This is a genomic window from Synechococcus sp. F70.1, from assembly GCF_047502745.1.
Lineage (GTDB): Bacteria > Cyanobacteriota > Cyanobacteriia > Thermostichales > Thermostichaceae > Thermostichus.
The window spans coordinates 11,414-62,641 of record NZ_JANSJL010000034.1 but is presented as its reverse complement, the minus strand read 5'-3'; the positions used below and the strand labels follow the sequence as shown (position 1 = coordinate 62,641).

The window sequence follows — 51,228 nt, the reverse complement described above, 5'->3', positions numbered from 1 at the left end:
ACGCCTGTGGAGATCCCTCTGGCGGGGTAGTAGGTGTTGAGCCTGCCACTAGCTATGGGTCGTGGAAGTAGGAAGAAAGCCTCAACCTGGAGCAAAAGTCCGCTTTTGTCCAGCGTTGTATAAGTCTTTCAGAGCGGCGTTTGGGCCAGCTTGATGATGAGATGGTGGTTTTTGTCCACCGTGATCCAGCCCTGCTGGCGGAAACGGTTCAAAAGACGAGTGATGGTGACGCGGGTAGTGCCGATGGTATCGGCCAAGTCTTGGTGCGTAAGGCGCACCTGCAGGCGCACTCCCGTCGCGATGGGGGATCCCAACTCCACTGCCAACAGGGAGAGCAACTGACGCAGCCGATCCTCCACTCGCCGCCGCCCGGCCAGAGCCAGCAGCGCTTCGGTTTGGCGCAGTCGCCGCACCAACTGCTTGAGCAGCCCCTGGCTTAGGGTTTCTGAGGCTTCCACCTCAGCTGCCGACAGCCGCAGCACGTCAACTGCCGTCAACGCCTTAGCTTGGTAGGGATCCAACTTTGTCAGCGGGGATCCCAGCGGCATGGAGGGAACGGCAAAGCCCAAAATGGCCTCACTCCCGTTGGCATGGACAGTACTCAACTGCACTACGCCCCGGCAGACAATCACCCACTCTTCGGGCGGCAGAGGAATGATTTGGCGAGGGCTGTAGGAAGATAGGCTGCGGCCTCGGTAGAGGTCTTCTAGGAGCTGACGCTCCCGTTTGACATACTGGCTGGGCGGCGTTTCAGGCGTCATGAGCTAGCTCTGCTGGAGCAAACTTGGGTTCAGCGGGCGGCCTTTCCCCTGTTGAGAGAGAACAAGAGTCGGCCTTGGAACCAAGGATCCGTGTTCTCGACTACACCATATCGCTTGCCTTTCCCGCTGAAGTAAAGAGGAGGTTATGCTTGGGTTAAGTCTTGCCCTCGGCTCAGAAGCGGACAAAGCTAGGTGCAACCGCCATCCGGTAGGATAAAAACAGCTAAGCTCAAGCTTCAGGAGACCTGCCGTGACGCTGGTGGTTCGCGTGATTACTCCTGACCGCGTTGTTTGGGATGCCCCTGCCGAGGAAGTGATCCTCCCTGCCACCTCAGGCCAGCTGGGTATCCTGACCAATCACGCTCCCCTGTTGACAGCCATCGGCAACGGCGTGATGCGGGTCAAGGCCGGTGGCAAGTGGTCGGCCATTGCCGTGATGGGTGGCTTTGCAGAAGTGGAAAACAACGAGGTAACGGTTCTAGTCAACCGGGCCGAGCGAGGGGAACAAGTCGACAAGGCTGCAGCTCAAGCTCTTTTGGAGAAGGCCAACCAAGTTTTGAACACTAGCAGTGACAAGCAGGAGCGCCTGCAGGCTCAGTTGGATCAGCAACGGGCCAGGGCTTTGCTCCAAGCTGCCGAAATGGGTTCCAAAAGCTAGGGGATACCTCTTGGTTAAGGTGAGGCTAGCTACCCGTAGGTTAGCAGAGTAGGATCCTCAAGACCCTTCCGCCCACGTGCATCCCCAGAAGCCTCCTCTGTTTTCTGATCCTCCCGAGGATTCTCACCAGCTTCTCCCGATCTCAGCCATTGGCGAGGCGGGGCTACTGCAGGTGGTGCAACGCTACTGTCCTGCGCAGGTGGTGGGGGATGATGCCGCAGTGCTGGCTGTTCCCGAGGGACAGTTGGTGGTAACCACCGATGTCTTGGTGGAGGGAGTTCACTTTAGCAACTTGACCACCCCGCCCCATGCCGTGGGCTGGCGCGCGGCAACTGCCAATTTGTCGGACTTGGCGGCGATGGGATCCCGTCCCCACTCGTTGCTCGTAGGCCTGGGCCTGCCGCCCTCCACACCAGTGGCCTGGGTGGAGGAGCTCTACCAGGGAATCCAGGCTTGCTGCGCCCCCTGGGGATGCCAAGTGGTGGGAGGGGATCTGTGCCGCTCGCCCCAGCGGTTTGTGGCCATTACGGCGCTGGGATCGGTGCAGCCAGGGCGGGCCATTGAGCGCAAGCGGGCGCAGCCGGGCGATTGGCTCATCGTAACTGGGCCCCATGGGGATGCGCGGGCTGGCCTGGAGCTCTTGCTTCACCCTGAGCAGGGATCTATAGTCCCGGCAGCCCAGCAGCAGTTAATTAGGGCCCACCAATACCCACAACCGCGGCTGGATCTGTTGCCGCTGTTGGCAGCGATCCCTGACCCTATGCGCCTTGCCGGCATGGACACTAGCGACGGCCTAGCCGATGCCCTGGTGCAGGTGTGTCAGGCTAGCGGGGTGGCAGCGAGGATCGAGGCGGAGCGGATCCCGATTTCAGAGGCTTTGCAGCAGGTCTTTCCGGCCCAGGCCCTAGAGTGGGCCCTCTACGGCGGGGAAGACTTTCAGCTGCTCCTCAGCGCTGAGCCCTCTGTAGCCCAGTACCTCTTGGAAAAGCTGCCAGGGGCAGCCTGGATTGGCGAAGTCACTGGCTGGGATCCGCAGGGGACGGTGCGGCTAGACAACGGCCAGATCCTCAGCCGCCAGCAGGCCTTCCAGCATTTTTGAGCGGCTCAAAAGCGCAAGTGTCGGCTGACACGCACCAAGGGACCCAGCCCTAGGCGCTTGGGACTGAGGGCCTGCATCTCAAACAGGGCCAAAATATGGTGCACCGGCAGCTCTAGCTGGTGGGAATTTGCCCCCATCGCTATCACCAAACCACAGCAGCCCCCCGTATCGCGGCAACGCCGCTCCCAGCGCCTGCGAGCCCTTGAGTGCACGGGGTCGTCTTTGGGAAATTCGCCAAACAAGTGCAGGTCGCGGTTACCCGTCTGGACAATTTCTAGCTCGTAGCGATGGCCATCGAAGGGATCCACTCCCGTATTGAAACAAACCCCTTGGGGGCCCCCCTCGCCGCGCAGGTTTTCAATCAGTTGCTTGGCCTTAGAGCGAGAGGTGCGCACAATCACCACCGGCAGCCCCTCCCCCTTCTGCACCAGTTTGCTCTGAGGGAGAGGATGCACTTGCCCTGCACGGCGCAACACCTCCACTGTGGCCCAAGGCAGCAGTCCCAGGCCAAGCTGCGCTCCCTCAGGCAACAGATCCTCTCGGAGCAGAGCTTGGGTGGGTTTCTCTTCCTCTAATGCCAGCAGCTCTGCCGCCAACTCAGGCAGGGTGCGCACCTGCACCGACAGGGCTTCCCCTTGGGGATTGGGAACGCAATACTGCCCCTGACAAGGTTGAAAGCCCTTTTCCAGCTTGCGGCGGTACTGCTTCAAGAAGCAATGCAAGGCCTCCAAGGCCACGGCCAAGGTTGCTGCCTCCTCTTCCTGTAAAACACCGCGCAAGCCCTCCAGCGGGTGGATGGTGCCGAAGTTCGGCTCGATGTCCTCGGGATCCAACTCTGCCAAGTCCAAGTTTGGCCAGTCTTCCAGTTCGGGATGGCGGGGTTGAAAAGTCAGGTAGAGACAGTCCTGCCTCAGGAAGACTTCCTCCATCTCATCAGGGTCCGCTTGCCTGGCCTGCTGGCGAAACTGTTTGAGGGAGGGCAGGGAGCGGTAAAAAATCACCCCATACTCCATTCCTGCCCGTCCCACGATTGAGACGTAGAGAGTTTCGACGTCCCACTGATGCAGCTCGATGGCTAGAATGTGGTGATCCTCAAGGTACTCCCAGGGGGCATCCTGCCAGAGGGTAAAGGCTTTGCTAGCCAAGAGTTCTGCGTAGTTTTCTGGCAAAGGTGGGGGGATCTGCTCCTGAGCCTCGGCAAAGCTTTGTAGGATCTCATCGATGAGCGGTAGCTCCGGCTGGTATTCCACTTTGATGTCCAGCTCGTGCAGAATGCCGCGCAGGAAAAACTGCACCTCCCGGTTGCGCACGACGATTTTCTGGGGACGGGCTGGCAAGCCCGCATTGGGCCGCTCCATGGCCGCGATCAAGGCCCGCACCATTGGCTCTGTGCCAGAGCCAGCAGGCACCACCTCCATAGCTCGCACCACACCCTGAACGCCGTCCACCCAGAGAATGCATTCCCCCTCGCCGGGAGAAGGCTGGGAGCCAGCAACTGGCGAGCTTGGCAGGCTGTGGCGATCCCCTTCCCACACGGAAGGAATCTGGGGCAGCTTTTGCAGTCGACGAACCGTAGCGGCTGGCAGACGCGACATAGACATCCCGAGACCACAAAAACCACCCAAAGGCCTAGCAGATGCCTTGGGTAGGGATCCCTCTCTCCTCAGCCAAGTTGAGAGGGGGGATCCCCCTCAGCCACTCTAACCGAGCCCGGAGAAGCTGGATCCCCGCTAGGGACAATGGCCAAGCAAACCCGAGTAAAGAGCTGATGGTCAGATTCGAACTGACGACCGCTCGATTACAAGTCGAGTGCTCTACCAACTGAGCTACATCAGCCCGTTCTACCTGGATTATACTAGCACCTCCCTTGCAAGTTGTCCCCGCCTGCCAGTTTGTTGCTAGGGGGCAGCAGGCAGGGGATTGAGCTGACAGCCGAGAGAGGCAAGGAAGCTACTGCCGATCCTCTGCTGGCTGTGGAATGGGAGCTAGGTAAATAGCCAAAGCTCCGGCCAGAAAGCCCAAGATATTGCGCACCACTGGCAGCCAATCTCGGGTGCGAGCAACCACTGGGCCAAGGCCAAAGGCCCCAAACAAAATGAACCACAAGGGAGAGATGAGCAAAGCCCAGCGCCAGTTAAACACCTCCTCTCCCTGGCGGGGTTTGCCGGCAAACCCAAAGACAATCCCACCCAAGATAGAGGTAATCAACGTCAGGATCCACTGCTCCTGCGGCAGCCCGGGCACTACCCGGCAACCGCCCTGGCGAAAACAGCGATCCAGAACCTCAACGGCCTCTAGAATGGCGCGGTGGGCGCCATGTTCCTGCACATAGAACTGGTTGCCAAAGCGAGACTGCAGCTCGATCCAAAAGGTGCGCGGCAAGATCTCCCGCACCGCATCCCCCACGTTGAAGGCCAGCAGGTTGCCCCCCCGGGGATCCGCCACCATCAAAACGCTGCGCTCGTTTAGGCCCCAGTACTCCTTCACCTGGCGGCCCGGGGTTTGGTCAAACTGGGTCAACACCCGCAGCTTCCAGCCAGTTTCTTCCTCCAGCCGGCTCAGGTGCTCGGCCAGTTCGGCTTCCTCCTTGCTGCTCAACTGATCCGCCAAGTCCAAAACCGGAACAGGCGGCTGAGGCAACTCCATCGGCACTACTGGCAGGGCAGGCTGCGCCCACAGGGGAGATCCCCCGCCCAGCCAAATCCATAGCCCTAGGCAAAGACTCACTCCAAAGCAAAGTACCCTTTGCCACTGGATGCTCATGCTACTCCCTCTTTAAAGACCCAATCCTGAAAACTGATGTTAAGAAGTGTTTCAAGTTCTTACAGATCCATCATGCCCTGGAAGCCAACATTTGGCTAGAGGGAGTTCTTTCTGGGTTTTCCAGGTAGCTGCGGGAAGGGTTGGCAGCAGAGTCTTTTCTGGTCAATTGCCCATCGAGAGGGCATACTGGTGGCAACAATTTTGGATGCCGGGGGCGTGCATGATGAAGTTCAGACGCTGGTTGGGTCTCTGCTGGGCCGGCCTGATGGCGCTACTCCTCACGGCCTGCGGCCAGGGATCCACTCCCTACGACAGCATTGTGATCAACTTTGTTAACACGGCTACTCCTAGTGAGATCGCTGCCCTTGCCAAAGAGTACAACTTGACGCTGCGACCCAGCAGCAACAGTGCCTTTGCCCGCCAAGAGGTTATTTACCTAGCCACTGGGGAGGCGACTCATCCCAGGGCCACCCGGCGGCTGCTCCAGCGGCTTCAGCGGGAAGCCCTCGTTGAGTATGCCCACCCCAACTACCAATTCCAGGCCGCTTTCGTGCCCAACGATCCCCTTTACTCCCAGCAGTGGAACCTACGGGCCATCCGCATGCCCGAAGCCTGGGAGATTTCTCAAGGGGAAGGGGTGACGGTGGCAGTCGTGGACACGGGGGTGACGCGGGTGCCGGATCTGGCCCAGACCGAATTTGTGAAGGGCTACGACTTCGTAGATGACGATGAGGATCCCACCGACCTCAACGGCCACGGCACCCATGTGGCTGGCACCCTTGCCCAGTCCACCAACAACGCCCTGGGCGTGGCAGGTGTTGCCTTCAAGGCCAAGATCATGCCCGTGCGGGTGCTGGATGCCAACGGCTTTGGATCCCTGTCGGATGTGGTGGAAGGGATCCGCTATGCCGTCGACCATGGCGCTACCGTCATCAACCTCAGCTTGGGCAGTCGCGCCTCAGCTCGCTTGATGGAAGAGGCGGTAGCTTACGCCCACAGCAAGGGAGTGACCGTAGTTGCAGCTGCTGGCAACGAAAACTCCAGCCAGGTAAGCTACCCAGCCCGCTATCCCCATGTCATCGCCGTCTCAGCCACGGGGCCTGATGGCACCAAAGCTCCCTACTCCAACTATGGGGTTGGCGTGGATATTGCTGCTCCTGGTGGGGCCAAGACGCCCGAGCACCCAGAGTACGGCATCCTGCAACAGACCATCAACCGCCGCAACCCCGACGAGCCGGTCTTCGCCTACTTCCAAGGCACCAGCATGGCTGCCCCCCACGTGGCTGGCGTGGCGGCGCTGATCCAGGCTCAGGGCATCAAGGATCCGGACAAGGTGGAGGCCATCCTCAAGATGTCAGCTGCCCCAGTACCTGGCGACAAACAGAACTTCTATGGCGCCGGTCTGCTGGACGCAGCCAGAGCCTTGGCCCGAGCCAGGGGTCAGCAGGAGGAAAACCCCTTGGTGCTGTGGCTGAAGGACTTCCTGAAGTACCTAAACGACAACGGCTACCTCAACCCTCGCTTCTGGTTTGATGGGGGCGCAATTGCCCTGGTGCCCAAGCTGCTGATGGTGGTAGGTGGCTACATCCTCCTGGTGCTCATTCGCTGGTGGCTGGCTCCCAAGCCCGTACCGGTGACAGTGCCCCTATTGTCCGGGATCCTCCTGGGCAGCGCTGGCCTCTTCCCCCTGCAAGGGTTGGCCATTGTGGGTTTCCCCCGCTGGCCCTTGCAACTGCTGGGCAGCTCCCTGCCAGAGCTAGGCACCGCCTTAGCCCAGACCAATGCCCTAGATCCCTTGTTTGCCAGCGTGTTGATCCCTGGCCTGTTGATGGTGCTCCTCCTGGGCCATCGGCGCTGGCGCTGGGCGGTCATCGGCCTCTGCCTGGGGGTGGCTTCCCATCTGCTCCTGTCGGGATCCCTGTTCTATGAGGGGGTACTATGGCTTGGATCCTCTGCTTGGTTGGGGCGCTCCTTCTTGCTCCTCAATGGCTTGCTCTGCCTGGGCCTGGCCTACTTGGGAGCACAAGCCATCTTGGATTTGCAGCCCAGCAGCACCGTCCTAGCTCTGAGGAAGTGATGCAAGAATTCAGGGGTACCATTGAGTTTCTCGACATTGAGGGGGGGGTGTGGGTGCTGACGCTCCCTTCAGGTCAGCACTACGCCCTCTTCCGCGCCCCCAAAGAGCTCCTGCAGGAGGGATTGCAGGTTACCATTCAGGGGCAGGTGAGGGAAGACTGGGTAACAACAGCGCAGGTGGGTCCAGTCTTGGAGGTAAAAAGCTTCCGGAAGCAGCCCTAGCCAACTGAACCTCTGGGAGGACCCTAGTACTCCCTGCCAGCCATCCCCAGGCCGGCAGTTACTCCGAGCTTGGGATTTGACTGAGAACTGCTTGCAGAGAGCGGACATCGCAGCAGTACACCTGGTGCGGGCGGGCATACCCTTTGAGCTCCACCACCTGCTGGGAGAAGCAAGTGGCTGACTGACCTAGTTGTCGGGTCAAGTAGGCGTAGGTGCTCTGGCTGATGGCCAGGTCAGTGTTGAGGGTGCGGGTGGCGCTTTCGAGGCGAAAGGCCAGGTTGACGGTGTCGCCCAGAGCCGTGTACTCCTGGCGAGTGGTGTTGCCTACCTGGCGCACGATGGCTGGGCCAGTGTTGACGCCTGCTCCCAGGCGCAGGGGAGAGGGCAGGGGAAACTCGCTATTCAGTTGTTCGGTCATCTGGAACAGCTTCACCAGGGCCTGCAGAACTGACTTCACGTCAAGCTCGATCTCCGCCTGGTCGGCTGGCAAGGGATCCGCATGGGGTGTATGGAACCAGACGGCCATGATGGCGTCGCCAATGTACTTATCAACGCTGCCTCCCTGTTGCTGGATGATGTCGCCGCCGCGCCGGAACCAGTCGCCCATCACCTGGGAAAGCAGCCGCTCGTCCAGTTGTTGGGTCAGTTGTCCGTAACCGCGTACGTCAACCACGGCCACTGAGATGAGCCAGCGGGTCTGCAGCACCAGGGTGTCCGAGGGCCTGCCGGCAGAGCCGGGCTCTGGGCTAGTCAGGGATCCGCTGTGAAACTCAAGCTGGGATTGGCCAAGGGTAAGGCGATCCCCGTCTTGCAGCAGCGTGGGAATGCTGATGCGGCGATTGTTAACAAACGAGCCGTTGCGGCTGCCCAGATCGATGAGATAGATGCTGTTGTCATCCAAGTACTGCAGCAGGGCGTGCTGGCGGGAGACACTGGGATCGTTGAGGACAATGGCGTTGCCCTCATCGCGGCCCAGCGTCCAAGCTGTGGCTCCAGCAAGAACGTACTTCCTCTGGCTGCCGTCCGGCTCTCTGAGAATCAGGTAGGGAGCAGCGGCAGGTTCGCCTGGGACGCTCATGGTAGGAGAGGAGATAAGGCAACCCCACTCTAATACGATACCCCTCTCCCCTGCATTTGAACCGCAGCTAGGCTGGGCTTGGCGGGCGTCAGGCCAACTAATATCATGTTGTGTAGATATGTTAAGGCCCTATGACGAATCCTTCCCATCCCATTCCTGCTGAGCAGCAGCCTCTGCGGCAATATGCGGAGCTAAGGGAAGCTTTTCTTTTTCGCTGGCCAACACTGGCCTGGCTCCCCTACTTACGGCGGCTCCTGGGTGTGTGGGGAGCGGTTGCGGTGGGAATTTTGCCACTGGTGTGGGGCAGCTTTGTCGGGGATTGGGGCCACTTCACCTTGGCATGGATCCTGGGAGCCAATGCCTTGCTAGGCCTAGTGCTGCTCCACCTCTACTTGGGCTGGGCCCACGTGCGGCGGCGCTTGGTGCAGCCGCGGATCCCTTACGAAGAAAGCGGCTGGTACGACGGGGCAATGTACGTCAAATCGGAAGAGGAGCTGGCTCAGCATCGGCTCATTGTCCGTTATCAGGTTGAGCCGGTGTTGCAGCGCCTGCGACGCAGCTTGTGGGGGGTGGTTGGGCTGAGTGCCCTGACGGCCTTGCTTTGGCCACTCTGGTAGGGAGAACCAAGGGGATCCCAAGCGGTGCATGTAACTTCTGATCTGGCTCAAGCCTTGCGGCCCACTGCCGTTGCCATTGGTAACTTCGATGGCTTGCACCTGGGCCATCAGAAAGTGCTGCAGCCAATTCGAGACTCCCCAGAGGGGGTGCGCACGGTTCTCACGTTTCATCCCCACCCGCAGGAGGTGTTGACGGGGCAAAAGCAATGGCTGCTGACTCCGCCGGCGGAGAAGCTGGCGCTGTTGGCTGAAATGGGCTTTGAACAGGTGGTGCTGCTCCCCTTTACCCCTGCCCTGGCTTGCCAGCCTCCCCAAGACTTCATCCAGACAGTTCTTGAACAAGGGTTGCGCGTTCGCCACCTCAGCGTTGGCTGGGACTTTTGCTTTGGCCATCGCCGCTCCGGCAACGCCCAAACTCTGAAGGCCTGGGGATCCCAGTGCCGTATTCCAGTAGAGGTCATCCCGGAGGTGCAACTAAACGGGAAGCGAGTCAGCAGCTCCCGCATTCGCGCTGCCCTAGCTACAGGGGAGGTGGCAGCAGCCGCAGAGCTCTTGGGTCGTCCCTATCGGCTCATTGGAGAGGTGGTGCCAGGGGATCGCCGGGGACGGGAGCTGGGCTTTCCCACTGCCAATCTGCGCCTGCCGCCCGAGAAGTTCTTGCCCCGCAACGGAGTGTACAGCGCCTGGGTGGAGGTGCCCGCTGCCGCGGGAGCTCTGCCAGGAGTGATGAACATCGGCTACCGTCCTACGTTTGCTGGGCTGCGGCACACGGTTGAGGTGCATCTGCTGGATTGGAGGGGCGATCTCTACGGGCAGGAGGTGCGGGTGGCGTTGCAGGGGTTTATCCGCCCAGAGCGGCGCTTCCCCAAAGTGGCGGACTTGATCCACCAAATCCAGCAGGATTGCCAGAAGGCTCGGCAACAATTGGGCTTGGCGGAGCCGGTTCCTCTCCCAGCGCAAGAGAGACCTCAGGAGAGCTTAATCAGGGATCCCCACAGCAGGGCTATTGCCTCAGACCACTCCACCGTAGCCCCGTAGGTATCCCCCGTGTGTCCTCCCAGTTGGCGGTAGATCCAATGGCCCACGGCCAAGGCTCCCAGAGCAGCGCCCAGCGTCCAAAGTAGCAGAGGCCCCCAGGCCAGGATCCCGCTTCCCCCCAAACCGGCTGTGGTAACCCCTAGGAGCAGGGTGCCCGGCCACAGGGATCCCGGCAGGGAGGTGGAGTCTTTGAGGAAGCGGGCGGATCCCTGCTCCCGCAAGTAGGGGTAGAGAGCAATGGCCAGCAGTTGGCCCCAGCGACCCCAGGCTGGCACCAAGAGCAGGAGGGGCCAGACTTGTAGGCTACTCAGGGCAGCAAACTTCAACAGCAGCACCAGCCCTAGGGCCAGTACCCCGTAGGCTCCCGTGTGGCTGTCGCTCATCACTTGGAGGCGGTGGGAATTGCTGGCTGACTGCTCTGAGCTGGTGTGGAGATTGGCCGCCAGGCCATCGGCGGTATCGGCCACCCCATCCAGGTGCAGCCCCCCGGTTAACACCACCCACAGCGCTACCAGTAAAGCTGCCCGTACTCCCGCTGGAAAAACCTGAAGCAAGAGGGAGGCCAAAAAGAGGATCCCGCCTAGGCATAGACCCACCGCCGGCAGCCAGGCGGCGATGCCCTCAAACTGCAGATCTGCTGCCCGTCCTAGGGGCAAGGCGGTGTAGAAAGTTAGAGCTGCCCAGAAACGCCGCACTGGTTTTTGATCCTCTTCCCTTCGAGGAGCTGGTATCCAGCCTCCCAGGATCTGGGAAGGTAGCAGCCAGGTCTAACTAGGCCCGGCTAGCGGATGTACTCTTTCAACACGCTGTTGCGATTGGGATGGCGCAGCTTGCGCAGCGCTTTGGCCTCGATCTGCCGGATGCGCTCTCGGGTAACGTTAAAGATTTGGCCAATCTCCTCCAGGGTTTTCATGCGGCCGTCATCCAGCCCATAGCGCAGCCTCAACACATCCCGCTCGCGAGGGGTGAGGGTTGCCAAAACGCTTTCCAGATCTTCCCGCAATAACATCTTGGCCACCCGCTCCTCGGGAGTTTCTCCCTCCGACTCAATAAAGTCTCCCAGCCGCGAGTCCTCCTCTTTGCCAATAGGCGTCTCCAAGGAAATAGGAAGCTGAGCCGACTTGGCAATGAAGCGCAGCTTCTCGATGGTGATTTCCATGCGAGTGGCGATCTCCTCTTCCGTGGGCTTGCGGCCCAACTCCTGGGAAAGCTGCTTGGTGACTTTCTTAATGCGCGAGATGGTTTCGTAGAGGTGAACCGGCAGGCGAATGGTGCGCGATTGATCGGCAATGGCGCGGGTGATGGCTTGGCGGATCCACCAGGTGGCATAGGTGGAAAACTTGTAGCCCTTTTCGTGATCAAACTTCTCGGCTGCCCGAATGAGGCCCAGGGAGCCCTCCTGGATCAGATCCTGAAAGGAGAGACCCCTGTTCATGTATTTCTTGGCAATAGAGACTACCAGCCGCAGGTTGGACTGCACCATCTTTTCTTTAGCCCGCCGCCCCTGGTGTAGGCGCCGCCGGAATTCCGGCAAGGGCATTTTGACTTCCTCTGCCCATAGCTCCTCCGGCACCTCCTCCGGGCTGGACCAGAGGCCCATTCGCTCGAAAACGGCCTCACGGGCGCGCTCTAGCTCCAGCAGATCGGCAATTTTTCGCGCTAGCTCAATTTCTTCGTCAGGCCGCAGGAGGCGAATGCGCCCAATTTCTTGCAAATAGACGCGAATAGAGTCGTCGGTGTAGACCTTTTTCTTGCTAGCCGATTTGCGTTTCGCATGCCCTTTGGCGGCAGTAGCCTCATCCTCCTCCTCGAGGAACTCTTCGTCGCCCTCCTCCTCGTCCAAAGCCTCAGGGTCACTGGCATCCAGTTCAAACTCGAGGGGATCCGCTCCATTGTCTGCATCCAGGAGGATGGAAGAGGAGCTTTCCAGATCCGAGTCGAGAAGAGCCGTCTGACCAGATGTCACCAACTCTTTTGCTTGCACCATGCTGATTTCCTCGTGACGCTAATCACAAAACTGGAGGCAACTAAGAGCTTCTAGACGCCAAGGCAAAAGCAGCAAGTCCCAAGTCCACTGCAACCCAGAACGCTAGCTCTAGGGCGCCAAGAGCTGCAGAACTAGACCCCGCTCGCGCTAGGCAAGCTGGCCCGCTTCTAGACAGCCAAGGGCTGGGGTTACTCTCGAAGCAACGGTGGCTCATGGGGCTCAACGAAACTGGTGCAAAACTTGTTGGACGGGCAAGCCCCCTCGAAATTGAGGAGGCCCACCTTTTGCTCTTCCCTGGCGCAGGGCAAGGCGCCTCCTGGAAGGGCTGGCTACCTCGACCCCTCCCCACGCTTGGAGGAAGGAGCACACCACAGCCGCCGGCAAGGGATCCCTGCAGGCAGCTGTAGCCGTTCACACCAAACGCCTTCCCTAAATTAGCCCGCCCTTGGGGAAACAGCAACGGGGCAGGTGAAGAAAATCTAAACTTTGTCCCGCCGCCTCACAACGCTCCAATCCCGATGTCAGGGATCCCTACGACTTGACGGGGCGCCGGAGGGTCCTCCAGGAGCCGATTTTGGTGGGCCGGAGACGGTGGAGCAACTCCACCAAGGCTTTCTAGGTCATCAAGACCCATACCTTGCAGCAGGAACCTGCCCAGTGGGGGATCTGCCTGCCGGTGGTGGTGTCGCTTCAGGGGGCGCTAGCTAGGCCCTCTTTTTCCGCAGAGCGCAGGATTGGCCAGAACCAGTGGGGCCGCATGAGGATCACCGTGTCGATGACATGAATGATGCCGTTGTCGGCTTCAATATCGGCCTGGATAACGGTAGCATTGTTTACCTCAAACACGTCCCCTTCGATAAACAAATCGATGGGGGATCCCTCCACCGAGCCTACACTTCGATACTTGGCCAAGTCCGCCTTTTTCAGGCGACCGGGCACCACATGGTAACACAAGATGCGAGTCAGTTGAGGGATGTTTTGCACCAGGGTGGTAATGGTGCCGGGAGGCAACTTGGCGAAAGCGGCATCGGTAGGCGCAAAAACAGTAAAGGGGCCAGGGCCTTTCAGAGTATCCACCAAGTTTGCCGCTTTCACGGCTGTAACTAGGGTGGAGAAACCCTCCGTAGAAACTGCAATATCGACAATATCAGGCATGGCCAAAATCCTTATTTTGCTAGAAGTTGGGATGACAGGAAAGTTAAAGTGGTGCGCAGTTTCAGAGCTACCTGGCCTGAATACGACTGAAAATGGGCAGAGTCAATGCCTAGACTTGAAGTCGGCTAGCGATAGTTCTGATCCTGAATGTAGGCCAGGCGAGCTGCTTCTCGAATCCCGTATTCCGGCCGGGTGAAGCGATTGAGTTGCCCCTCAAAGTAACGGCGGTTCATCATCAAATGTCGCGGATTGGGATCGTCCAAAGGATAGAGAAAAGCTGCTCTACCTGCCTGGATCACGGCTGAGGTGACGTTGTACATGGAGCGCTGAAAGCTGATCCCAAGCTGGATCAGCATGTCATCTTCGCCGCGGCAATGCTTGCGGTAATACTCCACTAAATACTGGGGCAAAAAGTGGTACATATCCTGGTGCAAAAGCGTCGGCGGGATCCCGGCACTGGCCACGGGAAACTTGTCGGCGTAGAGAACCCCGTAGTGAAAGTCCAACTGGTTAACGGGCACTTGGTTGGCCTGGGCGTTATAGGACTTGGTGCCGCGGAAGGGAGAAGAGCGATAAAACACCGCCTCTACGTAGGGGAAAGCCGCCTCGTATAGCCAGGTAAATCCCTTGGATTTGGGCACAATATCGTACCATTCTCCGCGGATGCGCACCCGGTGATAAATGGGCCGTCCGGCAATGGCGAAGATCCCCCTGACCAAGAAGTTCATCGCCTCCGGCACGCTGGTAATTTTGCCCTCGTCGTAGAGATCGCTCATCTCAAGAAAGACAGGGGCCATCACCTCCCAAAACAGGCCCAGCACCGAGTACATGGTGGCCTGGCGGCATAGCTCTAAAAACATGTCTGGGAAGAGCTTGTATAGCCCCATCAACAGGGGGTTGCCTTGGCAGTAGGCGCGGATGGCGCGGTCGGCATTTTGCTTGTATTCTTCCGAGTCCATATAGGGATCCAGCAGGCCCCCCATATCTCGGTGCCAGAGCATGGCCCGCATACACTCTTCCGCAAATTCCATGTTGATGCGGTCATGCCAGAGGTGATGCAAGATCCGCGGCAGCTTGCGCTTGAGCTCCCCTTTTTCCATGAACTCCAGGAGCTCTGGGTGGGCCGTGGCAGGACCACGCCAAATGCGCAGATCCGCATCATCTCCAGCGTAGTGGTTGGCCAGCTTCAGATACTCTTCGGGAATGATGTACTTAAAAAAGGGCAAGGGATCCACAAACACCTGCTCGGCAATGTAGAGCAGATCGCGCCAATAAAAGTCCATCGGAATGGCATAGGCTTTGTAGATGCCGATAATTTGCATCAAGTTTTCCGGCGTATCCGGCAGCATCGATCCCCCTGCCTCGAGGCGATGGACTATCTCGGCAAAAGGATGAGTGGAAGGAGGTAGCTTAGGTGCAACTAGGGTTGTTGCCATGGAAAGTCTCCAACTCTTCAATTCCTGGGAGTTTCCCGACTACCTGGTGAGCTCGTTGCTAGGGAGAATGATCCGGGTTACCGGCTGAGGCCAAGATAACCGTTTGGGCCTGAGCCACTTGGGTGGAGAGGGTAAACGCCAAGGGTTGCGGCCATTTCACCAAGTTCATGGGCTGGATCCCAAACCAGACGATCAAGGCAGTTAAAACAAAGCCCGGGATCCGCTCCCAGCCCTGCACCCGTGGGTAGTAGGCGGTGCGGTTGTCCAGTTTGCCAAAGCAGGTGCGGTTGAGCAAAATCACAAAATACACCGCTGTCAAGCCGGTGCCGCAGATGCTGATCAAAGTGGGCAAAGGAAAATCTTGGTAGCTGCCCTGGAAGATCAAGAACTCAGCCACAAAGCCCACCAAGCCTGGGATCCCGGCACTGGCCATGCCGCCTAAAATCAGCAGGGCACTCACCGTGGGCAGGCCACGCAGGGGATTGAGCAGGCCGTTGAGCACGTTGAGATCCCGCGTTCCTACCTTGCGCTCCACCAGGCCCACCAGATCAAACAGCAGCGCCAAAATCAGGCCGTGGGAAACCATCTGCACCATTGCTCCCGTCAAGCTAATCGGCGTGGCCGCCGCCATGCCCAGCAGGATGTAGCCCATGTGGCCGATGGAACTGTAGGCCACCATGCGCTTGATGTCTTTTTGGGCAATAGCCGCCAAAGCTCCCGAGAGCACGGCAATGGCCCCCCACCAGGCCAGAAGCCCGGCCAGGTCAGCCCAAGCTTGGGGAAACAACTGCAGCCCAAAGCGAAATAGACCATAGGTGCCCAACTTGGAGAGCACCCCTCCCAGCAGTATCGCCACCGGCGGAGAAGACTCTCCGTAGGCATCAGGCAGCCAGGTGTGGAGGGGCACCAGCGGCATCTTGATGCCAAAGGCCACCATCAACGCCAAGAGCGCCAGAGTTTGGGCAGCAGGGCTCAGAGAGCTGATGCGAATCTCAGCCAGCTCAAAGGTGTGGGGATCCCCAAGCCAGTAGATAGCCAAAAAGGCCCCCAGCAGGAAGATGGCGGAGACAGCGGTGTAAATCAAAAACTTGATGGCGGCGTAATCCCGCTTGGGGCTGCCCCAGATGGAAATAAGTAGGTAGATCGGGATCAGCACCAGCTCGTAGAAGAGGAAAAACAAGAGCAGGTTCTGAGCAGCAAAAGCCCCGTTGACCGAGCCGCTCATCAGCAGAATGCAGCCGTAAAAGAGATTGGGACGCTGCACCTCTGGCTCAGCCGTCAGGATGGCGATGAGGGTAAGCAGCCCGTTCAGGGCCACCATCAACAGAGACAGCCCGTCCAAGCCCAGGGAGTAGCTCAAGCCAATCTCTGGGATCCAATCCCACCGCTGCTCCCACTGAAAGCCAGTTGCCTGCACGTCAAAGCGGGTAAATAGAAACAGCGAGATGGCCAACGGGATCCCGGCCAGGACCACCGCCAGCTTTCGCCCTCCCAAGCCCAGGAACAGGAGCAGGGATCCCAAAATCGGCAACCCAATCAAGGCACTCAGCATGGTCTTTACCCCCTCGACCTACCCAAGCCTAGAGAACCACCAACCCAGCAGAGCCACCCCCGCCACAATCGTCAGCACATAGGCCTGCAACTGGCCGGAGGTGGTGTACTTCAGGACTTGGCCGCCTGCCAGCACCGCCAAACTGGTCAAATTCACTAGGCCGTCCACCACGTAGCGGTCAAAGAGCGCCGTGACCTCGGAGATGATGCGCACCACAAACACCACACTGGCTCGGTAGAGCTTGGGAGTGTAGAAGTCGTTGGCCAATAGGTCCTGCCAGTCGGCCAAGAAAGCCCAGTCCACCGGCCGCCGCTCCCGCGGCAGGTAGAGCACTGCCCCCAAACCCATGCCTACCAGGCTGGATGCGGCCATCAGGGCAACAGGGATCCCTTCCAGCGTGGGCGTCAAACCCAGCGCCGCCAGGATCATGGTTATGTGCAGAACCACCCCCATCATGACCGTGCTGGGCAGCATCATCGGCCAATGCACTTCTGGCGAGCGCTCGCTCATCTGCTGTGGCTTACCCCCCCAAACAAGGCCGAATACCCGGGTTAGGCCCAGTGCCGTCACCGCGTTGGTAACCAGCACAACTGTTGCCGCCAGCCCCTGCCCTGACTGCACCAACTGCTGCCACAGATCCGTCAGCACCCAAAAGGAACCGAAAGGCGGCAAAGCGATGATTCCGGCCATTCCGGTCAAGAAGCACAGCCCTGAGATAGGACGCCGCGACCACAAGCCCCCTAGAGAACGCAGATCCTGGGTAATGCTGTTCCAGATCACCATGCCCAGCGCCATCACCAGCAAAGCCATCGCCGGCGCATAGGTAAGCAGCAACTGATACGCTTGCTGGACATGGCCGGTGCCCACTGCTACAAAGATCAAGCCCATGTAGGCGCTCACCAGGTAGGACAAGGCCCGCTTGGCGTCAATTTGAGCCAGGGCCACAAAGGCTCCCCCCACTGCCGTCAGCCCCCCAATTACCAGCATCACCCGCAACACCGTTGGGGAAAGAGCATAGAGCGGCTGCAGGCGGATCAACACCCAGGCCCCTGTGCCCACCACCGCGGCGTTGCGCAAGATTGTGGCAGGGATCGGCCCCTCCATCGCCTCATCCAGCCACAGGTGCAGGGGGAACTGAGCACACTTGCCCACAGGTCCAGCCAGCAAGCCCAGCCCTGCCAGCGCAAGCAAAGTTGGATCCACAGAGATGGCTCCTGCCTGCACCGCCTTTGCCCAGGCCGCCAAGTCCTCAAACTCCCAAGATCCCGTCAGGGGATAAATGGCAATAACCCCCATCAAGAGCAAGAGGTCGCCGATGCGCTTGGTTAAGAAAGCATCTCGCGCCCCGGTGACCACCAGCGGCTGGTTATACCAAAAGCCCACCAATAGGTAGGTGCCCAGGGTCAAAATCTCCAAGATGACGTAGCTAAAAAACAGAGAGCCACACATGGCCAGGGCGCACATTCCCCCCTCAAACAGGCCCAGCAGGGAGAAGAAGCGCGCCCAGCCCCAGTCCATCTCCATGTAGCCAAAGCCGTAGATCTGGGCCACCAGGTTCAGCCCCGTCACCACAGCGCAGGCCCCCAGCGTTACCGAAGAGACCTCTAGCGGCAGCTCCACCACCAGATCCCCCACCTGCAGCCAGGGCAGCCGAATCACCTGCGCCGGCTGATCCCAAATCGCCACCAGCGCCCCCACACTGTGCAGAAACGCTACCAAAGTCAGCAGCGCATTTAGGTAGCCCGCCGGTCGAGGGCCAGTGCGGCGGGTGATTCCTGGGGACCAGATCAGCGCTCCCCCCCACCCCACCAGCGCATAGAGGGGAATGAACCATGCGGTTGTAACCAGCCCGTTCAAGCTCATAATCCTCCTTCCGACCCGGGATCTCGCCTGACCCCATCGCTGGCTGAGATTCTGTAAAAAATCTTAAGAGGCATCCTAGTGGCAAACTAGGATAGACAAAAGTCAAGTTTTCCGATGAAGACCGTAGACTTAAGTCTATCCGCCAAAAAAACGCTGGGAAGTCAGGAAGACCCACCTAAGGGATCCCGCCTGCAGGCCACTTCAGCCGCAGCTGCATGCTGTTGCAAAAAGTAAAGAGCCCCCTGTAGAAGTCCCTGCCGAGTTTTGGGGGCTACTGCCAGTTAGGTTTCCGCCAGCTCTACTAGGGCCTTTGCCTGCCCTGAGCAACCAGAGCTTGCTCGACTAGCTCTCCGACTTGCTAGAAGTCTGCACGTATAGGATTACTAGAAAGATGGAAGGTACCAAGATAAGCAAAAGAGTGGCCAAGATGCCCAGGTAGTTTGTCTCCATCGCTCCGCACGCGGCAAATCCAACTGGCAGCTAGCATACCATTCTCAGGTGCGCCTTGCCCAAACGACCCAGCCAGCCCTAGGGCTTGGTTCTCACCGCAACATCCCCCAGCACCTTAGTCTGGCAGGCGAGGCGATAGGTCTCAGGCTTGCGCCTGAGTTTGCGGTTTTCTGCCTCTGTGCGTGGCGAGAGGTTTTCAGCCCCCTCGACAATCTCCACCACACAGGTGCCACACTGGCCGTTGCCGCCGCAGTTTAGCAGCTTGGCCACCATCTTATAGAGGTCAACCTGGTTCTCCAGCGCCTTCAGGCGCAGGTTCGACCCCTCTGCGACGACGACCTCCCGGTTCTCGTTCACAAACCGAATCGTTGCCATAGCTCTGCCAAAAAACCTTGCTCGAACTGAGCCAAGAAAGAGCGATGTTGCTAAGTATTGTTACATTTTAAGTCATGTTTTTAATCTTTGGCCAGAGATCGGGGAAGATGGTGCCAAATATGAGGGGCATCCCGCCTGCAGCCACTCAGGTCGGTTGCGCTTCGTTATACTGTCTGATCTCTGGGAGGGAAATTCTGCCGGCAATACTTTCAGTGGGTGTGCCCTTAGGTTAGGTAGGCATGGCACCCCTTAAGCTAGAAGGGACTGCTCAGGTCAGAACCTAGGGGGGTGTCGGCTTCGCTTTTTGACTGGATATTGCCCAAGTGTTGAAAACGTGGAGGATCGAGCTTTATGGGACTACCGTGGTATCGGGTCCACACTGTTGTACTCAACGATCCGGGCCGCCTCATTGCGGTACACCTGATGCACACTGCCCTGGTGGCGGGTTGGGCCGGATCGATGGCCCTGTACGAAGCAGCCATCTTCGACCCATCGGATCCGGTCTTGAATCCAATGTGGCGCCAGGGCATGTTTGTCATGCCGTTTATGGTGCGCCTGGGAGTGGTCAACTCATGGGGTGGATGGAACATCTATGGCGAGAGCGTTGCCAACCCAGGCTTCTGGACGTTTGAGGGGGTAGCCGCTGCCCACATCGTTCTATCAGGGTTGCTCTTTTTGGCTGCCTGCTGGCACTGGGTGTACTGGGATCTGGAGCTGTTCCGGGATCCCCGTACCGGTGAGCCAGCCTTGGACTTGCCGAAAATCTTTGGGATCCACCTGCTCCTGGCGGGGATTCTCTGCTTTGGCTTTGGCGCGTTTCACCTGACGGGCGTCTTTGGCCCAGGGATGTGGGTGAGCGATCCCTATGCCACAACAGGGCATGTGCAGCCGGTGGCGCCGGAGTGGGGGCCAGCCGGGTTTAACCCCTACAATGCTGGCGGGGTGGTGGCCCACCACATTGCCGCGGGCATCGTCGGCATCATTGCCGGCTTGTTCCACATTACGGTTCGTCCACCCCAACGCCTCTACAAGGCTCTGCGCATGGGGAACATAGAGAGCGTGCTCTCCAGCTCGCTGGCAGCAGTGTTCTTTGCTGGCTTTGTGGTAGCCGGGACAATGTGGTATGGCAGCGCCACCACACCTGTCGAGCTGTTTGGCCCCACCCGCTACCAATGGGATTCCGGTTACTTCAACCAGGAAATTAACCGGCGCGTCAATGCTGCCGTGGAAGCTGGGATGACCCTCAGCGAGGCTTACAACTCTCTGCCTAAGTCCTTGCTCTTCTACGATTACGTGGGCAACAACCCAGCCAAGGGTGGCCTGTTCCGGGCTGGCCCCATGAACAAAGGGGATGGCATTGCCATCGCGTGGCTGGGCCACCCAGTGTTCCGGGATCGTGAGGGGCGGGAGCTGACGGTGCAGCGCATGCCTACCTTCTTTGAGACGTTTCCCGTCATCCTGCGAGATGCCGATGGCGTAGTGCGAGCTGACATTCCCTTCCGCCAGGCCGAGTCGCGCTACAGCTTTGAGCAAGTGGGCGTGACGGTGGAGTTTTACGGCGGCAAGTTGGACGGGCAGGTGTTTACGGACCCGCCAACGGTTAAGAAGTATGCCCGCATGGCCCAGTTGGGTCGGCTCTTCGAGTTTGACCGTGAAACGCCCAAGGCCGATGGCACCTTCCACACCAGCCCCCGCGGGTGGTTTACCTTTGCCCACGCTGTCTTTGCCCTGCTATTTTTCTTCGGCCACATTTGGCACGGCGCCCGTACCCTCTTCCGCGACGTGTTCGCTGGCATTGACCCGAACATGAGTGAGGAGATGGTGGAATTCGGCGTCTTCCAAAAAGTGGGGGATCCCACCACCCGCAAGGTGCAAGAAGCCTAGAGCTTTCTTGGTTCCTAGCCGTCAGCACTCGGCTCTCTTTGGGAACAGGGTGCTGGCGGCTCTAGAGAGTCCATGGGAGGTTGCTATGGAAACCATCCTCTACACCTTTATCCTGTTTTTGACGTTAGGCCTTCTGTTTTTTGCTGTTGCTTTTCGCGAAACTCCCAAGATCCCTAAGAAGTAAGCCCCACCAGTTGGGTCCGCCACGCTAGTAGGGTCTGAGGCTAGGAGGCCGCGCAAACAATTGCCTGGATCCCTGGGCAAGGGCAGTTGCCCCGAGACTAGCCTGGGGATCGCTACAATTGCTTGGGGTTGGTGCTAGCTGGGCTCTAGAGCCCAGGGGAACGATGGCAAAGGTGCTACTGGTAGAGGATGATCCGGCCAATGCCCGCGTCTTCGAGAAGGTGCTGCAGCGACGGGGTGGGTTTGAGGTTCTTCACAGCCAGGATGTGGAGCAGATTCTGCAGCTGGCCCAAGCCCGTGAAGTAGACGTCATTTTGCTAGATGTCTCCCTCTCCCAGAGCACCTTTCGCGGCGAGGCAGTGGACGGGATCCGCATTGCCCAGCTGCTTAAGGGGGATCCCCGCACCAGCTCCATTCCTATCCTCTTGGTAACGGCCCACGCCATGCGGGGCGACCGGGAGACTTTTTTGGCCCAGAGTGGGGCCGATGGTTACATTGCCAAGCCAGTCGTGGATCACGAGGAGATGGTGAACCAAGTGCGCCAGGTATTGGCGCAGGCTCAGCAGGGCTAACTGGACAGGCTTTGCACAATCGACTGCCAAAAAGGGATCCCATCCTGGCCTGGCAAATCGGGGTCGGCAGCGCGTTCTGGGTGAGGCATCAAGCCGAGGATGCGACCGCTGGGATCGCAAATGCCGGCGATGTTATCCACCGAGCCGTTGGGGGCAACGGGATCGTAGCGGAAGACAATCTGACCCCCATCTTGCAGCTGCTTCAGGGTGTCGGCCTCGCAGACGTAGCGCCCTTCTCCATGGGCAATCGGCAGGGTTACAAGGGCTGACGGGGGGTAGGCGCTTGTCCAGGGCAGATCTGGCCGCTCCACGCGGATCCTCACTCGGTCGCAGATAAAGTGCAGATTAGCGTTGCGCAGCAGCGCCCCCGGCAGCAAGCCCGCCTCTGTCAGGATCTGGAAGCCATTGCAAATGCCCAAGACATAGCCCCCCCGGGCTACGTGCTCGGCTAGAGACCCCATTACCGGCGCAAAACGGGCCAGCGCGCCCGCCCGCAGGTAATCTCCATAGCTGAATCCCCCCGGCAGCACCACCACATCCAGCCCTGACAAATCGGTTTCCCGGTGCCAGATGAGTCGCGTCGGACAGCCTAAGAGGCCGCGGGTTACCCAGGCTACGTCGCGGTCACAATTGGAGCCAGGAAAAACAACAATGCCAAACCTTACCTTGGCCATGGGGATCCCTTGGGGCGAAGGCAAAAGCGGTGAGGGCTGGAGCGAGAGAGCTTCTTGGTGAGAGATCAGCCCTCTAGAGGCTCCACTTGGATTTGATAGGTCTCGATTACTGGATTGGCCAGCAGTTGCTCGCACAGCTTGCTCACCTGCTCTCGGGCAGTTTTGGCGTCAGGGGCCTCTAGCCGCAGCTGGATGTGTTTGCCAATGCGCACTCCCTGCACCTGGGTATGCCCTAGCTGATGCAAGCTAGCCTGGAGAGCAGCCCCGGCAGGATCCAGTACCGAGGGGCGCAGGTGGATCCGAATCTGGGCCTGGAACTGCATAGAATGAAGCTGGGCTTCTACAAGTGTATAGCCGGTTGTCGCTCGCTTGAGGCCAGCCTATGGATGCAGGGCGTGTCGTGGCCATTGCCCAGAATGTTTTTCGGGAAACCATTCGGGATCGCGTTCTTTATCTGGTGATGGTGTTTGCGGTGGCCATGCTGGGGGCCATCGTTTTGATTCCCCAGGTAGCCAACCAGGCCCACAACAAGATCATTGCCGATTTGGGTCTGGCCGCCATCCACTTCCTGTTGCTGGTGGTGGCCATTTTCGTCGGCACGGGGCTGGTCAATAAAGAGATCGAGAGGCGCACGGTCTACGTGCTGATTGCCAAACCCATGAGCCGGGCGGAGTTTATTGTCGGCAAGCATCTGGGCCTGTCGGCTTTGCTGTCGGTGCTGCTAGCAATGATGACGGCCGTCTTTTTGCTCAGCCTGCGGGTGGTGCAGGCCCCCATTTCCCCCTGGGCCGTTCTCTGGGCAACAGTTTTTACCTTTTTGGAACTGGTGCTGATTGTGGCAGCAGCGCTGCTGTTTGGGGTTTTTACCTCCCCGATTTTGGCTACCCTCTACACCATTGCCCTGTTCATTATGGGCCACACGAGCCGTGCCCTGCTGCAGTTAAGCAAGCTAGTGGAAGACACAGGCTTCGGCAAGGTGTTCGAGGTAATCTACTTAGTCCTGCCAGATCTGGAGCGCTTTAACCTAAGAGATGCTGCCGTTTACGGACAAATTCCCCCGCCCACCCAGCTTCTTGGCGATGCGCTTTACGGCCTGATCTACACCGTTTTGCTGCTCATTTTGACGGCGCTGGTGTTTGCCCGGCGTGAGTTCTAATAAGCTCTCGGTGGATCCTTCTCTCATGCGATTTTTCCACTTCCACACCCCTGAGCAAGTCCCCTCGTCAGGGATCCCAGTCTGCGCGGTGGCCATTGATGTGCTGCGGGCCACCACCACCATTGCCACAGCCCTGGCCGCAGGGGCAGAGGCCGTGCAGGTGTTTGCCGATTTACAACCCTTGCAAACGACCAGCCAAAGCTGGCCGGCCTCCAAACGGCTCTTAGCTGGGGAGCGAGGCGGCAAAACAGTGGCGGGCTTTGACCTAGGCAACTCCCCCCGCGAGTATACGCCGGAGCGTGTGCGGGACAAGCGCATCTTCATGAGCACCACCAACGGCACCCGCACCCTTCAGCGCTTAGAAGGGATCCCGGTGTTGATCACAGCAGCCCTGGTGAACTTGGGAGCAGTGGTGGAGTTTCTCAGGCAAGGAGCTTTTGCCGAGGTGTGGCTGGTGGGAGCTGGCTGGGAGGGGGCTTTTGCTTTGGAAGACACCGCCTGTGCCGGAGCCATTTTGCATCGCCTGGGCTGTTCGGAGGAGCAGTTGGGCAACGACGAGGCAGTGGCCGCCCTGGCCCTCTACCAAACTTGGCAAGACAATCTCCTGGGCCTGTTGCGGCGCTCCAGCCATGGGCAGCGGCTACTGGCCATTAGCCCTGAAAGCGACAGGGACCTGGCCTATTGTGCGGAGTTGGATCGGCTCTCAGTGGTGCCCCGGCAGATTCAGCCCGGCGTTTTGGCCCTCGCCGGCTAGCTGGCCTGGGGTGTCTCGGCGGCAACAGCCAAAGCCTTCTGGTGCAGCCACTCCTGCCATTCTCCCGGGATCAACTTGCTGTGAAACGCATCTCCGGAGACAAACACCTCCTGCTGGTTTTGGGCCAAAACAAAAATGGAGCGGCGGTCGAAATGGGAGGTGAGCTTGTAGAGGGTGTAGGGGCCTTCGGAGTAGAGGGTCAACGTTTCCTGATCCAGGCCGTGACAGCTGCTTTGGCCGCGGGCTCGCAGGATCATGTTGATTAATTGTTCGTAGTACATACAACCCTTCCCGACGAGGTAGGGAACATCCCTGGGCAAGACCTCAACAGCCAAGGCGGCTGCCGAGGCTTGGGCGGCTCGCGTGAGCCCAGTATAACTCCCGGCTCAGGCAACACTGAGCCCAACAGAGCAGGTGAGTTCAACCAAGGCAGCGGCAAATGCGATAAATAGTAAGGCAAACCGTCAGTTTTGCAATTCTGCACAGGCAGCCCCCATGGCCACTACGGCGCCTCACTCTCTTCCTCCCACCAATCCTGTCCGCGTCGCCATCGTCGGGGCCTCCGGCTATGGAGGGGTGCAGTTGGTGCGGCTGCTCAGCGAGCATCCCGGCGTGCAGATCACCTACCTGGCCGGTCAAGACAGCGCCGGCAAACGCTACGGGGATCTCTACCCTCACCTGGCCCAAGCGGTGGATTTGACCATCCAGCCGGTAGATGTGGAGGCCATTGCCGCCAGCAGCGACGTTGTCTTCCTCTCTCTGCCCAATGGCCTGGCAGCAGACTTGGCGCCGCCTTTGCTAGCCAGAGGGTGCAAAGTTCTAGATCTCTCGGCAGACTATCGCTTTCGCAACCTGGCCACCTACCAATCCTGGTATCGCCTGGGGCAGACGGATCCCAACTGGCCCAGCCCTGCCTATCGCCAGGCCAACGAGCAAGCGGTCTACGGGCTGCCAGAACTCTACCGGGAGGCCATTGCCCAAGCCCAACTGGTAGCCTGCCCCGGCTGCTACCCCACCGCCTCCCTGTTGGCGGTTGCCCCCCTGCTGCGGCAGGGGTTGGTGGAGCTGGACAGCCTTATTTTCGATGCCAAGTCCGGCGTCTCTGGCGCGGGCCGCACCCCCAAGCTGGGATCCCTATTTGCCGAGGTAGATGGCTCTCTGGGGGCCTATGGCGTGGCCCAACACCGGCACACGCCCGAGATCGAGCAGGCCTGCAGTGACCTCACCCACACTCCCATCACTGTACAATTTACGCCCCACCTCGTGCCGATGGTGCGGGGTATCCACGTCACCTTGTACGCCAACCTGCGGGATCCCGGCCTCGTGGGCGAAGATCTCATCACCATTTACAACGCCTTCTATCGCCAATCCCCCTGGGTCAAGGTGCTGCCCCGCGGCGTTTACCCGCAAACCAAGTGGGTTGCCGGCACCAACACCTGCATGATCGGGGTGGAAGTGGATACCCGCACCAACCGAGTCATTGTCCTGTCGGTAATCGACAACCTCATGAAGGGACAGGCCGGGCAGGCGGTGCAATGCCTCAACCTAATGATGGGGTGGCCGGAAACCTTGGGCTTACCGCAGCTTGCCTTTTACCCCTAGCTATAATGCCGGTAATTCCCCTGCGGCCCAGTTTGCCCATGCCTAACCTCTTCTCCCCCAATCTTGATCCCAACAGGCCCGCCACGCCGGCGAACTCTCCACCTTCATCCGGTAGGGCTGGGGACCTGAACTGGGAGGGGCTGTGGCGGCAACTGGAAGCGGGCTGGCAGGAGCTGCCCCGGCGCTCTGAAGAAACCCTGCAGCAAACCCTAGCTCGTTTGCAACTGGAGTGGGGCGGCCTGTGCCGTGAGGCGAGGGATCGGCTGCAGGCAACTTTAGACAAAGCTAGAGCCACCAGCTCTCCAGAGCCGCTCCAGCAAGACCTGCAAGCGCTTTTGCCTCTGCTCAGCCCCCGCCAATGGGAGGTGGTCATTGGCTCTCTGGAACGGGCCGCCGACCGCGCCTGGGTGGCCAGCCTGCTGTATCACAGCCTGCAGGACCAGGCCTATTCTGGGGCAGAAACCAACGGCATCCCTTCTTGGGCAGGGGCCTTAACCGCTGAGCAACGCTCCACCTTGGAGGCGATGAGCCTGCGGGCCTATGGCAATAGCCGCCTACCTTTGGTGATGGACAGAGGTGGCGAGATCCAGGTGAAAGCCTCAGCCGCCCTCTTGGCCGCCCTCATTGCCGTCGAGATCGGCAGCGTGGGATCGGCAGGGGCCCTCTCTCTGCTGGGCACGCCGGAGCTGCGCAAGCTCTTGAATGCCGAGGGCAAGCTGCGGCGCAGCGTCTTAAAGCAGGGGCGAACTGCCCTCACCGAAGAGGAGTGGCAAACCCTTCGCCAGTGGCTCGATCCCAAAGGATCCCCCCCCGACTGGTACCTCTCCCTCACCCAACTGGGGATCCAAACCACGCAGGTGGGGGACTATCTGGCGCGACGGCTGCGGGAGTTTTTCCAAAGCGAATGGATCAAGCTGGTGATCCCTCCCCTGTATCACCTGGTTATCGACGCTGTGCGGCTGTTGACGGGGGAAGTGTTTCTCAGTGTGGGCACAACCCTAGAAGCGGCTTTAGAGTCGGCAGAAGCTGAACGACGCCTGGAGCTGCTGCTGCAAGCTTTGCCCCAGGCCCGGCACATTCCCAGTCCCGAGCGCATCCAAGCCGCCCTTCCCGCCGTTGTGGAGGCTGCTGAGACAATCCTTAGGCCGCTCCTGGGCCGTCAGTTGATGACGGTGGCCGACATCTTCGACCCGCCCCTTCGCAACGAAAGCCTCAACGAGTTGGGGCGGCAGCTCAACCTCTGGAATCCCCTGCAGTTTTTGCTCACCTGGGGTACGTCTGGCTGGCTAGAGGCTCTGCTGGATCAGATCAAGGAATTGCAGCAGACCTACCCGGAAATGCCCCTGTGGGAGAGCTATCGGCAAGGGGTTGAGACAGCAGTGCAAGCCCCTCGGGTGATGGAGCAGGCAGAGGCCCTGCGCCTTACCGCCAAGAGCTTGGATCCCGAGATAGAACCCTCGGACGACTGAGCCATTCAAGGGTACCCCCCCTCCTGGGCAGGGCCTTCTTGAATGGTGGCGGATATCAAGAGATGCTCTTGTGCTACAATGTTTGAGGCATGTTTAGGGATGTCCATCAGTAGATGACAGCCAGATAGTCTAGTCTACCCCTCTTGCGCCTGTAGCTCAGTGGACTAGAGCACGTGGCTACGGACCACGCGGTCGGGAGTTCAAATCTCTCCAGGCGCGTTCCAGTCCCAGATGATTTTTCGTCTGGGGTGTCTGCTGTCCTTTAGCTGGCCTGAATCCTGTGTTAGGATCAGGCCTATCAGGTCCGCCTTGATGCAGGCGTAGGGAGCTCGAGGATCATGTTTGAACGCTTTACAGAAAAGGCCATCAAGGTGATCATGCTGGCCCAGGAGGAGGCCAGGCGGTTAGGTCACAATTTCGTTGGCACTGAGCAAATTTTGCTGGGGCTCATTGGCGAGGGCACGGGGATCGCCGCCAAAGTCCTCAAATCTATGGGGGTCAACTTAAAAGACGCCAGAATTGAGGTTGAGAAAATTATCGGTCGGGGATCCGGCTTTGTGGCGGTTGAGATCCCCTTTACTCCTCGCGCCAAGCGAGTGCTGGAGCTCTCCCTAGAAGAGGCCCGCCAGCTCGGCCACAACTACATTGGCACGGAGCACCTGCTCCTGGGCCTGATCCGAGAAGGGGAAGGGGTGGCAGCCCGCGTTTTGGAAAACCTGGGGGTGGATCTCTCCAAGGTGCGCACCCAGGTGATCCGCATGCTGGGCGAAACCGCCGAAGTAACGGCAGGCGGTGGCTCCTCCAGCCGTACCAAGACGCCCACGCTGGATGAGTTTGGCACCAACCTGACCCAACTGGCCCAGGAGGGCAAGCTGGATCCGGTGGTAGGCCGGACGCGGGAGATCGAGCGGGTGATCCAGATCTTGGGCCGCCGCACCAAGAACAACCCTGTCCTCATCGGCGAGCCGGGGGTTGGCAAAACCGCCATCGCCGAAGGTTTGGCCCAGCGCATTGTGCAAGGCGATGTGCCCGACATCTTGGCCGACAAGCGAGTGATCAGCTTGGACATCGGCCTGTTGGTGGCTGGCACCAAGTACCGCGGCGAGTTTGAAGAGCGCCTCAAGAAAATCATGGATGAGATCCGCAACGCCGGCAACATCATCCTGGTCATCGACGAGGTGCATACCCTGATCGGGGCCGGGGCGGCGGAGGGTGCTATCGATGCCGCCAACATCCTCAAGCCTGCCTTGGCCCGTGGCGAGTTGCAGTGCATCGGCGCCACCACCCTGGATGAGTACCGCAAGCACATCGAGCGGGATCCGGCGCTGGAGCGTCGCTTCCAGCCCATCATGGTGGGCGAGCCGAGCGTGGCTGAGACCATTGAGATTCTCTATGGCCTGCGGGAGCGCTATGAGCAGCACCACAAGCTGAGGATCTCCGATGCGGCTCTGGAGGCGGCAGCCAAGCTGGCCGACCAGTACATCTCCGACCGCTTCTTGCCCGACAAGGCCATTGACCTCATCGACGAAGCGGCTTCGCGAGTGCGCTTGATCAACTCCCAACTGCCGCCAGCGGCGCGGGAGCTGGATCAGGAGCTGCGACGGGTTCTCAGGGAGAAGGATGCCGCAGTGCGAGCCCAGGACTTCGACAAGGCCGGTGAGCTGCGGGATCGGGAAATGGAGATTAGGCAGCAGATCCGCGCCATTGCCGCTGCCAAAAAAGCCGAGGACAGCAGCCGCACGGAGCTGCCAGAGGTAACGGAGGAAGATGTGGCCCAGGTGGTGAGCGCCTGGACAGGGGTGCCGGTGGCCAAGCTCACCGAAAGTGAGTCGGAGAAGCTGCTCCACATGGAGGAGACCCTGCACCAGCGCATTGTCGGCCAAGATGAGGCTGTGCGGGCTATCTCTCGCGCCATTCGTCGCGCGCGCGTGGGATTGAAAAATCCCAATCGCCCCATCGCCAGCTTCATCTTCTGCGGCCCAACTGGGGTGGGCAAAACGGAGCTGACCAAGGCCTTAGCCGCCTACTTCTTCGGCTCCGAGTCAGCCATGATCCGCCTTGACATGTCGGAGTACATGGAGCGGCACACGGTCAGCAAGCTTATTGGATCCCCGCCCGGCTACGTCGGCTACAACGAGGGGGGTCAGCTGACCGAAGCGGTGCGGCGCCGCCCCTACACGGTGGTGCTTTTTGACGAGGTTGAGAAAGCCCACCCGGATGTGTTTAACCTGCTGCTGCAGATTCTCGAAGATGGCCGCCTGACCGATGCCAAAGGTCGCACGGTGGACTTCAAGAACACGTTGATCGTGATGACCTCTAACATTGGCTCCAAGGTCATCGAGAAGGGCGGCGGCAGCCTTGGCTTTGAGTTCAACACCAATGAGGAAGAGGCCAACTACAACCGCATCCGCAACCTGGTGCACGAAGAGCTGAAGCAGTATTTCCGGCCCGAGTTCCTCAACCGGGTGGACGAGATCATCGTCTTCCGGCAACTGACCAAGGACGAGGTGAAGCAGATCGCCGACATCCTGCTCAAGGAAGTCTTCGACCGCATGAAGGAGAAGAAAATTCACCTCACGGTCAGCGATCGCTTCAAAGACCTGCTGGTGGAGGAGGGCTACAACCCCAGCTACGGGGCACGTCCCCTGCGCCGGGCCATCCAGCGCCTGTTGGAAGACCTGCTGGCAGAGGAGATCTTGACTGGCCGCGTCAAAGAGGGATCTGAGGTGCTCATCGACGTGGACGAGGAGCGCAAGCCCAAAGTCCTAGTCACGCAGTCAGATCGGGTGCTCTTGCCGCAGGGAGCTGAGTAAGGTCGCCAGGACGCTCTTCTGTTGCTGGTTACTGGACAAGGGATCCGCTGCTATTTCCGGATCCCTTGTTCTTAGCTAAGTCAAGGGATTGGCTGTAGGAGAACTCTGGCATGGTGCAATCTACCTACTATTACTACGGTGGCGCTCCGGTTCGGACGCCTCCCCCGGATTTAGCTTCCCTGCTGCTCCAGGAGCGCATTGTTTACCTGGGTTTACCTCTGGCGGAAGAGTCAAATGCCAACGTCACCAAGCTGATCATCGAGCAACTGCTGTATTTGCAGTACGAGGATCGGGAAAAGCCGATCAAGATGTACATCAACTCAACGGGCACCTATAACTACGACACGGCAGCCTTTGCCATTCTGGACACCATGAACTACATCAAGCCGCCAGTGCACACTATCTGCATTGGTACTGCCGTTGGCATGGCGGCCATGCTGTTGGCAGCGGGTGCTAAGGGGTTTCGGGCTAGCTTGCCCAATGCCACGATTGTGCTGCATCAGCCCTATGGGGGTGCCCGAGGACAGGCCAGCGACATTGAAATTCGCACCCGCGAGATCCTGACCTTGCGCAACATGATGCTGGAGGAACTCTCCCGCAGCACGGGCCAGCCCGTGGAGCGCATTAAAAAGGACACGGAGCGACTGTTTTTCATGACCCCGGAAGAGGCTAAGGCCTATGGCCTTATTGACCAGGTGCTGACCAGCTCCAAAGGCTTGCCAAAGTTGGCAGCAGCCAAAACCTAAGGGTCGACCTTGAAATACCCGCACTGGGCTGTGGCGGGTTTTGCCTTGGCTAAGCCTGAGTGCGGGAGCAATTTGGCAAGCGCCCTATTCTGGTTCAAACTTTGCCAGGAGACCTCTATGCCAATTGGAGTGCCTCGCGTCCCCTACCGTTTGCCCGGCGATCCTTACACCCAATGGATTAGCCTCGATGACCGCCTCTACCAAGAGCGGATTTTGTTTATTGGCGAGCCGATTGACGACAACTTGGCCAATACCATTGTGGGGGTAATGCTCTACCTCAATTCCCAGGACCCCCAAAAAGATATCGTGATGTACATCAATTCCCCCGGCGGCTCTGTGACGGCAGGGATGGCCATTTATGACACCATGAACCACGTCAAGCCGGACATCGTTACGGTTTGCGTGGGCCAAGCCGCCTCAATGGCAGCCTTTTTGCTGGCTGCCGGCACCAAGGGAAAACGCTTTGCCCTGCCCCACGCTCGCATCATGCTGCACCAACCTTCGCTGGGAATGATCCAAGGCCAAGCCAGCGACATTGAAATTCGAGCCCGCGAAACGCTGCGGGTCAAACGGCGCATGAACGAGCTGCTGTCGCAAATGACCGGCCAGCCGCTGGAGAAAATTGAGCGGGACGTGGAGCGAGACTTTTACCTCTCGGCTACAGAAGCCCAGGCCTATGGAATTGTCGACCGGGTAATCCAGGAGCGCTCGGAAGCTATGGCCAGCTAAACGCGAGGGGAAGCGGTCGGATGCTCTGGAGGCTGGGACTGGGCGGTTGCAGCGGCTTGTTGCTGCTTTGGGGTAGCCAAGCCTGGTCATTGCCGCCAGCTTCCGAGATTCCCGAGGAGGTGTTGCGGGCTCAACCTGAGCTGCGTGCCCGTTCGCCGGTTGATAACCAGCCCCTCACTGCCAGCGAAGCGCAGAAGCTGCAGGCAGAGCTAGCAGCCCGTCCTGCCACGGGATCAGTTTCGCCAAAGGTGGAACGGCTGATCTTTCTACTCAAGCTGCGCAAAGGAGTTCGCGACCTGTTTCCTTTCTTGCTCCCCTAATCCAGCCTACCCTCTATCTATTTCTAAGGGCGGGGAGGGATCCCTTTCTGGTAGCGGTAGGGGCCAGCACGGGATCCCCAAGTTTGCTGACCAGTGGTGGCGTCGAAGCCGCGATCCCAGGTGATGAATTCTTGGGCTGTGAGGTCGAACTCAATGTGGATATAGGTACTGTCGCCGGGGTTGAGGCGGCAAGCTCCCCCTGGCAGCATCTCGCCGTGAAAGCAGCCTGGGCGTTTTTCGACCAAAATACGGCAGCCCGGCAAATGCTCGAGATCTGAGAGTGACAGCTGCGCTAAACGCTGCGGATCCTGCGAGGCGCCTGCCCAAGCCGCTTGATCTCGCAACTTGTAGTTTTCTATCCGCAAGGGATCCGCCAGCAACTGTAGCACTCGGCTGCGGTAGAATCGGCCCGGTGTGTGTTCATTGAACTGCTCGGTAAAAAAGCCAATTCCCTCGGGAAACAGGTGAGGCAGACGCACGTACCAAAGGCTTACTGGCACAAACCACACCGGCTCCGCCATTGCCTGAGCGCGGTTGCTGTAGTAGCCTTCCAGCCAATTGGCTAAGGTGTTGAGGTCGGGATCGAAAGTTGTCAAGGCTAACGCGAAAGAGTCTTTTGCGCTTCTCAATTCTACTCCCCCGCGGGTGCTGCGGCGGGGGTAGCCTCTTGACTCTGCTAAGGGCAGTTTGCCTATGACCCAGCTTACCCCCAGCGCCAGCTACAGTATTGCCCTACGCCTACGTCTGCCCAACCGGCCCGGAGCCCTGGCCCGCGTCACTCAAGCCATTGCCGAGGTGGGCGGCAGCCTCAGCCGGATCGACCTCATCCACCAATCGGCTGCTGAAACTGTGCGGGAGATCTGTGTCGATGCCGTTAGCAGCGAGCACGCCCAGCAAATTCAGGCCGCCGTTGCCTCTTTGCCGAATGTGAAGGTGGAACGGGTGGTGGATCGCACCTTTGAGCTGCATCGAGGGGGAAAGTTGCAGGTGGTGGCCAAAAGCCCCCTGGAGAGCACCGCTGACCTGGCCATGGCCTATACCCCAGGCGTGGGCCGGGTGGCGCTGGAGATTGCCGCCGATCCCAGCGCTGTCTATGAGTACACCATCAAGGGGAACTGTGTGGGCATCGTTACCGACGGCAGTGCCGTGCTGGGCCTGGGAAACATCGGCCCGGAGGCCGCTTTGCCCGTGATGGAGGGGAAAGCAGCCCTGTTTAAGCGCTTTGCCGATATCGATGCTTTCCCGCTCTGCCTGGCCACGCAGGAGGTGGCAGAAATCGTGGAGACAGTGGTGCGCCTGGCGCCGGGGTTTGGCGGCTTCAACCTGGAAGACATCAGCGCCCCCCGCTGCTTTGCCATTGAGTCTCAGCTCAAGGCCCGCCTCAACCTGCCGGTGTTTCACGACGATCAGCACGGCACCGCCATTGTGGTGCTAGCAGCTCTGCTGAATGCCTTGAAGGTGGTCAAAAAAAACCTGGGCCAGGTGCGTATTGTCATCAACGGTGCAGGGGCAGCTGGAATTGCCGTGACGCACCTGCTGCAGCAGGCGGGAGCTACCCATGTTGTTGTCTGCGACCGCCAAGGGATCCTCAGCCGCTCCCGCTCTGACCTCACCCCGGAAAAGGCAGCCATCGCCGTTGAGGAGAGCGGATCCCTGGCAGAGGCTTTGGTGGGAGCGGATGTGTTCATTGGGGTAAGCGTGGCCAATGCCCTGACGCCGGAGATGGTGGAGACAATGGCGCCAGATCCCATTGTCTTTGCCCTGGCCAACCCCGTGCCTGAGATCCAGCCCGAGCTAGTGGCGGATCGAGTCGCCGTGATGGCTACGGGTCGGAGCGACTACCCCAACCAGATCAACAACGTGCTGGCCTTTCCGGGGGTATTTCGCGGCGCTCTTGACTGCCGCGCCCAGCAGATCAACACCGAGATGTGCCTGGCTGCCGCTCAAGCCATCGCCAATTTGATTTCACCTGAAGACTTGGATCCCCAGTGGATCATCCCCTCAGTCTTCGATGGGCGGGTGGTTCCTCAGGTAGCTGCCGCCGTGATTCAAGCGGCCCGCCAAACGGGAGTGGCCGGGATCCCATAACTTGTTCAATAAACGTTCAATAAACAGGCTAATTCAGCACACGAGCATCACGGCTTGCAAGTCCTCGGGGAGAGGCAGCAGCGGGCCTCTTTTTCGTAATTTAACAATTCTTCAGAGCGCCTCTTCTGGAAGTGGAGTTCTTTATATTCTTTATGTCTTGAGCTCTAGCTTCCTGCCTAGCTGGGGTTCTCAATGGACTTACGCAAGCCCTTCTATGTTCACCTCGTTACTGCCCTCGCCGCTGCTGGTATAGCTGCCGCGCCCCTGGATCGACTCAGTAAGGCCGGGGGAGTGGGTCTAGTCGCTGGAATTGGGAGTGCGGTAGCCGCGGAAGTTGCCCAACGTCACGGCAGTCGGGCTCGAGCTTTGAGAAGCCAGATTGAGGAGCTCTCCCGGCAAATAGAAGAAAAGGAACAGCAGCTACGTAGCTATGAAAATCAACTGGATGAGCTCCGAACCCAGCTCCAACAGCGGGAAGAGAAGCTCCAGAGACTTGAGGCTGATCTAGCAGAGTATCAGAAGCTCCTAGAACAGCTCGAAACTGAGCGGCAAGAATGGCGGCAGAATGCCATGAACTTGTCTGAGCAAGTTCAGAAACAAGAGCAGCAGCTACAAGGTCAGCAAGCGGAACTGGATCATCTGCGGGCACAGCTTCGGCGGAGAATTGAGGATCTCGCGCAAGCCGACACTAATACTATAGTCTTAGCAAGAAGCGAAAGAGATTTTTATCGAGAAGAAGCCAAGAGTTTTATCTTAGAGATCTTGAGTAGGGCAGCCGATCAGGTGCATAAGGGAAGTAGAGTCCAGCATATACTCCAAGACCTAATTCAGAATAACCATGCAAACGAAGGTAAGAGTTATCGTCAAAGGCTTAGGGAAGATATAAATCATTTGTTCAGAGACTACCGCAAATGGTGCGATAATAGTTATGAAGCAGAGTTGCATAAGCTTGGTTTTGAGGTTGCTTCAGAGAAAAATTACGTTGTGATTAGATTTCACGGGGATAACCGCTATCAAGTTTCCCTAGCTAAGACTCCCAGCGATCAGCGTGCTGGTTACGAGATTGCTCAAAATATTCGCAATAAAATCTTCGGTCTAACAGAGCCTACTTGAGGTTTACTTGTGAAAGGTGGGGATCTTTTTTTCTGGCCAAGGTTGGGGAAGTCAGCTTGGGCCCTGATAGGATAGGGGAAAGGGAATCTCCGCCATGTTCTACCTGCCAGTCTCACTGTTGTTGTTTTTAATGCTTCTACTGCTATTGCCCTTCCTCTGGCTGGGGCTAGCAGTGGATGTGGTAGCGCTGGCGGCGGGGAAGTTGGGCTTTTCCCGAGATGGGGCACTGTTGCTGCTGCTGGCTATCCTGGTGGGCAGCTCGGTCAATATTCCCCTCTACCGCGTCAGGTGCGAGGTAACTCTGGTGGAAGACCTGGCCAGCCTGTGGATGCGGCAATTTTGGGGGATCCCGTTGGCCAAGATCTCTCAGGAGACGGTGGTTGCCCTAAACGTGGGCGGGGGCCTGATCCCGCTGCTCTTGGCCCTGTATCAATTTGGCCGGGCCAGTGGGCTGTTGATCCTAGCCGTAACGGCGCTGGTAACTTTGGTCAGCTACTACGCTTCCCACGTAGTGCCCGGGATCGGCATTCAGATGAATCCCCTGGTGGCTCCGGCTACAGCGGCTTTGGCCGCTCTGTTCTGGGCTGGAGATCAGGCGCCGGCGGTGGCTTTTGCCGGAGGGGTTTTGGGCACGGTGATTGGAGCGGATCTGCTGCACCTACCAGAGGTGTTGCGGCGCAGTTGCTCAGGCATCCTCAGCATTGGCGGGGCTGGGGTTTTCGATGGTATTGCTCTCTGTGGCCTATTTGCTCTACTGCTGAGCTAAACCAAGAGATAAGTAAGAGAAAGCGTGACCGATTGAGCCGGATCCAGCCAACGCAAGTCAGGGGCCCCCTCCTCAGCGCGGTAAGTCAACTCCTCGAAAAGGATTTGCGTCCATTCCAGCGGCTTGCTCAGCAACATCGGCGAACGGGTTACCCCCTGCTGGCGGGCCATGGCCTTGAGGGCCTCCAGGCTAGCAGAGAGGGGACGGGTGCTGGCCACAAACAGTAACTCGGTCAGTCCCTGGGCGTGGCAGGTAAGCAAATCGGGGTTGAGGACGGAGCGCGGCTCACGGACGGCCATCTCAGGCGGGGGTGGTATGGTCAGGCTGCCCTTAGCCTCTAGGCGCAGCGGCAGGGCAAGGTTGTCCTGGGGCACCGGAGCCAGCAGGTGCAGTTGCCCGCTGGAATCGACCATCAACAGATAGCCGAACAGATCCTGCTCGCCCTCGTTGCGCAGCGTGAGATAGAGGGGATCCCCGCGCAGGAAGCGAGGCATGCCCAGCTCAGCAGGAGCAGAGGCCCCTTGAGGAGGCCGCACTGCCCACGAGGGGGTTTTACCTCGGGTGGACAGTTCCCCCACCACCCCCAGGGACGAGATGGCAGCGTTGAGGGTGGTCCGCAGGCGCTTGGCCGCCAGCAGATGAGCCAGACGGGAGGCCAGCCGCTGCACTGCCGTAGTTGCCGCTTCGCCCGCTGGGCCACAGGAATTGAGAAGCAGCTCTCGCCCCGGCCAAAAGAGGCTGTAGCTGCCGACCTCCAAGGGCTTGGGCAGAGCGTCCCCTTGAAAGGCAGCAGCCATCTCTGGGGTGATGCGGCCCAGCAGGCAATCCACCTGGCGCTCGCGTGGGTTGGCCGTCTCCATCCAGCTATAGCCGGCGATGGCGTTGGTTAGATCCACTCTTTCAACACGGCCCAGGCTGTCTTCTAACCCCACCAAGAGCTTGAGGCTGCTCGAGAGAGCGCGCAACTGCTCTCGCACCAGCGTGCCTACGGGGGGAAACTGATCTTCCCCGCCGACCGCTTGGACCTGCGCCAACAGCCCACTGCGGGAACGAATCAGAAGCGGCGTCGTTGGAGCAGCAGGATCAGCAACAAGGGGAGCCAGAAGGGTGCCCGGCTGGAGACCACACAGGGCTGCCGCTGGGATCCCCCCTAGCCACACCTGAGCACGGCTCCCCCTCACCTCTTGGATGACCCCGCTAGCCGCTGTCTGGGAGGGAATGAGGAAGTAGGGGGGGACTCGTCGAGCTATTTCTTTGCCCTCCAGGGTAGGGTGCTGACAAGAAAAGAGGCCCAGCTCCCGTCGACTGACCACCTGGTTGAAAGCAACTAGCAGGCGGGCAGCGGGCATGGTCTCCCACAGGTACTGGGTCAGCAGGTAGGTGAGCACTCCTGCATGAAATCCCGGCCAAGCAGCTTCCGCTGCCAAGTCTTGGGGAGTGGTGGCAGCAATCAACAAGCCTTTGGGCCGAGGGTGCCAAACTTGCTGCCCTTCTGCAGAGGATGGCTGACCGGGATCCAGCACCTTGGAGGCTGCTGGCGGGACAGGTGGGCGGGAGCGCAGTTGGAGGTTGCCCCGTAGAGCAGGTGGGATGTGGGTAAAGCCGCAATCGAGTATGGTTGTGACCTGGGCCGTGCCCAAGTTTTGCACAAGCTGGAAAAAGCGCTCCAGCTCCATGGCCGCCAGGCTTTCGGAGCCCGACAACAGCAAAGCCGGCTGCCACTGATCCGGGGCCGATCCCGCCTGCCACTGGCCGTAGCCACTAAACTGCACGACCACGATTTCCGCCGGCTGACTTGGGCCCCCCAAGTGCTCGGCAAAGGCCTCTTGGACTGCGCTTGGCGTAGCCGCTCCATCGGTGAGGGCGAGAATGCCTGCCGGTTCAAAGCCAAAGCGGTACAGCAGCAGCTCCCGTTGCAGCTCTACGTCGGTTACACAGCCCTGCAGCGGGGATCCCTCGCCAGGGTAGCGGTTAATGCCAATGAGAAGAGCCAACTTGCGGGAGGTGGCTGCTAGAGCTTGTCCATAGCGCCTAGCCTGCCTGGTTAGCCAGCCGGGAGACAAACCAAGGCCAGCAGCAGCTAGGAGTAGTTTTTGGAGAAAAGACCGCCTTTCCATGCTGACCTGGTGGGCTGCCCCGCGGGCTTAGCGGCTAACCCATCGGCTTAAACTTTGTGCCCAGTCTGTGCCTATTTCAGGATATCTTTGTCCGCCCCAGATCAACCCCCCAGCCCACAAGCCGCTTGCCAACCCAGCAAGTTAAGATGTGTTACGAGATCCGTCGGGACTGCTATGGGCGCAACACTGTCGACAGCGGCCGCAGCCCAGCCAGCGGTGGCAGAGCAGCCTTTGCCTGGATCGGGGCAGCAGCCCTTGCAGCCGGCTCTGCGTTATGACCCAGAGGAGTTGGCTAGGCAATATCGGGGGCGCTGGGGTCTGGTGCTGGGGCGTCTTTTTCAGTTGATTGCCCCCTTTTTGGGGCTGTTGATCTGGGTCTTGTGGGATCGCTGGCGGGGGGTAGAGCTGAAGAACCGACGCAAGCATGCGGCGCGGCTGCGGGAGATCCTCACCGAATTGGGGCCGACAGCCATCAAAATTGGCCAAGCTCTCTCCACCCGTCCCGACCTGGTCTCGCCCCTTTTTCTGGAAGAGCTGGCCAAGCTGCAGGATGAGCTGCCCCCCTTCGACAATGCCACTGCCTTTGCTCTCATCGAGGCGCAAATCGGCCAGCCAATAGAGCAGATCTTTCGCGAGATCGGCCCGGAACCGGTTGCCGCGGCCAGCCTGGGGCAGGTTTACCAGGCGTATCTGCACACGGGAGAGAAAGTTGCCGTCAAGGTGCAGCGGCCCGATTTGATCGGGCGCATTTCCCTGGACATGTACATCATCCGCAGCCTAGCCGCCTGGGCCAAGCGCACCTTCCGCCGCATCCGCAGCGACTTGGTGGGCATTGTCGATGAATTTGCGGGGCGGCTGTACGAAGAGATGGACTACACCCAGGAAGGCCGCAACGCCGAGCGCTTCCTAGAGCTGTACCGCCACCCCTCCATCTACGCTCCCAAAATCTATTGGGAGTACACCCGCACCAAGGTGCTGACAATGGAGTGGATCGATGGCATCAAGCTGACCCAGCTTGACAAAATCGCCGCTGCCGGGCTAAACGGGCAGCACCTCATCGAGATCGGGGTCAACTGCTCCCTGAAGCAGCTCTTGGAGCACGGCTTTTTCCATGCCGATCCCCATCCGGGCAACCTCTTGGCTATGTACGACGGGCGGCTGGCCTACATTGACTTTGGGATGATGAGCACCATCCAGCCGCACCAGCGCTACGGCCTCATCAAGGCAATCGTCCACTTGGTCAACCGGGATTTTGCCGCCTTGGCCCAGGACTACGTGGATCTGGAGTTCCTAGCTCCCGACACCGATCTCACCCCCATCATCCCCGCCTTGGAGGATGTCTTCGCCGAGGCCCTAGGCAAGCCCGTGGCCGAGCTGAATTTCAAAAGCATTACCGATCGCCTCTCGGGGGTGATGTACAACTTTCCCTTTCGCGTACCTGCCTACTACGCCCTGATCATCCGCTCGCTGCTCACCCTCGAGGGGATTGCCATCGGTCTAGATCCCAACTTCAAGGTCTTGAGCGTAGCCTATCCCTATGTGGCCCAGCGGCTCCTAACTGATCCCGCTCCAGAGCTGCGCGAAGCTCTGCGAGAGCTGCTGTTTAGCCAGGGGCAATTTCGCTGGAACCGCTTGGAAAATCTGCTGCGCAATGCCGTCAACAGCGAAGACTTTGACTTGCAGGGATCCCTAGAAAAAGCCGTTGATTTCCTCTTTTCGGAGCGGGGAGCCTTCCTGCGAGAGCAGCTGGTGGATATCCTCTTTTCCAGCTCAGGCAACGGCTCTACAGATGGTCTAACCCATCTGCAACGTCTGTGGTCAATTCTCAGCAGCAACCCCGCCTTTCAGCCGCTGCAGCTTTTGCCTCTAGTAGCCAAGGTAGCCACCAAGCCAGAAGCCCAACAGCTAGGGCGGCAGTTGGCCTCCCGCTGGCTGCAACGCTTGGCAGCCCGTCTGATCCGGGAGCTGCTGCTTGCAGAGGAGGAGAAGGAACCTAGGTCACCCGCTTCCCTCAATGGGCGCAACAGGAATAGCGGGCAAGCTGGAGAAATTCAAACCGTCTATGCTTCCCCAGCCCAACCCGCTAGTGCAGTCTAGGTTTGCTGCCTTGGCTTCTTCTACTAGCCGTTCTCGTTTTTGGAACTGGGACTGTTGAGAGCCAGCATCATCCACTCGGAGAATTCATCGCGGCGGAAGACCTGGGGGCAGGAACGCGGGCCAAAACGCAGTAAGCTAGGCATGCCGTGCTCTTTGAGGCGGGCTCGCAGCCAGGTGCCAACGCCTGTCTTGCCATCGTTGGGCATTTCGGTTTGAAAGTCACTGTACATCAGCAACAATTGACTGCGCGACTGGAGCACCGCATTCTCTTGGATCAACTTGGGCAGGGAGAGGTTAGCGTCCAAATTGCTTGCTTTGGTTGACTCTCGACGACGGCTGCGGGAACGGGATTTAGCGCTTTCGCGGTTCTTACGAGCTTTCGGTTCAATGGCCATAGAATCTCCTAGACGACTAAGGAACTCCCAAAAGGGACAAAAACCAGAACTCGCAGGCTGAGGAGAGAGCCCGCTGAGGAAGGTGGCTCGAGGGGTACAGTTCTGGAGCACTCACTGAGAAGGAGGGAAACACGCTCTCAGTCGGCCAAAGAAAAGCTGCGCCAGCCTGCCGCCAAAGCTCAAGATCCCTTGCCTGCCACGGCAATCTCCAGCGCCTTGAGTTCCGGGCCACCCATCCAAGACTTGTCTTCGTTTTGCCGGAGGAAGCTTGGCTTGGCTACCCCGGTTTGTAGGGTAGGGAAGTCCGGATGCTACTCTTAATATGACTTAAAACCCGGGCAGGTGAACACTCCCCATTGACCCAGAGGCTGCATAGCGCCTGCGGCTTATAACTTCCCAGGAAGCTGAGCCCTCACGGCAGCGCCGCCTGGCCTAAAGCTGGGGCTTGCGCCGCCTTTTGCTAGTCAGGAGCGGGCTCAGGTTTGCAGGCTTTGTCGGCCGTTGCGGATCACCCGCAGCGACTCCAGTAGCCGCATCTCCAGATCCTGCAAAACCTGATCCACGTAGCGGTGGGCCTCCCGCTGGAGACGCTCTGACTCCTGGAGGGTCTGTCGCCACACCTCCTCGCTCTGTTGGTAGGTTTGCCGCAACAACTGTTCCGCCTGAGCTTGGGCCTGGCGGAGGATGGTGGATTCGCTCACAAGCTGCTCGGCCCGGCGCTGGGCCATGGCCACGATCTCTTGGGCGTAGCGGTGGGCCTCAGCCAAGATTTGATCCCGCTGGCGCAGCACTTCCTCAGCTTCCTCTAGAGCAGTGGGCAGGTTAAGGCGGATGAAGTCCAACTGCTCTAGGATCTTCTCTTCGTCGATGAGAGTGCGCGACCAGAACAAACGGGGACTACTGAGAATCGCTGCCTCCAGTTGATCCAGGGCCTCCTGAACGCGCATCAACGCCAGGGTCTGATCTCTGGGCAGATCACTGGAGCGATTGAGAGCATCAGAGGGCAATTCTTGCATCAGTCTGGAAAGGGGGTGGCTGTGCTGGGCAAAGCAGGCAGGATGACGCCTACCATATTAGGTTCTCGCAGTCTTGAACCTGGGTGTTCCCACCCTTCCAGAGGCGGGGGACAGAGACCGCTATCTGTGGCAGACTGAGGGAAAGTTGTTGGGTTGCCCTCTGCTTATGCCCCAGCCGCAGCCTCCTCGCCGACTGGAAGATCAATTTGTGGAGAACGTCTCCCGCTACCCCACCTACTTCGTTACCGTCTTGCTGGGGGGAATTTGGGCTGGCCTACAGCCGTTTGTAAACCTGTACCGCAAAAGCGCAACGGCAGCAGCTCTAGTAACTGTGGGATCCCTAGCTCTGCTGTTGTTTATCTATTTCACCCTGCGGGCGATGACAGGGCACACGCTTCTGCCAGCGTGGATGTGGCGTTGAGAGTAAGAGAGCAGCTTACGAGCAAGCCAAGAGAAGTTTAGCTCCTGAGGGATCGCTGCTGCCGGCTCTAGCAAGCCGATCGGGTTTGCCGCTAGCTTGGTAAAGGTGTTTTCCTGTTGAGCTCATGGCAGATTGGATCCTGTTGGCACTGGTGGGCTCGACAACCTACCTGCTGCTACAAAAAAGCGTGGCCCGCCTCTCAAAGGTGCCCTGGCGGATCCTGTGGCTAGTGATGATGATCCCCCCCCTGCTTTGGGTGCTGGGGCGGCAGGTGTTTCAGTATGAAATGCCCCCTTTGCTGATGTTGGGGCTATTTTTGGCCTCCTATTTTACCAGCATGACTTTGGCACGTCGGGGGCGCCTCCAACCTCCACCAGCAGGCTCTCAGGCTGGAGTGGAAAACACCCCGGCAGAGCGAGATCCGGAGACAGAGGAAGGCGAGGAGGAAGGTGCTGCAGCTGCTCCCATCTCCATCTCGGAGGTATCGCGGGAAAAGCTCAACCGCTGCTTTCCTTGGAACGTTTTCTATCTGCAAAGCGTGGAGTACCGTCCTCAGGCCATCATCTGCCGTGGCAATTTGCGGGCGGATCCCACGGAAGCCTACGAGCAGGTACAGCGGAATGTGGAAACCACCTTTGGCAAACGCTTTCTGGTGGTGCTGCAGGAGGGGTTTGCCGGCAAGCCTTTTTTTGCCCTGGTGCCCAACCCGGCGGCGCGGCGCTCCCTAACCCGTCAGAAGGAGTGGCCTCTGCTGGCGTTGGGGCTGCTGCTGTTTACCTTTTGGACGACCCTAACTGCCGGCGCCCAAGCTTCTGGAGTCAGCCCTGACCGGTTGCTGCATCTACCCTCTCTGCTCAAAGGGTTACCTTATGCAGTGGGGATCTTGGCCATTCTGGGATCCCATGAAGGGATCCGCTACTGGGTGGCCCGCCGCCACGGCATCAAAACCTCGCTCCCCTATTTCATCCCGGTGCCTTTTGTGTTGGGAACCTTCGGGGCTTTCATCGAGCTGAAAGAGCCGGTGCCCAACCGCAAGGTACTGTTTGACATCGCCGTTGCCGGGCCGCTGGCGGGCAGCCTGGTGGCGTTGACAATGTTGCTGGTGGGGCTGGTCTTTTCGACGCCCGGGGATCCTCCGGCAGGGCCAGAGGGGCAGCCGACCCCGATTAGCTTCCATCGCATTGACCCGCGCCTCTCGGTGCTGCTGGCCATTCTGGCGCGCCTGGTGCTGGGAGATCAGCTGCAGCCGGGGCAGGTGATCGATCTGCACCCCCTGGCCTTTGCCGGCTGGCTGGGTCTAGTGGTGGTTGCCTTTAACCTGGTGCCGGTGGGCCAACTGGATGGGGGCCACATTGTCCACGCCATCTATGGCCAGCAGATGGGGGCCAATGTGGGGCGAGTGACTCGCTGGCTGGTGCTGCTGCTGGCTTTGACGGTGCAGCCCTGGCTGTTATTGTGGGCGCTGCTTTTGTTTGTGATCACCAGTGCCGACGAGCCAGCCCTCAACGATGTCGCCGAGCTGGATGAGGGCCGGGAGCTGCTGGGGCTGGCAATCTTGAGCTGGCTTGTGCTGATCCTGCTGCCGGTGCCACCCTTTTTGCAAAGCTGGCTTGGCCTGGCCTAGTTCGGGATAGGATCCAAACCACGTCAACCAGCTCAGCCCTGGCTATGCAAGCGGGTTTAATTGTCCAAAAGTACGGCGGCACCTCCGTCGGCTCCATCGAGCGCATCCAGGCCGTAGCCCAGCGGGTAGCCCACACGGTGGAGCAGGGGAAGCGGGTGGTGGTGGTGGTCTCGGCAATGGGAGAAGAAACGGATCGCCTGGTGGAACTGGGGGAACAGATCCTCCAGGGATCCCCGACCACGCCGGCCCAGTGGCGGGAGTGGGACATGCTCCTGTCTACGGGTGAGCAGGTCAGCATTGCCCTGCTGGCGTTGGCGCTGCAGCGCTTGGGCTACCCTGCCCTCTCCTTGACGGCGGCCCAGGTGGGCATCGTCACCACCCGGGATCACGGGCGGGCCCGCATTCTGCACATCCACACCGACCGCCTTTGGCAACACCTAGAGCGGGGAGAGGTGGTGGTGGTGGCCGGCTTTCAGGGCATCACCAGCCTAACTGAGCTGGAGATCACCACCCTGGGGCGGGGGGGATCGGACACCACGGCGGTGGCCTTGGCAGTGGCCCTGGGAGCCGAGCTGTGTGAGATCTACACCGATGTGCCCGGGATCTTTACTGCCGATCCGCGCAAGGTGCCCGAGGCCAGGTTGTTGCCAGAGATTACCGCCGACGAGATGCTGGAGCTAGCCAGCCTAGGAGCGCAGGTACTGCACCCCCGCTCGGTAGAAATTGCTCGCAACTACGGCGTCAAGCTGCGGGTGCGCTCTAGCCTGGAGCCGCTGCAAGCCGGATCAGAAGGCACCCTCATTGTCTCTCCCCCTGCTCGCGTCCGCTCCCCTGATAGCAGCATTGAGCTAGGGCGGGCGGTCGATACCGTGGAGCTGGATGGAGAGCAGGCCAAGTTGGTGTTGGTGGGAGTGCCGGATCGCCCGGGCATTGCCGCGCAACTGTTCCAGGAGATTGCTGCAGCGGGGATCAATGTCGACTTAATTCTGCAGTCGCTCCACCTCAGTGCGACGGAGGGATCCCCTACCAACGACATTGCCTTCACCGTCAGCCGTGCCCAGGCGGCTCAGGCAGCAGCCGTGGCCCGCAAGGTTGGCCAGGAGCTGGGGTGTAGGGAAGTCCTTGTCGATGAGGCGGTAGCCAAGGTCAGCATTGCCGGGGTGGGGATGATGGGTCGCCCGGGCATTGCCGCCGAGATGTTTCGCGTGCTGGCGGAAGCGGGGATCAACTTGCAGATGATCTCCATGTCGGAGATCAAGGTCAGCTGCGTGGTGGCAGCCGAGCGGGCTGGGGAGGCCGCCCTGGCGCTGGGGGAAGCGTTTCAGGTGATTCCCCAGTTGCATCGAGTCAAGGCAGCGCCTTGCGGGGATCCCCTTCTGCGCAACCACCCGGTGCGGGGCGTTGCCCTGGATCTGAAGCAATCGCGGCTAGGCCTGCGCAAGGTGCCGGATCGGCCGGGGACGGCTGCCCATCTGTTTGGGCGCTTGGCGGATGCTGGCGTTATCGTCGACACCATCATCCAGAGCCAGCGGAGCTACCACAACGGCCTTCCCAGTAACGACATTGCCTTTACCGTGCCTCAGGATCAGGCCAGGGCGGCTGAGGCCGTGTGCTGTCAGGTAGCCGAGGAGCTGCAGGCAGCTGGGGTTGAAACCGACCACGACATTGCCAAAGTCAGCATCGTCGGCGCCGGCATGGAAACGTATCCCGGCGTGGCGGCGCGCTTTTTTGCTGCCTTGGCCGACGCCGGGATCAACATTGAGATGATCGGCACCTCAGAGATTAAGGTAAGCTGCGTGGTGCGACGGGAGCAGGGGATCCGGGCTCTCCAAGCTGTCCACCGTGCCTTTGAACTCGACCGGCCCTAGTCTGTTTTGGCCGCCAGCAACAGGGGGAAGTGGTGGGCATTGGGGGCGTGCATGGCCTGGATCCCCAAGTTGGCGCGGTTGAGGAGATCGGCGTAGGTAGGGATGAACCGGCCTTGGCTGTCCAGGATGGACTGGTTGAAGTTAAAGCCATTGAGGTTAAAGGCCATGAGGCCGATGCCGGTTGCCGCCGCCCAGATCCCTAAGGTAGGCAGGGCCGCCATCCAGAAGTGGACAGAGCGGCTGTTGCGCCAGCCAAGGCTGGGGATCCCCAACCGCCCCAAGAAGGCGTAGTGGCCGGCCAGGAAGTTGTAGGTGACCTCCTGCTGGCCAAAGCGGTAGCCGGCATTGACTGACTCCTCTTCTGAAGTCTCCCGGATCAGGCTAGAGGTTACCAGGGAGCCGTGGAGAGAAGCCAGCAGGGCGCCGCCAAACACCCCCGCCACTGCCAGTTGGTGCAGCGGGTGCATGAGGATGTTGTGTTCCGCCTGGAAGGCGAGCATGAAGTGGAAGGTGCCGGCAATCCCTAGCGGCAGCCCCTCTGAGAAGCTGCCCTGGCCGATGGGATAGACCAGGAGCACCGCTGTAGCGGCAGCCGCCGGCGCAGAAAAAGCCACTGCAATCCAGGGGCGCATGCCCAGCCGGTAGCTCAGCTCCCACTGCCGGCCCAGGTAGCACCACACCCCGATGAGGAAGTGAAACACGATGAGCTGGTAGGGGCCGCCGTTGTAGAGCCACTCCTCCAAAGAGGCAGCTTCCCAGATGGGATAGAAGTGCAAGGCAATGGCGGCTGAGGTGGGCACCACCGCCGCAGAAATGAGGTTGTTGCCCCCCAGTAGGGAGCCAATCACCGGCTCGCGGATCCCGTCCACATCCACCGGTGGCGCAGCAATGAAGGCAATCACAAAACAAAAGGTTGCCGCCAACAAGGTCGGGATCATCAATACGCCAAACCAGCCGATGTAAAGCCGATTTTCGGTGCTAGTGATCCATTGACAAAAACTTTCCCAGCTCCATAGCCGCCGTGCGGCAGCGGAGCGCCGAACAACCACACTCATAGGCCAACTCCTAGAAAATTTGAAGAGAGCTTTCTTCCACTTGCGCTTGGCAGAGTGACCTCAGGAAATGACTCAGCCTTGTCCTGGGGATCCTTCTCCTTCCACGCTAGACAGTCTCAAGAAAACTGCCAAGGATACCTAACGTTTGCAGCCAAAATGTGAAATAAATTGATTTATCGATACAAAAAGGTAGCTTAGTATTGCAGTTTATATTCCACCCCTTTTCCCAGGCCTCAAGAGCCAGTTTTTGCAGTCGAGAACTTCAGGATTTCTTAAGGTGGGGGTCTTAAGGATTTCTTCAGAAAAGCAACCCCAGCAGGCTTTTATCGTCCAATTTCGGCGTGAAACTCCTGCAGGGACTTCACCCCCAGGGATCCTGACTGCAGAGCGCGGATGGCGGCGGCGGTAGCCCTGGCTCCAGCCAGAGTAGTGACCAAAGGAATCTTGTAGGCCAGGGCGGTGCGGCGGATCTTCCGTGCATCCTGTTGGGCTTCGCCGCCAGAAGGGGTGTTGACGATAAGCTGAATCTGGCCGTTCTTGATGGCGTCGATGACGTGGGGCCGGCCCTCGTGCAGCTTGAGCACCTTCTCGACGGGGATCCCGTGCTCGGCCAAAGCTTTTTGGGTTCCGGCAGTGGCCAGCAGGCGAAAGCCTAGCTTGACCAACTCCTGGGCCACTGGGATCACCGCCTGCTTGTCGCGGTCGCTAACGCTGATGAACACGGTGCCCCCTAGGGGCAGGTTTTGGCCGGCAGCCAGTTGCGCTTTGGCAAAGGCGCGGCCAAAGTCGGTGTCAATGCCCATCACCTCCCCGGTAGAGCGCATCTCCGGCCCCAGCAGCGTGTCGGTGCCGGGGAACTTGTGAAACGGCAGCACCACTTCCTTAACAGCCACGTAGGGCGGGATCACCTCCTGGGTAAAGCCCAGCTCTGCCAGGGTTTTGCCGCTCATCACCTGGGCAGCGTAGGCGGCCAGGGGGTGGCCAATGGCTTTGCTGACAAACGGCACGGTGCGGGAAGCGCGCGGGTTGGCTTCCAGAACGTAAACCTGCTCCTTCTGGACGGCGTATTGGACGTTAATGAGCCCCACCACCTTGAGAGCTTGGGCCAACTTCACCGTCCAGTCGCGGATCACCTGCAGCACAGCAGGGCTGAGAGTGCGGCTGGGCAAGACACAGGCGGAGTCGCCCGAGTGGATCCCGGCTTGCTCAATGTGCTCCAGGATGCCGCCGATGGTTACAGCCCCGGTGTGGTCGGCGATGGCGTCCACATCTACCTCCACGGCATCCTCCAAGAACTGATCCACCAGCACGGGACGGTTGGGATCCACCGCCACCGCTAGCTGCATGTAGCGCCGCAGATCTTGATCCGAATAGACAATCTCCATGGCCCGCCCCCCCAGCACATAGCTGGGCCGCACCACCACGGGGTAGCCAATGCGCCGGGCAATCTCCAGGCTCTCCTCCACGCTGCGGGCAAGGCCGTGGGCTGGCTGGCGGATCCCCAATTCCTCGAGCAGGCGCCCAAACCGGCCGCGATCTTCGGCTATGTCGATGGAGTCAGGAGAAGTACCCCAGATAGGCGCCTGGGCTGCGGCTAGCCCCTGGGCCAGCTTCAGGGGGGTCTGGCCGCCAAACTGCGGGATTAGACCTAGCGGCTGCTCGGCCTCGACGAGGTTCATCACCTCTTCGTAGGTCAGGGGCTCAAAGTAGAGGCGATCAGCGGTGTCGTAGTCGGTGGAAACGGTCTCGGGGTTGGAGTTGACCATGATGGTCTCATAGCCAAGGCGTCTGAGGGCAAAGACGGCATGACAGCAGCAGTAGTCGAACTCAATCCCCTGGCCGATGCGGTTGGGACCGCCCCCCAGGATCATCACCTTTGGCTTGGCGGTGGGGAAGGTCTCGGATTCGCTCTCGTAGGCGGAGTACTGGTAAGGGGTGGCCGCCTCGAACTCGGCAGCGCAGGTGTCCACGGTTTTGTAGGTGGGGATCACCCCCAGAGCCTTGCGGCGATCCCGCACCTGGGCTTCCGTGCAGCCGGTCAGGTGGGCAATTTGTCGGTCGCTAAAGCCCATCTGCTTGAGATGGCGCAGGTCTTCGGCCGTTAGGGATCCCAACTCCCGCCCTTTAAGGGCTTGCTCCACCTCCACCAACTCCTTCAGCTTGTCGATAAACCAGGGATCGATGTGGGTAAGCTGGGCAATTTCCTGGACCGAGAAACCCATGAGCAGGGCGGTGCGGATGGTCAACAGGCGGAAGGGGTTGGGGGTGCGCAGGTTGGCCCGCACTTCCTCTGGCGTTGGGAAGACTTCCGGCCTGTCGCTCCCAAAGCCAGGGCGGTCGATCTCCAAAGACCGCAATGCCTTCTGGATGGACTCCTGGAAGGTGCGGCCAATGGCCATCACCTCCCCCACCGACTTCATCTGGGTTGTCAAAACGGGCTCCGCCCCAGGAAACTTTTCAAAGGCAAAGCGGGGGATTTTGGTGACGACATAGTCAATGGTGGGCTCAAAGCTGGCAGGGGTTTTGCGGGTAATGTCATTGGGAAGCTCCGGCAGCGTGTAGCCCACAGCCAGCTTGGCGGCAATCTTGGCAATGGGAAAGCCGGTGGCCTTGCTGGCCAAGGCAGAGGAGCGGGAGACCCGCGGGTTCATCTCGATAACCCGCACTTCGCCATTGGCGGGGTTGACGGCAAACTGCACGTTGGATCCCCCCGTTTCCACCCCAATCTCGCGCATGATGGCGATGGCGTAGTCGCGCAGCCGCTGGTACTCCTTGTCGGTGAGGGTCTGCGCCGGGGCCACGGTGATGGAGTCGCCGGTGTGGACCCCCATGGGGTCGATGTTTTCAATCGAGCAGATGATGACCACGTTGTCCGCCAGATCCCGCATCACCTCCAGCTCGAACTCCTTCCAGCCGATGATCGACTCCTCCACCAGGATCTGGGAGATTGGGCTGGCCTCTAGGCCGGCGGTGCAGATTTCCTCCAACTCCTCTTGGTTGTAGGCCACGCCGCCACCTGTACCTCCCAAGGTGTAGGCGGGGCGGATGATGAGGGGGTAGCCAATTTCTTGAGCAATCTGTTTGGCTTCTTCTAGGCTGCGGGCCAACCCTGAGCGGGGGACGGCCAGGCCAATTCGCTGCATCGCCTGCTTGAACAGCTCCCGGTCTTCGGCTTTTTCAATGGCCTCACGCTTGGCCCCAATTAGCTCCACCCCGTACTGGTCCAGGATCCCGCGCCGGGCTAGCTCCATCGCTACATTGAGAGCTGTCTGTCCCCCCATGGTGGGAAGGAGGGCATCAGGGCGCTCCCGCTCGATGATCTGGGCCACAAAGTCTGCCGTCACCGGCTCGATGTAGACGCGATCCGCCATACTGGGATCCGTCATGATGGTGGCCGGGTTGGAGTTGACCAGGATGACCTCGTAGCCCTCCTCTCGCAGGGCTTTGCAGGCTTGGGTGCCCGAGTAGTCGAACTCGCAGGCTTGGCCAATAACAATAGGCCCCGCTCCAATGAGCAAGATCTTGTGAATGTCGGTACGACGCGGCATGGGATCCCTAGGGTGGCAAGGTCAGCCTTCTATTTTAAGAGGCGGGCCCAGCTTGGGCGGTAAGATGGTGTACCTTGGGCAAGGGGCCTCGGAAAGGGTTGCTGTTGGAAAGCCTTGAGATGAACTTGCCCAGCCTCCTCTGGCCCGATCCTGGCGAGATCCCAGCTCCTCCTCGGCCCGGGATCCTGGGTGTTTTGGCTTCCGGCAACGGCAGCAATTTTGAGGCCATTGCCCAGGCCATCGAGGCCGGCGAGCTGCCAGCCCACATCGCTGTTGTGATCACCAACAATCCTGAGGCCTATGTGCGGCAGCGGGCGGAGCGCCGAGGGATCCCCTGTGTCCTCCTTAACCACCGCGACTATCCCAGCCGGGAGGCGCTAGATGCCGCCATCGTGGAGGTGCTGCAGCAGCATCAGGTGGAGTGGGTGATCATGGCCGGCTGGATGCGCTTGGTGACTCAGGTGTTGCTGTCTGCCTATCCGGAGCGGGTTTTAAACCTTCACCCCAGTCTCTTGCCCAGCTTCAAGGGCCTACGGGCTGTGGAGCAGGCGCTGGCGTGCGGCGTAAAAATCGCCGGCTGCACCGTCCACCGGGTTACGTTGGAAATGGACAGCGGCCCCATCGTGGCCCAGGCGGCGGTGCCGGTCCTGCCGGAAGATACTGTGGAGTCGCTCTACCGGCGCATCCAGGCCCAGGAACATCGCCTCTATCCTCTGGCTATCCGCCTCTGCTTGGCCGAGGGATCCCTCTCCCCGAAGCCTCCCTCCTAGGAGGCGCACCCCATGGCCGAGCTCTCACCCCTTCTTGCTTTCGATAGCTCCGCAATTCTGGCTGGGCGACTGGCTCGGTGGCAGGAATGGGCCCGCTTCGGGGTGTGTGTGCTGCCTCAGGCGGTGCTGGCTGAGCTGGAGCGCCTGGCTCGAGAAGCCATTGAGCCTCAGGAAGAGTCGACGGCGCGTGCCTTTTTGCGCCACCAGCCCAGCTTGGGGTTTGCCGTCTCAGCAGCCCGCGCCTGGGTCGAGGAGGTCAACGCCAGCGGCCACTCCCTAAAAGCTCGCCTGGAGCAGGCCATTGCCGAGTGCGCCTAC

General features: G+C 59.7%; 46 protein-coding genes, 2 tRNA genes and 1 pseudogene. 27 read left to right on the top strand and 22 right to left on the bottom strand.

The genetic code is table 11. The annotated features are described in order from the left end of the window. Nucleotides 1–128: 128 nt before the first annotated feature. The gene (locus tag NW860_RS02370) at nt 129–761 is read right to left on the bottom strand and encodes a Crp/Fnr family transcriptional regulator (RefSeq protein WP_414512147.1); all 633 of its coding nucleotides are present in this window, start codon (nt 759–761) and stop codon (nt 129–131) included. 250 nt (nt 762–1,011) lie between these two features. Here NW860_RS02370 and atpC point away from each other — a divergent pair, with 250 nt between their 5' ends. Together atpC and thiL are read left to right on the top strand one after the other, a co-directional pair. Continuing rightward, the gene (atpC, locus tag NW860_RS02365; RefSeq protein ID WP_414394905.1) at nt 1,012–1,419 is read left to right on the top strand and encodes an ATP synthase F1 subunit epsilon; all 408 of its coding nucleotides are present in this window, start codon (nt 1,012–1,014) and stop codon (nt 1,417–1,419) included. Between the two features lie 139 nt (nt 1,420–1,558). After that, nucleotides 1,559–2,518 (top strand): thiamine-phosphate kinase, encoded by a 960-nt coding sequence (gene thiL, locus NW860_RS02360; RefSeq protein ID WP_414512151.1) that lies wholly within the window; start codon nt 1,559–1,561, stop codon nt 2,516–2,518. 5 nt (nt 2,519–2,523) lie between these two features. Here the strand turns inward: thiL and NW860_RS02355 are convergent, their stop codons facing one another. The 3 genes from NW860_RS02355 to NW860_RS02345 all read right to left on the bottom strand — a co-directional run bounded on the left by NW860_RS02355 (nt 2,524) and on the right by NW860_RS02345 (nt 5,164). After that, entirely contained in the window at nt 2,524–4,113 is a 1,590-nt protein-coding gene (locus NW860_RS02355) for a DUF6930 domain-containing protein (protein ID WP_414512145.1), read from the bottom strand. Between the two features lie 168 nt (nt 4,114–4,281). Further along, nucleotides 4,282–4,354 (bottom strand) — tRNA-Thr (locus tag NW860_RS02350). Between the two features lie 114 nt (nt 4,355–4,468). Next, nucleotides 4,469–5,164, bottom strand: a complete 696-nt coding sequence (locus NW860_RS02345) for a TPM domain-containing protein (RefSeq protein WP_414395147.1) — start codon at nt 5,162–5,164, stop codon at nt 4,469–4,471. Between the two features lie 337 nt (nt 5,165–5,501). Here NW860_RS02345 and NW860_RS02340 point away from each other — a divergent pair, with 337 nt between their 5' ends. Beyond that, nucleotides 5,502–7,358 carry a S8 family serine peptidase gene (locus tag NW860_RS02340; protein ID WP_414411764.1) on the top strand — a complete coding sequence of 619 codons (1,857 nt, stop codon included), beginning with the start codon at nt 5,502–5,504 and terminating at the stop codon, nt 7,356–7,358. Then, nucleotides 7,358–7,579, top strand: a complete 222-nt coding sequence (locus tag NW860_RS02335) for a hypothetical protein (protein WP_414394901.1) — start codon at nt 7,358–7,360, stop codon at nt 7,577–7,579. Before NW860_RS02340 ends, NW860_RS02335 begins: the two co-directional genes overlap by 1 nt. A 58-nt stretch (nt 7,580–7,637) precedes the next feature. On the opposite strand, the gene NW860_RS02330 is transcribed toward NW860_RS02335, so the two are convergent. After that, the gene (locus NW860_RS02330) at nt 7,638–8,657 is read right to left on the bottom strand and encodes an FHA domain-containing protein (protein WP_414394900.1); all 1,020 of its coding nucleotides are present in this window, start codon (nt 8,655–8,657) and stop codon (nt 7,638–7,640) included. A gap of 131 nt (nt 8,658–8,788) precedes the next feature. On the opposite strand from NW860_RS02330, the gene NW860_RS02325 reads away from it, so the two are divergent. After that, a complete protein-coding gene (locus tag NW860_RS02325) occupies nt 8,789–9,274 on the top strand; it encodes a CGLD27 family protein (protein ID WP_414405280.1) in 486 nt (161 codons plus the stop codon). A gap of 24 nt (nt 9,275–9,298) precedes the next feature. Beyond that, complete coding sequence (locus tag NW860_RS02320) at nt 9,299–10,312, top strand: bifunctional riboflavin kinase/FAD synthetase (RefSeq protein ID WP_414512141.1); 1,014 nt, start codon at nt 9,299–9,301, stop codon at nt 10,310–10,312. On the opposite strand, the gene cobS is transcribed toward NW860_RS02320, so the two are convergent. The 8 genes from cobS to NW860_RS02280 form a co-directional block, all read right to left on the bottom strand. Then, a complete protein-coding gene (gene cobS, locus NW860_RS02315; RefSeq protein ID WP_414394896.1) occupies nt 10,243–11,007 on the bottom strand; it encodes an adenosylcobinamide-GDP ribazoletransferase in 765 nt (254 codons plus the stop codon). The two genes, NW860_RS02320 and cobS, sit on opposite strands and share 70 nt — an antisense overlap. A gap of 86 nt (nt 11,008–11,093) precedes the next feature. Further along, complete coding sequence (gene rpoD / locus NW860_RS02310) at nt 11,094–12,299, bottom strand: RNA polymerase sigma factor RpoD (protein ID WP_414394894.1); 1,206 nt, start codon at nt 12,297–12,299, stop codon at nt 11,094–11,096. A 690-nt stretch (nt 12,300–12,989) separates the two neighbouring features. Further along, complete coding sequence (locus NW860_RS02305; RefSeq protein WP_414394892.1) at nt 12,990–13,454, bottom strand: fasciclin domain-containing protein; 465 nt, start codon at nt 13,452–13,454, stop codon at nt 12,990–12,992. Between the two features lie 125 nt (nt 13,455–13,579). After that, nucleotides 13,580–14,890 (bottom strand): CO2 hydration protein, encoded by a 1,311-nt coding sequence (locus NW860_RS02300; protein WP_414394890.1) that lies wholly within the window; start codon nt 14,888–14,890, stop codon nt 13,580–13,582. A 58-nt stretch (nt 14,891–14,948) separates the two neighbouring features. After that, nucleotides 14,949–16,442 (bottom strand): NADH-quinone oxidoreductase subunit M, encoded by a 1,494-nt coding sequence (locus tag NW860_RS02295; protein WP_414394888.1) that lies wholly within the window; start codon nt 16,440–16,442, stop codon nt 14,949–14,951. 18 nt (nt 16,443–16,460) lie between these two features. Beyond that, the gene (locus tag NW860_RS02290; protein ID WP_414512137.1) at nt 16,461–18,305 is read right to left on the bottom strand and encodes an NAD(P)H-quinone oxidoreductase subunit F; all 1,845 of its coding nucleotides are present in this window, start codon (nt 18,303–18,305) and stop codon (nt 16,461–16,463) included. A 342-nt stretch (nt 18,306–18,647) separates the two neighbouring features. Then, nucleotides 18,648–18,755, bottom strand: coding sequence for a photosystem II reaction center protein PsbM (gene psbM, locus NW860_RS02285; protein WP_414394884.1), 108 nt, complete (start codon nt 18,753–18,755; stop codon nt 18,648–18,650). A gap of 78 nt (nt 18,756–18,833) precedes the next feature. Continuing rightward, on the bottom strand, nt 18,834–19,130 hold the full coding sequence (locus tag NW860_RS02280) for a 2Fe-2S iron-sulfur cluster-binding protein (protein WP_414394882.1): 297 nt from the start codon (nt 19,128–19,130) through the stop codon (nt 18,834–18,836). A gap of 351 nt (nt 19,131–19,481) precedes the next feature. Between NW860_RS02280 and psbB the strand changes: the two genes are divergently transcribed. The 3 genes from psbB to NW860_RS02265 all read left to right on the top strand — a co-directional run bounded on the left by psbB (nt 19,482) and on the right by NW860_RS02265 (nt 21,769). Further along, the gene (gene psbB / locus NW860_RS02275; protein ID WP_414394881.1) at nt 19,482–21,014 is read left to right on the top strand and encodes a photosystem II chlorophyll-binding protein CP47; all 1,533 of its coding nucleotides are present in this window, start codon (nt 19,482–19,484) and stop codon (nt 21,012–21,014) included. Between the two features lie 85 nt (nt 21,015–21,099). Continuing rightward, entirely contained in the window at nt 21,100–21,198 is a 99-nt protein-coding gene (locus NW860_RS02270; protein WP_414394880.1) for a photosystem II reaction center protein T, read from the top strand. Nucleotides 21,199–21,361: 163 nt separating this feature from the next. Further along, nucleotides 21,362–21,769 (top strand): response regulator, encoded by a 408-nt coding sequence (locus NW860_RS02265; RefSeq protein ID WP_414405289.1) that lies wholly within the window; start codon nt 21,362–21,364, stop codon nt 21,767–21,769. On the opposite strand, the gene purQ is transcribed toward NW860_RS02265, so the two are convergent. Together purQ and purS are read right to left on the bottom strand one after the other, a co-directional pair. After that, entirely contained in the window at nt 21,766–22,443 is a 678-nt protein-coding gene (gene purQ, locus NW860_RS02260; RefSeq protein WP_414405290.1) for a phosphoribosylformylglycinamidine synthase subunit PurQ, read from the bottom strand. The two genes, NW860_RS02265 and purQ, sit on opposite strands and share 4 nt — an antisense overlap. Nucleotides 22,444–22,508: 65 nt before the next feature. Further along, nucleotides 22,509–22,766, bottom strand: coding sequence for a phosphoribosylformylglycinamidine synthase subunit PurS (gene purS, locus NW860_RS02255; RefSeq protein WP_414512134.1), 258 nt, complete (start codon nt 22,764–22,766; stop codon nt 22,509–22,511). 59 nt (nt 22,767–22,825) lie between these two features. Here purS and NW860_RS02250 point away from each other — a divergent pair, with 59 nt between their 5' ends. Beyond that, entirely contained in the window at nt 22,826–23,599 is a 774-nt protein-coding gene (locus NW860_RS02250) for an ABC transporter permease (protein ID WP_414394872.1), read from the top strand. Between the two features lie 25 nt (nt 23,600–23,624). Next, a complete protein-coding gene (locus NW860_RS02245; RefSeq protein WP_414512149.1) occupies nt 23,625–24,353 on the top strand; it encodes a 2-phosphosulfolactate phosphatase family protein in 729 nt (242 codons plus the stop codon). Here the strand turns inward: NW860_RS02245 and NW860_RS02240 are convergent. After that, nucleotides 24,350–24,634 (bottom strand): hypothetical protein, encoded by a 285-nt coding sequence (locus NW860_RS02240; protein WP_414512132.1) that lies wholly within the window; start codon nt 24,632–24,634, stop codon nt 24,350–24,352. The two genes, NW860_RS02245 and NW860_RS02240, sit on opposite strands and share 4 nt — an antisense overlap. Before the next feature lie 214 nt (nt 24,635–24,848). Here NW860_RS02240 and argC point away from each other — a divergent pair, with 214 nt between their 5' ends. From argC to NW860_RS02205, 7 genes are all read left to right on the top strand, one after another. Then, nucleotides 24,849–25,955 carry an N-acetyl-gamma-glutamyl-phosphate reductase gene (gene argC, locus NW860_RS02235; RefSeq protein ID WP_414512130.1) on the top strand — a complete coding sequence of 369 codons (1,107 nt, stop codon included), beginning with the start codon at nt 24,849–24,851 and terminating at the stop codon, nt 25,953–25,955. A gap of 5 nt (nt 25,956–25,960) precedes the next feature. Further along, nucleotides 25,961–27,424: a hypothetical protein gene (locus NW860_RS02230; protein ID WP_414512128.1), complete on the top strand. Its 1,464-nt coding sequence runs from the start codon at nt 25,961–25,963 to the stop codon at nt 27,422–27,424. Between the two features lie 145 nt (nt 27,425–27,569). Next, nucleotides 27,570–27,643 (top strand) — tRNA-Arg (locus NW860_RS02225). Nucleotides 27,644–27,762: 119 nt separating this feature from the next. Continuing rightward, nucleotides 27,763–30,237: an ATP-dependent Clp protease ATP-binding subunit gene (locus NW860_RS02220; protein ID WP_414512126.1), complete on the top strand. Its 2,475-nt coding sequence runs from the start codon at nt 27,763–27,765 to the stop codon at nt 30,235–30,237. A 110-nt stretch (nt 30,238–30,347) separates the two neighbouring features. Beyond that, nucleotides 30,348–30,983, top strand: coding sequence for an ATP-dependent Clp protease proteolytic subunit (locus NW860_RS02215; protein ID WP_414394863.1), 636 nt, complete (start codon nt 30,348–30,350; stop codon nt 30,981–30,983). Nucleotides 30,984–31,100: 117 nt separating this feature from the next. Next, complete coding sequence (locus NW860_RS02210; protein WP_414394862.1) at nt 31,101–31,712, top strand: ATP-dependent Clp protease proteolytic subunit; 612 nt, start codon at nt 31,101–31,103, stop codon at nt 31,710–31,712. Nucleotides 31,713–31,732: 20 nt separating this feature from the next. Further along, on the top strand, nt 31,733–32,032 hold the full coding sequence (locus NW860_RS02205) for a hypothetical protein (protein ID WP_414394861.1): 300 nt from the start codon (nt 31,733–31,735) through the stop codon (nt 32,030–32,032). Nucleotides 32,033–32,055: 23 nt separating this feature from the next. Here NW860_RS02205 and NW860_RS02200 read toward each other — a convergent pair whose 3' ends face one another. Then, complete coding sequence (locus tag NW860_RS02200) at nt 32,056–32,628, bottom strand: chromophore lyase CpcT/CpeT (RefSeq protein WP_414411774.1); 573 nt, start codon at nt 32,626–32,628, stop codon at nt 32,056–32,058. Between the two features lie 97 nt (nt 32,629–32,725). Between NW860_RS02200 and NW860_RS02195 the strand changes: the two genes are divergently transcribed. The 3 genes from NW860_RS02195 to NW860_RS02185 all read left to right on the top strand — a co-directional run bounded on the left by NW860_RS02195 (nt 32,726) and on the right by NW860_RS02185 (nt 35,999). Next, on the top strand, nt 32,726–34,120 hold the full coding sequence (locus NW860_RS02195; protein WP_414394858.1) for a malic enzyme-like NAD(P)-binding protein: 1,395 nt from the start codon (nt 32,726–32,728) through the stop codon (nt 34,118–34,120). A 366-nt stretch (nt 34,121–34,486) separates the two neighbouring features. After that, nucleotides 34,487–35,233, top strand: a complete 747-nt coding sequence (locus NW860_RS02190) for a hypothetical protein (RefSeq protein WP_414512122.1) — start codon at nt 34,487–34,489, stop codon at nt 35,231–35,233. Nucleotides 35,234–35,327: 94 nt separating this feature from the next. After that, nucleotides 35,328–35,999 carry a DUF1614 domain-containing protein gene (locus tag NW860_RS02185; RefSeq protein WP_414394855.1) on the top strand — a complete coding sequence of 224 codons (672 nt, stop codon included), beginning with the start codon at nt 35,328–35,330 and terminating at the stop codon, nt 35,997–35,999. Here the strand turns inward: NW860_RS02185 and NW860_RS02180 are convergent. Continuing rightward, nucleotides 35,996–37,993 carry a caspase family protein gene (locus NW860_RS02180; protein WP_414512121.1) on the bottom strand — a complete coding sequence of 666 codons (1,998 nt, stop codon included), beginning with the start codon at nt 37,991–37,993 and terminating at the stop codon, nt 35,996–35,998. The two genes, NW860_RS02185 and NW860_RS02180, sit on opposite strands and share 4 nt — an antisense overlap. 297 nt (nt 37,994–38,290) lie before the next feature. Here NW860_RS02180 and NW860_RS02175 point away from each other — a divergent pair, with 297 nt between their 5' ends. Further along, nucleotides 38,291–40,213: an ABC1 kinase family protein gene (locus NW860_RS02175; RefSeq protein ID WP_414512119.1), complete on the top strand. Its 1,923-nt coding sequence runs from the start codon at nt 38,291–38,293 to the stop codon at nt 40,211–40,213. A 23-nt stretch (nt 40,214–40,236) separates the two neighbouring features. On the opposite strand, the gene NW860_RS02170 is transcribed toward NW860_RS02175, so the two are convergent. After that, nucleotides 40,237–40,608, bottom strand: coding sequence for a hypothetical protein (locus tag NW860_RS02170; RefSeq protein ID WP_414394851.1), 372 nt, complete (start codon nt 40,606–40,608; stop codon nt 40,237–40,239). Nucleotides 40,609–41,084: 476 nt separating this feature from the next. After that, nucleotides 41,085–41,624, bottom strand: a complete 540-nt coding sequence (locus tag NW860_RS02165) for a hypothetical protein (protein WP_414411779.1) — start codon at nt 41,622–41,624, stop codon at nt 41,085–41,087. A gap of 73 nt (nt 41,625–41,697) precedes the next feature. Here NW860_RS02165 and NW860_RS02160 point away from each other — a divergent pair, with 73 nt between their 5' ends. The 3 genes from NW860_RS02160 (at nt 41,698) to NW860_RS02150 (ending at nt 45,537) form a co-directional block, all read left to right on the top strand. Next, nucleotides 41,698–42,045, top strand: a complete 348-nt coding sequence (locus NW860_RS02160; RefSeq protein WP_414411780.1) for a DUF751 family protein — start codon at nt 41,698–41,700, stop codon at nt 42,043–42,045. A 124-nt stretch (nt 42,046–42,169) separates the two neighbouring features. Continuing rightward, nucleotides 42,170–43,669: a site-2 protease family protein gene (locus NW860_RS02155; protein ID WP_414512116.1), complete on the top strand. Its 1,500-nt coding sequence runs from the start codon at nt 42,170–42,172 to the stop codon at nt 43,667–43,669. A gap of 44 nt (nt 43,670–43,713) precedes the next feature. Then, nucleotides 43,714–45,537, top strand: coding sequence for an aspartate kinase (locus NW860_RS02150; protein ID WP_414394844.1), 1,824 nt, complete (start codon nt 43,714–43,716; stop codon nt 45,535–45,537). Here the strand turns inward: NW860_RS02150 and psbA are convergent. Together psbA and carB are read right to left on the bottom strand one after the other, a co-directional pair. Beyond that, entirely contained in the window at nt 45,534–46,592 is a 1,059-nt protein-coding gene (gene psbA, locus NW860_RS02145) for a photosystem II q(b) protein (RefSeq protein ID WP_414512114.1), read from the bottom strand. The genes NW860_RS02150 and psbA overlap by 4 nt on opposite strands. 323 nt (nt 46,593–46,915) lie before the next feature. Then, the gene (gene carB / locus NW860_RS02140; protein ID WP_414512112.1) at nt 46,916–50,140 is read right to left on the bottom strand and encodes a carbamoyl-phosphate synthase large subunit; all 3,225 of its coding nucleotides are present in this window, start codon (nt 50,138–50,140) and stop codon (nt 46,916–46,918) included. Nucleotides 50,141–50,259: 119 nt separating this feature from the next. Here carB and purN point away from each other — a divergent pair, with 119 nt between their 5' ends. Both purN and NW860_RS02130 read left to right on the top strand, forming a co-directional pair. Continuing rightward, nucleotides 50,260–50,910, top strand: coding sequence for a phosphoribosylglycinamide formyltransferase (purN, locus tag NW860_RS02135; protein WP_414422931.1), 651 nt, complete (start codon nt 50,260–50,262; stop codon nt 50,908–50,910). Nucleotides 50,911–50,922: 12 nt separating this feature from the next. Then, nucleotides 50,923–51,228, top strand: a pseudogene (locus NW860_RS02130) (hypothetical protein); the annotation flags it as partial.

Coding starts and splice junctions, on each gene's coding strand:
- NW860_RS02370 (WP_414512147.1), bottom strand. CDS start 761: ATGACGCCTGAAACGCCGCCCAGCCAGTATGTCAAACGGGAGCGTCAG.
- NW860_RS02355 (WP_414512145.1), bottom strand. CDS start 4,113: ATGTCGCGTCTGCCAGCCGCTACGGTTCGTCGACTGCAAAAGCTGCCC.
- NW860_RS02345 (WP_414395147.1), bottom strand. CDS start 5,164: ATGGAGTTGCCTCAGCCGCCTGTTCCGGTTTTGGACTTGGCGGATCAG.
- NW860_RS02340 (WP_414411764.1), top strand. CDS start 5,502: ATGATGAAGTTCAGACGCTGGTTGGGTCTCTGCTGGGCCGGCCTGATG.
- NW860_RS02335 (WP_414394901.1), top strand. CDS start 7,358: ATGCAAGAATTCAGGGGTACCATTGAGTTTCTCGACATTGAGGGGGGG.
- NW860_RS02330 (WP_414394900.1), bottom strand. CDS start 8,657: ATGAGCGTCCCAGGCGAACCTGCCGCTGCTCCCTACCTGATTCTCAGA.
- NW860_RS02325 (WP_414405280.1), top strand. CDS start 8,789: ATGACGAATCCTTCCCATCCCATTCCTGCTGAGCAGCAGCCTCTGCGG.
- rpoD (WP_414394894.1), bottom strand. CDS start 12,299: ATGGTGCAAGCAAAAGAGTTGGTGACATCTGGTCAGACGGCTCTTCTC.
- NW860_RS02305 (WP_414394892.1), bottom strand. CDS start 13,454: ATGCCTGATATTGTCGATATTGCAGTTTCTACGGAGGGTTTCTCCACC.
- NW860_RS02300 (WP_414394890.1), bottom strand. CDS start 14,890: ATGGCAACAACCCTAGTTGCACCTAAGCTACCTCCTTCCACTCATCCT.
- NW860_RS02295 (WP_414394888.1), bottom strand. CDS start 16,442: ATGCTGAGTGCCTTGATTGGGTTGCCGATTTTGGGATCCCTGCTCCTG.
- NW860_RS02290 (WP_414512137.1), bottom strand. CDS start 18,305: ATGAGCTTGAACGGGCTGGTTACAACCGCATGGTTCATTCCCCTCTAT.
- psbM (WP_414394884.1), bottom strand. CDS start 18,755: ATGGAGACAAACTACCTGGGCATCTTGGCCACTCTTTTGCTTATCTTG.
- NW860_RS02280 (WP_414394882.1), bottom strand. CDS start 19,130: ATGGCAACGATTCGGTTTGTGAACGAGAACCGGGAGGTCGTCGTCGCA.
- psbB (WP_414394881.1), top strand. CDS start 19,482: ATGGGACTACCGTGGTATCGGGTCCACACTGTTGTACTCAACGATCCG.
- NW860_RS02270 (WP_414394880.1), top strand. CDS start 21,100: ATGGAAACCATCCTCTACACCTTTATCCTGTTTTTGACGTTAGGCCTT.
- NW860_RS02265 (WP_414405289.1), top strand. CDS start 21,362: ATGGCAAAGGTGCTACTGGTAGAGGATGATCCGGCCAATGCCCGCGTC.
- purQ (WP_414405290.1), bottom strand. CDS start 22,443: ATGGCCAAGGTAAGGTTTGGCATTGTTGTTTTTCCTGGCTCCAATTGT.
- purS (WP_414512134.1), bottom strand. CDS start 22,766: ATGCAGTTCCAGGCCCAGATTCGGATCCACCTGCGCCCCTCGGTACTG.
- NW860_RS02250 (WP_414394872.1), top strand. CDS start 22,826: ATGGATGCAGGGCGTGTCGTGGCCATTGCCCAGAATGTTTTTCGGGAA.
- NW860_RS02245 (WP_414512149.1), top strand. CDS start 23,625: ATGCGATTTTTCCACTTCCACACCCCTGAGCAAGTCCCCTCGTCAGGG.
- NW860_RS02240 (WP_414512132.1), bottom strand. CDS start 24,634: ATGTACTACGAACAATTAATCAACATGATCCTGCGAGCCCGCGGCCAA.
- argC (WP_414512130.1), top strand. CDS start 24,849: ATGGCCACTACGGCGCCTCACTCTCTTCCTCCCACCAATCCTGTCCGC.
- NW860_RS02230 (WP_414512128.1), top strand. CDS start 25,961: ATGCCGGTAATTCCCCTGCGGCCCAGTTTGCCCATGCCTAACCTCTTC.
- NW860_RS02220 (WP_414512126.1), top strand. CDS start 27,763: ATGTTTGAACGCTTTACAGAAAAGGCCATCAAGGTGATCATGCTGGCC.
- NW860_RS02215 (WP_414394863.1), top strand. CDS start 30,348: ATGGTGCAATCTACCTACTATTACTACGGTGGCGCTCCGGTTCGGACG.
- NW860_RS02210 (WP_414394862.1), top strand. CDS start 31,101: ATGCCAATTGGAGTGCCTCGCGTCCCCTACCGTTTGCCCGGCGATCCT.
- NW860_RS02205 (WP_414394861.1), top strand. CDS start 31,733: ATGCTCTGGAGGCTGGGACTGGGCGGTTGCAGCGGCTTGTTGCTGCTT.
- NW860_RS02195 (WP_414394858.1), top strand. CDS start 32,726: ATGACCCAGCTTACCCCCAGCGCCAGCTACAGTATTGCCCTACGCCTA.
- NW860_RS02185 (WP_414394855.1), top strand. CDS start 35,328: ATGTTCTACCTGCCAGTCTCACTGTTGTTGTTTTTAATGCTTCTACTG.
- NW860_RS02175 (WP_414512119.1), top strand. CDS start 38,291: ATGGGCGCAACACTGTCGACAGCGGCCGCAGCCCAGCCAGCGGTGGCA.
- NW860_RS02170 (WP_414394851.1), bottom strand. CDS start 40,608: ATGGCCATTGAACCGAAAGCTCGTAAGAACCGCGAAAGCGCTAAATCC.
- NW860_RS02165 (WP_414411779.1), bottom strand. CDS start 41,624: ATGCAAGAATTGCCCTCTGATGCTCTCAATCGCTCCAGTGATCTGCCC.
- NW860_RS02155 (WP_414512116.1), top strand. CDS start 42,170: ATGGCAGATTGGATCCTGTTGGCACTGGTGGGCTCGACAACCTACCTG.
- NW860_RS02150 (WP_414394844.1), top strand. CDS start 43,714: ATGCAAGCGGGTTTAATTGTCCAAAAGTACGGCGGCACCTCCGTCGGC.
- psbA (WP_414512114.1), bottom strand. CDS start 46,592: ATGAGTGTGGTTGTTCGGCGCTCCGCTGCCGCACGGCGGCTATGGAGC.
- carB (WP_414512112.1), bottom strand. CDS start 50,140: ATGCCGCGTCGTACCGACATTCACAAGATCTTGCTCATTGGAGCGGGG.
- purN (WP_414422931.1), top strand. CDS start 50,260: ATGAACTTGCCCAGCCTCCTCTGGCCCGATCCTGGCGAGATCCCAGCT.